Origin of the sequence: Flavobacterium zepuense, assembly GCF_007097145.1 — a bacterium.
In the GTDB taxonomy this organism is placed as follows: Bacteria; Bacteroidota; Bacteroidia; order Flavobacteriales; family Flavobacteriaceae; genus Flavobacterium; species Flavobacterium zepuense.
Window position 1 is genome coordinate 173,015 of the sequence record NZ_VJVZ01000004.1, and the last position, 57,671, is coordinate 230,685.

The following is a 57,671-nucleotide window of genomic DNA, read 5'->3' on the forward strand; positions in this document are numbered from 1 at the left end:
ACAATAAAGATCGTAAAGGGCTGATGTATCAGCATTTTTATATTGAACAAATTCTCTGAATTTGCGTTCGGTAGTTTCAGGTACAATAACTTTTGAAGCAGAGTGCGTTCCAAAAAATGCGAACTCAATATCGTTAGTATCGGTATCTTTAAGCTGGTCTAAAATGCTAAAGTCCGATTCTTCTGCAACAAATTGTGTAAGGGTTTGCTTAGAGGTATCTTTAAGGGCTACCTCTTTTTTAAAATGCGTAGGCATTTTTGCAGCAAAACTTTTTGCAAAACCTGCCATGAAGAAAAATATAACAAAGCAAAAGGTTACAAAACCTTTATTATTGTCCGTTATTTTTCTGATGCGCTTCATTCAAGATTAGAATTTCTAATACAAAGGTATAGCAAAACAATATTGCAAAATTAAAATGAGGTAATTTTTTTCTAAAAAAAAATGTCCCAAAGATCATTTGGGACATTTTATAACAAGTCAGCCTGTTAGCTCCTGTCGTACTTGCAGCACGAGTGCAGGCTGTTGTAATCTTTATCTTCGGCTTTTAAACTATCGGTGTCGTGGCCTGCCTTAGCAACTGCTGCACGCACTTCGGCAACACTACATTTGGTTTCATCTACAATAACCTGTAAATCCTGGGTTTCCTCATTCCATGCTGCAGATTTTACCCCTTTAACGCTATACGCAGCCTTTTCTATACGGGCTTTGCATTGGCCGCAATTGCCTTTAACCTCAATATCATGTTTGGCGTTTTTACTCTTTTTTTCCTGAGCCTGCGTGGTAAAACCGGCAAGCATTATAAGCATAACTACAATTAGTTTTTTCATTTTTGTATTTATTAAAAGTTTTTAAATGTAAGAAAATTTATTGTTCTGAAAATTATTTAATCTTAAAACGGAGCCCTGCATAATACATTTGCCCAAAAACAGGCGCGTATACTATAGAGCTGTCAAAATATGGGCCAAACGGATCATTAGCCCCTAAAATAGCCTTCTTTTGGCGGTAGTTACCCATGTTTTCCCCTCCAATATACATCTCGAAAACACTACTAAAAGTACGCGTAATTTGTGCATTTACCAGTGAGAACGACGGCGAGTAATCGCCCATTTGTTCTTCAACCGGGTTGCTGCCCGTGTAAGGAAGGCGCTGTTTACCCATCCAGTTGTAAGTAACATCAAACTTCCACTGTTTGCCTTTTTCGGCAATATGGGTTTCATAGCCTACATTAGCAAAAAAACGGTGCTTGGCTTGTAAGGGCCTTTCAAATGAGCCTGTGGTGTAATCAGTTTTAATGTCGTAATACTTATATGCCGTGCGGATATTAAAGTGCATGGTAATCTCATAATTAAGCTCAGCCTGAAGGCTGTTGGCATACGATTTACCGCTAAGGTTATAAAACAAGGCCTGCTGTGGCGATGCATATAAGTCTGTAACCACCTGGTTTTGAAAATCGGTCCTGTAAAAATCCAGCACAAACTCGGTCGTTTTACCAAACAGCGGGAACTTCTGGATAAAACTTACCCCATAATTCCATGCAATTTCCGGATCCAGTCCGTACAGTTTCCCACCGGAATTTAAGATATTGAAAGCCCGTGAACTGCCAAAAAGTGACTGGTTCTCGGCAAAAATATTCGCTGCCCTTTTACCCCTTCCGGCAGAAAGCCTAAAGGTAGCATCCTTCCACGGGTTGTAGCGCAAGTGCAGGCGCGGCGTAAAGAAAGCCCCAAGGCGATTGTGCACATCAAAACGGCCACCCAGCACAAGGCTAAAGTTATTCACGTTATCATATGTATACTCGCCAAATACCCCAACCGAATTATCTATACGGCTATAATCGGTAGTGTTTACAAACTCGCCATATTTATCATAAGTAACATTTAAACCTGTGGCAAATTTGTTAAGCGTATTGGTTATAATGGAATTAAATATCAGGTTACTGTAAAAGCTTTTTTGGTCGATATCATACGTCCTCAAACCAAAGTACGATTCCTGATTGTGGTAGTTAAACGACGTTTGCAGACCGATGCTTTGGTACGGCATATCAGGGAAAACATAACCCAACTTGCCGGAAACATCAACCTTATCGGTATTAATTTCAGAACCCCAGTGATGCCCGCTGTACCTATCGGTATCAGGGTCAAAATCTACCTGGCTTGCCTGCTTTTCATCGCGCATATAGCGAAAATTAAGGAAGCTAACCCAGCCTTTCTCGGCATTGGTATATTGCCAGCGGTTGAGCACGTTAATTTGCTTACCTAACGGATTATCAAGGAAATGATCGTGGTTCATATCATTTTTGCTAACACGGGTATTACCGTGCAAAAACAACGATGTACTCCATTTATCCGATACTTTTTTGTTGAAATGCGTATTCAGCTCAAAGCGGCTACCGGTATCGCCATATGCATTTAAAAAGAATGGGATATCATTAGCCGGTTTAAGCATTTCGTAGTTTATCTGTCCCGATATACTCTCGTAGCCGTTAACCACCGGGCCCGCACCCTTTGTTATCTGGATGCTCTCTACCCAGGTTCCCGGCACAAAAGAGAGTCCGTATGCCTGCGATGCCCCGCGTACAGCCGGGATGTTCTCTTCGGCAATTAAAAGATACGGGCTGGTAAGTCCCAACATTTTTATTTGCTTGGTGCCTGTTAGCGCATCAGAAAAATTAACATCTATAGAGGGGTTGGTTTCAAAGCTTTCTGCAATATTACAGCAGGCCGCTTTAAGCAGTTCTTTACTCCCCATTGTAGATACGTTAGCCGTCTTAGTATGCGAGCGCTGAAGGCTTTTACGGGTTTTATCTACCACTACTTCATTAAGCTGACTGCCGTTATCTGGCGTCATTTTATGAGAGATATATTGGGGAGTATGTACGTGTATAGTATCGGCAGTGTAGCCAATATAGCTTATTACAAGGTACATGTTTTCTGAACTGTATGGGATTGTAAAAGTACCATCAGGAGCCGATGTTGTACTTATAGTGGTATCCTGCCAATAGACAGAAGCCCCCGGCAATGGCTGGCTGTTTTCGTCAACCACTTTACCGCTAATAGTTTCCTGTGCCTGCAAAAATGGCGCAGACAGCAGTAAAAAAATCATTATTATTTTATGCATAAAAAATTTTTAATGTCAATAAATAGTTGCTTCCGTTTTGATGCGGAAGTGATTTATTACATTAAAAATCAAGCGTAAAGAATATACTGGCAATAGAGCTTAAAGAGCGGCGGTGCATTAGAGTCGCAATAAAAAGATGGTGTTTCTTTTTGTACGGCAGCAGCCTCAGTATGATATAGCTGTACAGGATTTGCGTATCCTGCCGCATAAAACACGTTAAGGTCTAACTGAAATGCTTTGGTTATAGCAGTATCGGTCTTATCCTGTAGCTTTATAACATTGTGCTTGCAGCAGCTTTTTGTGGTTTTAACCATTTTGCCGCAGCAGGATTTGGTTTCCTGTTTAGCAGTTTTACAAAGCTCTGCGGTTTTATAGGCAACCGATATAGACGAAATTTCGCCATGGCAATAATGCACATTAAGCGCCAGGCCTATATTGGCAAACAATATAAGTGCGCTTAAAAGAGTGCCTATGTGCTTAGTTAATTTCATACAAGCTGCAAAATTATGCATTTATACTTTAATAACGAATATTTTGACTTAAAATTACTTAACGTGCTTTTGGTAGTAAAACGCAGGCACAAATAAAATTAGCAATAAGGGCTGTATTAAAAACCGCCGTATGTAAAACAGGAGCATGTTAGCAGGGCTATCCGTAGCAAGTGCAATAAAAAATATAGCCGCCAAAACTATAAAGAACACTACATACAAACCGGCAGTAAGTTTTACTATGCTTTTATCTTTAAAGCAAAACCAAAGTATCCCTAACGATATGATTGTGTTAAGCAGGTATCGAAATAATAATCCAACAAACAATTTAACACTATTATACTGAGGCAGTACGATACGGCTGCGCCTAAAATAGTCTAATAATGGATCGTAAAACAACCTTTCCTGAAAAAGCCGCACGCACACCAAAAGCACCAGCAATACTGCTATGGCTAAGGCGCTTGCTATATTAATTTTGTGCTTTTTCATTGCTCTTAAATTTTATTACCCACGCTACCCATAGTACAAACACTACGCCATATATAAATAGCGGGAACAGTATATCGTGCAAAAAATCGGTATATTGCCTGTAATGATAAATACCCAGGGTAAGCAATGCAATGCGTATAATGTTTAGAATGTGTATTATAATTATACCTGCAATAATGTAAAGGGCTGTACGCTTAAAAGTTGTAGAAAAAGCAACTATGAAAGCAGCAAAAAGTATCATGACACTCACTGCATTACAACCTTCTACTATATGCGCCAGTTTTTTACCGTTAATTACAAAAAAGTATGATGGCAGTTTGGTATTGTTTAGTATTAGTACGTCTTCACCAAAAAACCGCAGCACTTGTGCCGATTGTTCGGTTACAAGGGTTGTCATTCCGTCAGGTTCAGGTAGTGTGGCATCATAATGGCTAAGGAACAGCCAGTAAAAGCCATACAGTATCAGGTAACTGAGTCCGAATTTTAAGAGGAAGAGAAAGAATGTCCTGTTTTTTTGCAGGATGCCCATGACCATTTTTTTAACAAAAATATGCAAAAGCACACACCTTTAATAAATACTTTTGCACTAACTACATTTTTAACATTATGACATTTGAAGAATTAAAACCAAAAGTACTTGATATACTGCACCACGAAGAAAAACTTCGTGATGAAAAATTACTGCAGATTTGCCGCCTGCTGGAAGAAAATATCGACTATTATGACTGGGTGGGCTTTTACTTTCGCAATGGCGATAAAGAAGAGCTTTTACTTGGCCCTTACGTTGGCGAACCTACAGACCATACCGTTATCCCTTTCGGCAAAGGTATTTGCGGACAGGTAGCGGTTTCTAACCAAAACTTTGTAGTGCCCGATGTACATGCACAAGACAATTACATTGCGTGCAGCATCACGGTAAAATCTGAAATTGTAGTACCCATGTTTGTTGATGGTAAAAATATAGGCCAGATAGATATAGACAGCAACGTGCTTGATGCCTTTACCGACCTTGATGAGCGCTTTTTAGAGTTTGTAAATGAGGAGGTAGCGAAATTGTTTTAAAAAGTCATAAAGCCGAATGTCGTAAAGTCGAAAGTATTCACAGGTTACTGAACTTTAAGACTTTAAAAACTTTACGACTTTTAACGGTAATTAAAAAATTTGTTTAACTTTGCACCCAAATTAGGATAAACCTAATCTACATAATAATTATTTAAATAATATTAGCATGTACTTAACTAAAGAAGTTAAAGCAGAGATTTTTGTAAAACATGGCCAGGCTGCAACCAACACAGGTTCTGCTGAAGGTCAGATTGCACTATTCACATTCAGGATTAACCACCTAACAGGCCACCTTAAAAAAAACCGCCACGATTACAACACAGAGCGTTCTCTTGTAAAACTGGTAGGTAAAAGAAGGAGCCTGCTTGATTACCTGAAAAAGAAAGATATCAACAGGTATCGTGAGATTATCAAAGAATTAAGTATCCGAAAATAATCGAGATGAAAAGAGGTGCCTGCGCGCCTCTTTTTGTTTTTATAATAAATTGCAGAAAAAAGTTTTGGTTTTTCATTGGGTCCCAAACAACTACACAACACAACAACAAGAAACCCATTGTTTAATCAAAAGAATTAGATTTTATGATTCCTAACGTTATTAAAGAAATCATCGATCTGGGAGATGGAAGAAGCATCTCGATCGAAACAGGCAAACTTGCCAAACAGGCTGATGGCGCCGTAGTAGTACAAATGGGTAATGCCATGTTACTTGCTACTGTGGTTTCTGCACGCAGTGCAAGCCCGGGTATTGACTTTTTACCCCTAACACTGGATTACCGCGAAAAATTTGCCGCTGCCGGTCGTTTTCCGGGAGGTTTTTTTAAGCGTGAAGCCAGGCCAAGCGATGGCGAGGTACTAACCATGAGGTTGGTAGACCGCGTATTGCGCCCACTTTTCCCTAAAGATTACCATGCCGAAACGCAGGTAATGATCCAGCTAATGAGTCATGATGATGATGTTATGCCTGATGCACTTGCCGGTTTGGCAGCATCTGCGGCATTGTCTATATCAGACATCCCGTTTGCTACCCTTATTTCAGAGGTACGTGTTGCACGTATCGATGGCCAGTTCATCATTAACCCAAGCAAAGCCCAATTGGAGCAGTCTGACATCGATATGATGATAGGCGCGTCTATGGACTCTATTGCCATGGTTGAAGGTGAGATGAAAGAGATATCTGAACTTGAAATGATCGAGGCTATTAAATTTGCCCACGAAGCCATTAAAGTACAGATACAAGCGCAGGAAAGGCTACAGGCAGCTGTAGGCAAAAAAGAAGTAAGGACGTATGAACAAGAGCGTAGCGACGAAACTATCTTAGCTAAAGTTAAAGAGCTTGCTTACGATAAATATTTTGCAATTGCCAGCGAAGGCTCTGCAAAACATGAGCGTACAGAGAAATTTGGCGCTGTAAAAGAAGAAGTTAAGGCTTTATTTACCGATGAAGAGCTGCTTGAAAGCGGCGACTTAATTAGCAAATACCTTTCTAAAGTTAACAAAGAGGCCGTTCGTAACGTAATCCTTGATAACGGTACACGTCTTGACGGCCGTAAAACTAACGAAATACGCCCAATTTGGTGTGAGGTAGATTACCTGCCATCTACACATGGTTCGGCTCTATTTACAAGGGGCGAAACCCAGGCACTTGCTACGGTAACGCTTGGTACATCTCGTGAGGCTAACATTATAGACCGCCCTACAGAACAGGGTGAAGAGAAATTTTACCTTCACTACAACTTCCCTCCTTTCTCTACCGGCGAAGCGAAACCGTTGCGTGGTACATCAAGGCGTGAGGTAGGTCACGGTAACCTTGCACAACGTGCCCTTAAAAACATGATCCCTCAGGATAACCCTTACACGGTACGTATCGTATCTGAAGTATTGGAGTCTAATGGTTCGTCTTCAATGGCAACGGTTTGCGCCGGTACACTTGCCCTTATGGATGCAGGTATCCAGATGATCAAACCGGTATCGGGTATCGCTATGGGCCTTATATCAGATGATGCAACAGGCCGTTGGGCTGTGCTTTCTGATATCCTTGGTGATGAAGATCACCTTGGTGATATGGACTTTAAAGTAACCGGAACGGCCGATGGTATTACTGCCTGCCAGATGGATATCAAAATTGAAGGCCTTAAATACGAGATCATGGAGAAAGCGCTTGCGCAGGCTCGCGATGGCCGTCTTCATATCTTAGGTAAACTAACCGAAGTTATTGATACTCCGCGTACTGAAGTGAAACGCCACTCTCCTAAGATCATTAAAGTTACTATTCCGGGTGCATTCATCGGAGCCCTTATCGGCCCGGGTGGAAAAGTTATCCAGGAACTTCAAAAAGCTACGGGTACTACCATAGTAATCAACGAAGTAAACGAGCAAGGCGAAGTAGAAATTCTTGGTACAAACCCAGAAGGCATACAAGCAGTGCTTAATAAGATCGACTCTATCATTTTCAAACCACAAGTTGGTGAAACATACAGCGTTAAGGTTATAAAACTACTTGATTTTGGTGCCGTTGTAGAATATCTTGATGCTCCGGGCAACGAGGTGTTACTACACGTATCTGAATTGGATTGGGCTCGTACTGAGAACGTTACCGACGTTGTTAACATGGGCGATGTGTTTGATGTTAAGTACATTGGCATAGACCCTAAGACCCGTAAGGAGAAGGTATCGCGTAAAGCCCTGTTACCAAGGCCTCCAAGAGATGAGAACTACGTACCGAGAGAGCGTGATGACCGTCCAAGGGATAACGATCGTGGCGGATACCGCGATAACCGTGGTGGCGGACGTGATAACCGTGGCCCTGGAAGGGACGACAGGAACTCTCGTGACCGTGGCCCAAGGGAAGAGCGCAGAAATGACGATGCCCCACGCAACGAAAATAATGGCGATGCGCCACAAGAATCTTAATTACTGATAAGGTTAATTCATAAAAAACCTGCTGCTGAAAAGTGGCAGGTTTTTTTATTTTATAAACGCAGTAAAATCTTACATTTCATTATCAAAAAGTGCTTAATATTTCACTTTCGGACATTGGAATTGGCTTTTTGTCGAAAGTTTGTAAAGTCTTAAGGTCAAAAGTTCACGCCGAGCTTAAACTTTCCAACTTTAAGACTTTCCAACTTTACGACTTTATGACTTTTAGATTTTACTGAAAGAGCGGCTTCAGTAAACTTTAGGATAGTATGGCTTAACTTTGCAAAAGTATTTAGCATCTAAAAATTCGCTTTAATATTTCGACTTCACAACCTTATCTTAACTTTTATTACAATTTCTCGATTTCAATTAACTTAGCACAGCATAGTACAGGTGCATCAGGTTTTTTCGTACATTTAAATTCCTTAAAACCAGTCACTAACTTATGAAGTCAAAATTACTCCTGATATTATTAAGCGTTACATTGTTCGCTACGGCTAAAACTATAACTATTAAAGGCAAAATAAACGGAAAGTTACCCGAAACCCTATACTACTCCGCCCCGGTTAACGGCGCACTTGGCTTTGACCTCTATTACACCGCCCTGCCCGATGCCCAGGGCAATTTCGAAATCAAGGTTGATGTTCCTAAAATTTCATTCATAGATATATTTTACAATTATAAGCCCGCAGGCTTTTTAGTTGTTACACCCGGAGAAAATTACAGCATAACTATAACCGAAAACGAGGGCAAAATAACTCATACCATTACCGGCAAAGATGCTGAAGTTCAAAGGCTATACAATACATTTCTTTATTATCACCGAATGGATATGGTAGCAGAGATGGGTCAGGAAGCGGTTAATATAAAAACGGCCAGGGAACTGGAAGTTTATTTTGACAAGAAATATGAAACTACAGTTCAGAGCTTCTCGGCGCTTTTAGAAAAAAGACTTATTTCGCAGGATGTTTTTGATGCCCTTGCTACCGATAACAGATATTTTTACCAAACCATAATGAGTTATACCATACTACTTAAAAACCTATATGGCGATAGGGAAGCAACTCCTCCCGACCTTAGCGAATTTAATACCACTTGGAAAAATATCTACCAAAAGCTCAGCCCCGATGCTACTGCAATTACTCAATCGCCTTGGGGATGGTATTTTCTTGACGGCTACAAAAATTTTAAAAACTTTGAAGCAACAGGCTTTAACTACAAAAAAATTGTAACCCCGGCTAATCAGTTTGAAGACATTAAACGCAATGTAGCTATCATACCCAAGCAAAATGCAGAATACTATTATGCTGCAAGCTTATATACCAACGCCTTTGGCAGTTATAAGCAAAAAGATGTAATTGCAGAGTTTGATTACTTTAAGCAGCAATATCCTAAGAGCGGCTATACAAAATACCTGGAGCCTAAGGTAGCGCCGGTTATTGCTTTTTTTGCTGCAAACAGCACCCTCCCTCAAAATGCGGCTTACATAGAAGATTATGCAGGCATCAATACCTTAAACGAACTCATAAAAAAATTCGCGGGCAAAAAATTATATTTTGATGTATGGGCTACTTGGTGCGGCCCTTGCCGTGATGAGTTTAAGTACAAAGATGAACTATATAAGCTATTGAAAGCTAATGATATTATGGTAATTTATGTATCTGTAGATGATGAAGAAAGGGATGAAACCTGGAAAAAAATGATTAGCCACTATAAGCTTGAAGGCCAACACATAAGAGCTAATAAAATGTTAGACAAAAATTTGAGGTTAACCTTTAGCGGTAATGGCGGTATATCGCTGCCATGGTATTTTTTGGTAAACAGCAAAGGCGGGATAGCTGTTAAATATGCTGCGCCACCATCTGATATGGCTAAGTTTGAAGCTGATATTCAAAAAATGAAAGATTAAAAAATTAGCATCTTGTTACATTAAAAAAATTGCTACATTGGCGCAGCAAAAAACAACACATGTCTGCCAAAGCCGCGGCTACACGCCTTAATATACTGCAAAAAGCCTTTGGGCTGGTATACCAAAACGGTTACCGCACCACCAGTGTAGACGATATTATTGCTACTACGCAGGTTACCAAGGGCGCTTTTTTTTACCATTTTAAAAATAAGGATGAGATGGGCCTGGCCATGATCAATGAAGTGATGTATCCCGGCATGCTCGCAGCCCTTGCAGAGCCCCTTATTAATGCAACAAACCCGGTGGCCGACCTTTACATTATGATGCATGCCCTGCTGATGGAAAATCCCTTTTTTATAACCAAATACGGGTGTCCCGCCATTAACCTTATAGAAGAAATGGCCGGCCACAACGAGCTTTTTAATAAAGCCCTTACCCAACTTAGCAACCAGTGGCAGCAGGCCATTGTTTCCTGTGTTGATAACGGCAGGGCAGCAGGAAAAATTAAACCCGAAGTGAACAGCCTGCAGGTGGCTTACTTTATCATGTCGGGTTACGGGGGTATAAGAAACCTTGGCAAAATTTACGGTAAAGAGTGTTACACAACCTATCTGGCAGAGCTTAAAAATTACCTTACTACCCTATCCTGATTTTTTTTATTCAAAAACATACCAATTAGTATGTTTTTGAATATCTTTGTAGTCATCAATCAAAAAATCAGGTTATGTACAGCACACTTTTAATTGCACACTCCCTTTTACGATGGCTGGTAGTGCTAAGCCTCCTTTATTCCATTTACCGCGGCTGGCTGGGCAGCAGCAGGCAAATTGCCTTTACCAAAGCAGACAACAGCCTGCGCCACTGGACAGCTACCATTGCCCATATCCAACTCATGCTGGGTATTGTATTGTATACCCAGAGCCCTATGGTAAAATTTTACTTTACCGATTATGAGGATACATCGGGCGAGGCACTCTTTTTTGGTATTATTCACATTATTTTAATGTTGGCGGCCATTGTTATTATTACAATTGGTTCGGCCAAAGCTAAAAGGCAATCAACTGATAGTCAAAAATTCAGGACCATGCTTACCTATTTTGGCATAGGGTTGCTTATTATTTTTGTTGCCATCCCGTGGCCCTTTTCACCCTTGGCACACAGGCCATTAATGCGTTATTAATCATGACATCTTTACTTAAAACCAACATTGGCCGTTTACGCATCATCGGATTTTTAGAAGGCCTTTCACTGCTAACACTCGTTTTTATCGGCATGCCCTTAAAATATTATGCTGAAAGCCCCCAGTTTGTAAAAACACTTGGCCCCATACATGGCGCGCTATTTTTACTCTTCATTTTAAACGCACTAAGTGTATCGGTAGACCAAAAATGGAAGTTTAAAAACACTACCTGGAAGATTCTCCTTGCCTGTATGATTCCTTTTGGCACCTTTTACATAGACCATAAAATTTTGAAGGCGGTTCCGCAGGAATAGATTAAACACGACAATGTAAAAGTCCGGTCCTTTTCTATAATCAATGGAAAAGTACCGGACTTTCTATTTTAATAATCTTTTTTAAGAAAATTTAACCTTTGCACGCAACCTTTTTGATTTTTAAGCGACTACCAATAGAAGAGAAAAAAGTTTGCTTATGGATAGATCTTGTAACTACCGGTTTTCCCGGGCTAAAACATGCCCCATGGGGAGCTTGTAATTGTGAAAGGTGTAGTATATTTACATAAACCAATCATCTCCCGTTTGGATATAGAAAAAATCATAAAAGGTTGCAGCAAAAATAACCCCCGCGCCCAGGAGGAGCTATACCTATTGTATAAAGACACCTTATTTTCCCTGAGCTTAAAGTATTGCAAAAATGAAGATGAAGCCGAGGATAACCTGCACAATGCCTTTATAGAGATTTTTACCAACATTGGTAACTACAAGAATGCCGGCTCGTTTGAGGGCTGGATGAAGCGCATTACCATAAACAAAGCAATAGACAGTTATAGAAAAAGCATACAATTAGTACCCGTAAAGGATAACCTGCCGGACGATACCGATGTTACTGAGGAAGAAATGGACCACCTGCCTGCTGATTATATATTAGCACTTGTGCAGCAATTGCCGGATCAGTACCGTACCGTTTTTAGCTTATATGAGCTTGATGATTATTCGCATAAAGAGATCGCACAAATGCTGCAAATATCAGAAAGCACATCAAAATCTAACCTGCACAGGGCAAAAGCAATGCTTAAAGAAAAGATTACTAACAGGCATCCGTCCCCCAATTATACTGTGAGCCATGGAAAATAAAAAAGACATAGGGAAGGCATTTCGCGAAAAACTGGATGGCCTTCAAAAAGCACCATCGCCCGCGGTATGGGATTCCATCAGCGCAAACCTGCCCAGGAAAAAGAGAGGCTTCTTCTTCCTTTTATGGGGTAAGGCAACCGTTGCTACAAAAATTGCTGCGGTAACTGCCGCTGTAGTAATGGGTATTGTTATAGGCTACATAGCCGGCCAAAACGTTGGCGGCACTCATAACTATGATGTGCAAGACAATGCACCAATCGTAAATGCCGATAGCCAGGGCACGCAGGGCAGCCAAAACGCCAATACACAAAACAACACTGTAGCAGGCAGCGGGGATGCCAACACCAATGCATCTCAAAATGCAAATGATTTAGGCGCAACTTCGGGCGAAAATACTTCCGGAAGCGCAGCCAATGCATCAAACAATAAAACAACAAGATCGGGTACTAAAAACAGCGTAATATCAGGTTCAGGTCCAGATAATGCTGTTGTAACCAACAATACACCTGCTTCAGCGAAAAAAGCAGGAAATAATAATCGTTCAGCTAATGCTGAAGGCGCATCTGCACGCGGTAAAAGCAATGCAGGTAGTAGCAACACTGCAACAGCTATTACAGGCGTAGCCAATGCCTTAAACAATAAAAGCAATAACGTCGTTGCGTCTGCCGATAAAAACATCAGGGCATTAAAAAACAAAAAGAAACGCAATGGCAAGTCTAAAAATGCCAAGCAGGGCGGTATAGCTTCGGCTAAAGGAAATTCGGCTTCCGGCATTGCCGCTAACGAAGAGCATCAGCCCGATCATACTAAAATAAGCAAGGTGCATAACTATGCCACTGGCCCTATTACCTACAAAGGTATTGAGATAGACACCACCGATGCCGAACCTGCCGACACCGTTATGATGGTAAGCCGACAAAAAACTACTGGCGTTACCCAGTACAGGGAACGCGTAAAAGCAGATACAACCACATCTAACCTTAAAAAATGGTATGCAGTAGCCTATGTAGCCCCAACGCAGTACGAGTTCCCCAAAAATGAGTCGCTATTAGACCCGGCGTTTAATGGTTATGCAACCTCTACCGATGTTGTTTATAATTATGGAGCTTACATAGGCTATAATTTTAACGATAAGTGGAGCGTTCGCACCGGTGTGCTTAAAAGCAATGTAGAGCAGCATACTAAAAACATTGGCCTTTATTATACTACCAATCCCGACACTGAAATTTTAGCCGTAACCTATCCCGGAATTGAGTATGATAATAATTCGGCAGCGGCTATTTCAGCTTTTTATGGCAGCGGTGCAAGTAGTTATAACATTAAACACAAGCTGGAGTTTATAGAGGTTCCTGTAGAGGTTATGTACAATATCTTTGATAAAAGAATAGGCATGAACGCCTTTGCCGGTGGAAGCATTATAAATGTTACCGAAAATAAAGTATATGCCTACAACCAAAACGGCAGCGTAGTATTGGGCAGTGCCCGCAATATAGAAAAAACCGGTTTTACCGGTAACCTTGGCCTTAGCTTTTACTATAAGTTTATACCCAACTTACAGGTAAATGCAGAGCCGGTATTTAAATATTATTTTAATACGTTTGATGCCAAACCATACTCATTAGGCATACAGGTGGGCCTGCAATACAATTTTGACATAAAAAAATAATACTATAAAATTTAAGTTTAGTTAGTTGATTATAAAGCCCCATACCCCTTAAAACGGTATGGGGCTTTTGTTAAAATTTATTTTTTTGAAGCAATGATGTAACTTTTTTGCCACTCGTTACGTATAACTACCTGAATACTTAAAATAACTCAGGAATTTTTACATGAGACAATTAAAAATTACCAAGCAGGTAACCAACAGGGAAACTGCTTCATTAGACAAGTACCTTCAGGAGATTGGAAAAGTTGATTTGATCACTGCAGATGAGGAGGTAGAGTTAGCACAACGAATAAAAGCCGGAGACCAGAGAGCATTAGAGAAATTAACGAAAGCTAATTTACGTTTTGTGGTATCGGTAGCAAAACAGTATCAAAACCAGGGATTAACACTTCCCGATCTTATTAACGAAGGAAACTTAGGACTTATAAAAGCTGCACAGCGTTTTGATGAAACCCGTGGTTTTAAATTCATTTCGTATGCCGTATGGTGGATTCGCCAGTCGATACTACAGGCTCTTGCAGAACAGTCTCGTATTGTGCGTTTACCGCTTAACAAAATTGGGTCTATTAATAAGATTAATAAAATGTATGCCCTTCTTGAGCAAAGTAACGAACGCGCCCCAAGCGCCGAGGAAATTGCAAAAGAGCTGGACATGACCGTTAACGACGTTAAGGAGAGCATGAAAAACTCCGGCCGTCACTTATCAATGGATGCACCCCTTGTAGAAGGTGAAGATTCTAACCTTTATGACGTTTTACGTTCGGGCGAGTCTCCAAACCCTGACAGGGAACTTATACACGAATCGCTTCGTACAGAAATTGAGAGAGCGCTTGAAACCCTTACTCCACGTGAAGCCGACGTAGTTCGCCTTTATTTTGGCCTTGGTGACCAGCACCCAATGACACTTGAAGAAATTGGTGAAACTTTTGACCTTACCCGCGAGCGTGTGCGCCAGATTAAAGAGAAGGCTATCAGGAGGTTAAAACATACTTCCCGCAGTAAGATTCTTAAAACTTACTTAGGATAAATAGTTTAAAGCAAAAAAGAACCGCCAAAATTCTATATTTTAAATAAAATTTGTATTTTGGCGGTATTAATTTGCATTACACCTACAAAAACATAAAGGCACTTACAGTTCAATAACTGTTCGTTTTTTGATTGATGATTGAACTCCGGCTGATTACCGGAGTTTTTTGTTTTTTATAGGAATGCAACCTGCAGGCTCCCCCACAGGGTCATTAATTAACTAACTCTATAGTGTAACGCAGGTTAATTTCATAAATTGCCGTGCCAAGTAAATTTTTGTAGGAAAATTTATTATTATCAGCAAAACACTATAAGGTTTGCGGAAATTACAATTTTAGCACACACAAATCGCTAAAACTTTGCAACTCTATACTTTGCAAGTTTGCAACTTAAAGTTTTATCTTTACAAAAAAATACAACTATCCAAATGAAAAACACGTTAATAGCACCATCTGTACTTGCGGCTGATTTTGCCAACCTGCAACGCGATATCGAAATGATAAACAAAAGCGAGGCCGACTGGTTTCACGTAGATATTATGGACGGTGTTTTTGTGCCTAACATATCGTTTGGTATGCCGGTGCTGGAAGCTATTACACGCCACGCAAAAAAAACCATAGATGTGCATTTAATGATCGTAAACCCCGATCAGTACATTAAAACTTTTGCAGAGCTTGGCGCACACAACCTTACCGTGCACTACGAAGCATGCACCCACCTGCACCGTACCCTACAGGCTATTAAAGCCGAAGGCATGAAAGCCGGTGTTGCAATTAACCCGCACACTAATGTAAGCTTGCTGGAAGATATTATTAACGATATCGACCTAGTTTGCCTTATGAGTGTTAACCCGGGTTTTGGCGGTCAGTCGTTCATAGAGAAAACATACGATAAGATAAAACAGCTTAAAGAAATTATAACCCGTAACGGTGCCCACACCCTTATTGAGATAGATGGTGGCGTTACCGACAGGAACGCTGTACAGCTTGTAGAGGCCGGTGCCGATGTGCTTGTAGCCGGCAACTATGTATTTAGGGCTGCCGACCCAGTAACTACTGTAGCAGGCTTAAAAACGCTAACTTCGTTTTAAGGTAAAAATATATTTTATAAAAAACTCCAAAGGCAACTTTGGAGTTTTTTATATTTTATGATCAATGCGACTCTATAAAATCTTTAATCTCTTTGTAGCGTTTATTAAACGGCCAAAAGTACTGGGTTACCATGGGCACATGCTTTTTATTAAGGTGTATTGGCACTACTTTAGGCTGATAAGGCTTGAGCGCCTCTAAAAAACGTTGGTTCGCTACTTTAATAGACCCGTAGGTTTTATCGCCTACATAAATAAGTAATGGCGGGGTATCTTTATCCAGAAAGTATATGGGTGAGGCATCATGCCAATTGTCAGGATCGGTAGTCCACGTGGTGGTGTAATTATTGCTTTGCTGCGGCGGATTTTCTTCAAGGTAATGTTTCATATCCAGTCCGGCAGCGTCATTTAAAATAATACCGGATATGCTTTTGGGCGAAATGCCGTATTTAGGGTTCATAACGGCAAGCGCCGCTAAGTGACCGCCTGCCGAATGTCCTGTTATAAAAATACGGTTTGTGTCGCCGCCATATTGGGCAATATGCTGCTTTGCCCATTGTATAGAGGCAGCAATTTCATGCGCCATACCGTCATAACTTGCTGCGGGGCTTAAAGTATAGTCAGGGATGATTGTTATCACACCTTTTTTGGCAAAATTGCGGCCTAAAAAGCCATAGGTATCTTTACTCCCGGTATTCCAGTTGCCGCCATGCACAAAAATTAGTACGGGTAATTTTTCGGGTTTGCGCTTTCGCGGAACAAAAACATTTAAGGCAGGAACGGTAGTTTCACCCTGCTTAAAATAAGCTATATCTTTTATTTTTTTAGAAGCGCAACCTGTGGCAAACAGGCAAATAAGGGCGAGGCAAAGCAAAACGGTATATTTCATAAGTAAAAATTACTGTAGTGCTATGTACGCAAAAAAAGATGCACCAGTTTAAAACGTAAGGTTACCGGCGAGCTCCCTTAGCGTAACCTCAGATATTTTTGCATTGTATTGCGCGGTGCTGTTACGGGCAATGGCATTTACATAATTGAGCTGCGCGGTACGCACCTCTAAAGTTGTAATGGTACCAATGCGGTATTTTTCCATCGTGATGTCAAGATTTTGTTCGGCAATGGCAACGTTTTTAGCTTCCAGCTGTACCAGTTCTAAATTGGTAAGGTAGGTTTGATACGCCGCCATCAGTTGCGAATTAATAGCCTGCGTTTGCTGCGCTATAATTACATCGTTGCTCTCTATCTGTATCTTGGCTATCTTTTCATTCCGGTTTTGTAAAAAGCCGTTAAAAATGTTTATGGTGGCATTAACGCCATAATTAAGTCCGCGGGAGTTGTTACTACGCGCAAACCCAAGGCTCGATTCGCTATCGGTAAAAACGTAGCCCGTTGTTACCCCTATTTGCGGGTACCGCGCCGATTTTACCTGTTTAAGATTGAGCTCTGCCACGCGCTTATTAATGAGGGCCATTTGTATCTGCGGGTTTTGCTGCCCTGCAAGCCCAATTAAATCTACCAGCTTAAGCTTATCATCGGTTACAACCGAATCAGCCACTTTAAAGTCGGTAGCAAGATCGCGCGCCATGATCTCGTTAAGCAGGGTCTTGGCGTTTTGGTATGATTCTTTTTGGCGAAGAAAATTGGTCTTATCCGTATTAAGATCTACCTGGGCATTAAGCACCTCCAGTTTTGCCGCCTTACCTATTTTAAAACGGTTATCGGCCGTGGTAACGCGCTGGTTAGATATTACAATAGCAGTATCAAGCGCTTTAAGCATTTGCTGTTGCTGTACCAAATCAAAATACGTAGCCATAACATCGCCCACTTTAGTAAGCACGGTATATTTAAGTTCTGTTTCGCCCAGCTTTTGCAGTGTTTTTAACTGGTCATAACGGGCAAACATCCTAAAGCCGTCAAAAATAGTCCACCCCAGGTTAACACCGTAGCTAAGGCTGTTGTTCTTGGCATTTTCCAGTTCCTGTACGGTACCATCGGTACGTACCTGCTTAGAGTTTTGTATGTTGTTGTTCTGCGAAAGCGACCCGTATAAATTAGGCAGCAGGCCTGCATTGGCAAGGCTTACGTTTTGCTGGTCTATCTTAAGGTCGTTTGCCGACAGCTTAATGTCGTAATTATTTTGCAGGGCAATGGCAACGGCATCTTCTACCGAAAGCAGCTCCTGGGCCTGGCAAAGCACGCCGAAAAAACAAAAAAATGTGTATAAATAAAACCTCATGATACTTACAGGTCTTTGATATTATCAAATTCGGGGCGGTGCTTTTTAGCACGCGACCACATAAAATAAATTGAAGGGATAACAAACAGCGTTAGCACCAGCGAGAATACTGTACCACCTACAATTACAACCCCCATGCCTATACGGCTGGTAGATGCCGCCCCTAACGACATAGCAATGGGCAATGCACCAAGGGCAATGGCAAGGCTCGTCATTAATATAGGGCGAAGGCGGCTTTCTGACGCCTTCATAATTGCATCGTATTTGTTTTTACCTTCCTCGCGCAGCTGATTAGCAAACTCTACTATTAATATACCGTTCTTGGTAACGAGGCCAATAAGCATGATGGTGCCAATCTGGCTAAAAATATTCCACGTTTGCCCAAAGAGCCATAACGATAGTAATGCCCCCGCAACCGCCATAGGCACGGTTAAAATAATTATGAACGGATCTATAAAGCTCTCAAACTGGCCTGCCAAAATCAGGTAGATTAGCAGCAATGCCAACCCAAAAGCAAATAAGGTGTTAGAGCTACTCTCAACAAAATCGCGAGACTCTCCACCTAAATCAGTTGTAAAGGTATCATCAAGCACTTTAGCTTTAGCGCGTTCCATAGCTTCGATACCATCGCTGATACTCATACCGGGCGCTAAGCCTGCCGATACAGTGGCCGACATGTACCTGTTATTGTGGTACAACTGCGGAGGGCTGCTTTCTTCCTTCACATTCACGAGGTTATCCAACTGTATCAGCTGGCCTGTGTTGCTTTTTACATATAATGAAGTAAGGTCTAACGGTTTAGAACGGTCGGGTTTATCAAACTGGCCCATAACCTGGTATTGCTTGCCATTCATCATAAAATAACCAAAACGCTGCCCGCTAAGCGACAATTGCAGCGTTTGGGCAACATCTAACAACGATACCCCAAGGCTCTGCGCCTTTTCCCTGTCGATAGTTACATTGATCTCAGGTTTGTTGAATTTAAGGTTCACATCGGTCATGGCAAACGTAGGGTCTTTACCCACTTCATCCATAAATTCCGGAATTTTTTCACGCAGTTTTTCAAAGTTGGGCGCCTGTATAATATACTGTATCGGGAAACCTCCTCTGCGGTTTACGGCGATAGTGGGCTGTTCCGATACCGATACCCGTGCCTCAGCGTAGCGCTTTGTCCACTTGGTAAGGTTGGCTGCAATTTCTTTTTGTTTACGATTTCTTTCGTCCGGCTGTACGAGGGCAATACGTATACGCCCGCTGTTTACAGATGCCGACCCAAAGCCCGGCGATGTAATTACGAGGCTCACTTTTTTCTCAGGGATAGAGTCGTTTATCAGCTTTTCCATCTCTATCATAAAGCGGTCCATATAATCGTATGATGCGCCTTCGGGACCTGTAATGTTAACCCCTACAAAGCTCCTGTCGTCATAAGGTGCGGTTTCTTTTTGAAGTATCGAAAAGAACAAGGCTATAAGCCCCACGCATAATATAAGTATAGGGAAGCTGAGCCACTTGCGTTTCATAAACGTGGTAAGCATACCGGCGTAGCCCGCATTTAATTTTTGGAAGTAAGGCTCGGTAAAATCATAGAATTTTGATTTTTTGTGCACATCGCCTTTAATAAGGTAAGCGTTAAGCATTGGCGTTAGCGTTAACGACACAAATGCCGAAACCAGCACCGCCGCAGCAATTACTACCCCAAACTCCCTAAAGAGCCTGCCCACAAAACCTTCCAAAAATATAACCGGAAGGAACACCGCAGACAGCGTTACCGAGATGGATATTACTGCAAAAAATATTTCGTTACTGCCTTTAAGTGCGGCTTCAACAGGGCTCATGCCCTCCTCCACCTTTTTAAAAATGTTTTCGGTTACCACAATACCGTCGTCTACCACAAGCCCTGTTGCCAGTACAATGGCAAGTAATGTTAATACGTTTATGGAAAAACCACACGCATACATTATAAAAAACGTGAAGATAAGCGATACCGGGATATCTAATAATGGCCTTAAGGCAATGGCCCAGTCCCTAAAGAAAAGGTAAATAATAAGGGTTACCAGTAATATGGAAATTCCCAATGTCTCTACTACCTCAAGCACCGATTTTTTAATAAAAACCGTGTTATCTATCGCGATGTTAAGTTTCAGGTCGGCAGGCAGTTCTTTTTTCATTTGCTCGTACTGTTCGTAAAAAGCATCTGAAATCTCAATATAGTTTGTACCCGGCTGCGGAATGATGGCAAGACCCACAAGCTGCTGGCCGTCGTTGGTCATTTTAGTTTCCAGGTTTTCCGGGCCCAGTTCGGCACGGCCAACATCGCTAAGGCGAACAATTTTCTCCCCCTCCGATTTTATAATGATATTGTTAAATTGCTCCGGCGTACTAAGGTTGCCCATAGTTTTAACGGTAAGCTCGGTATTAGCACCGGTAAGTTTACCGGTAGGCAGCTCTACGTTTTGGGCATCAAGTGCGTCGCGTACATCGCTAACAGTAACGCCATAAGATGCCAGCTTAACAGGGTCTACCCAAAGGCGCATGGCATAGCGTTTTTGCCCCCATATTTGTACACTGCTCACGCCGGGTATGGTTTGCAAGCGCTCGGCAATTACATTCTCGGCATAATCGCTTAACTCTAACGGATTACGCTGTGCGCTCTGTACCGTCATAGTTATGATAGGCTCAGAGTCGGCATCAGCTTTGCTTACAACAGGAGGCGCATCAATATCCTGCGGAAGGCTGCTCGTTGCCTGCGAAACTTTATCGCGCACATCATTAGCCGCTTCCTCAAGGTTTTTTTCCAGTTCAAACTCAATGGTGATATTACTCGACCCTTGGTTACTGGATGATGTTATATTTCGTATACCGTCAATCTGGTTAATGGCTTTTTCCAGCGGTTCTGTAATTTGCGACTCAATAATATCAGAATTCGCACCGGCATAATTGGTACGTACTGATATTTGCGCCGGATCTATAGACGGGAACTCCCTAACCCCTAAAAAGGTATAGCCTATAAAGCCAAAGAGTATAATGGCCACATTCATTACTATGGTAAGAACCGGCCGCTTAATGCTTAGTGTAGAAAGGCTCATGTTATTTTACGGGTGTTACAGTTACCTTTACGTCGGTATCATCTTTAAGGGTAAGCACCCCGGTGGTAAGTACGGTGTCTCCGGCTTTAAGGCCTTCCAGCACCACAATATCTTTATCGGTACGGGTACCTGTAGTAACCTTTACCTCTTTAGCCTTGCCGTTGCGCGATACAAAAACCTTTTTGCCTTCCTGTACTGGTACAATAGCCTCGGTAGGTATTACGTAAGCGTTAGCAGTTTTATCAAGAGGCAGGTCTACATTGGCAAAGGTGCCCGGTATAAATTTACCCTTAGGGTTATCTGCAATGGCACGTATACGCAGTGTCCTGGTGGCTACCTCCACGGCAGGCTCTAAAGCATAAATGGTAGCGGCATATTTAGTAGCATTACCTGCTATTGTAAAGGTAACTTTAGAGTTTACTTTTATTTGCGAGGCGTACTTTTCCGGAACCGAGAAAGTAATTTTAACTTTGCTGCTGTTTACTAATGTAGTAATAAGTGTTTGAGGGGTAACATATGTACCCGGCGATATGTTGCGCAAGCCTATGGTACCACTGAACGGCGCCCTTATAGAGGTCTTGGCTATTTGTGCGTTTAACAGTTGGGTTTGCGCCTGTGCGGTTTTAAAATCAGCGCTGGCAATATCATATTCTTCCTGGCTTATAGCTTCTTTTTGAAGGAGCAGCCTTGCCCTACGCTCATTTTCTGATGCTAAGTTTTGCCTTGTTTTAGTTTGCCCTGCCTGGGCACGAAGTTCTATATCGTTTATTTTTAGCAGTACTTGGCCCTGGCTTACGGTTTTACCTTCTTCAAAATAAATTTTTTCGGCAATGCCCGATACTTCACTGGTTATTTGTACCTGCTCGTTTGCATCTATAGATCCGGATAGCGATAAAATATTAGAGAATTCCTGTGGGTTAACCACAACGGCATTTACTGCCATTGGCGGTTTTTTGCCTCCCCCACCGCGGCCCGATTGTTCGGCTTTCTGCTTTTTATTTTCAGATATTCGGTAATAAACAAGCGCACCTATACCAACAATTATAAGTGTGTAAACAATATATTTAACCTTCATTTTAAAATAGTAAGTGTAATGGAAAGGCAAAGCTAAAATAAAATGATTCCACCTAAGAACGTTTAACAATTTCTTATAGAGTATTTACCTACAAATTACATTGTGAATGACGAATTGAATTGGTCAATACCTGTTTTACTAAACCGTTTGAGAAAATACCCCGAAAAAACCTTAAAAATACCCACTAATGGGTATTTTTTTTAAGGTGTAGTATGTATAGTTTTACATCGTACTGATAACCCCCCAAGATACCGTACAAAAAATTTAGTTGTGTGTTTTATATTATCAAAAGCTCCCTTTCTCCATACTGAGGGGGCTTTTGTTTTTTATATAAAAGCAAAAAGCCGGCAATTGCCGACTTTCTTATTATCTACATATCAATTATTAAATATTCCGGTTAGCACAACAGGTGCACTATGCTTTCTATGATAAGGACGATAATCTTTGTCATGGCGCTGTTATTTAGCGGGTGTATTGTTTATCTTTTTCCACGACATTAGCAACGGGAACATACAGCCTATTACAAGCGGCACATATATTTTAATGTGGAAAAAATACTGCACTGCAAAGCCTATAAGCAACATTGCAAAAATACAGGTGGCAAAAAGAATTATAAATTTTAAGTAAGGTTTCATTAGTAAAATAATTATTGGTTAACTATATAATTTTAAAGTAACAACTTTAGATGTGAGGATAGCGCTTATGCTTTTTTCTTCCACGGGCCAAAAAAGACAACTTTAAGTCCGGCTAAAAACCCTAAACCGAAAAAAGCTATTAAAAAAATCCCCAAACCTTTTACAAGTGTTGGATATTCTAGCGAAGGATCATTAGCGGTAGTAGTAAACAAATGGATACCGAGAAGTACAAAAAGCATTGCTAAACCTAAACCGAAGAAATTCTTTGCCATGATAATGAAATTTTATGTGTGTTGTAATCCCTGATTGTTTATAGTTCAAATTTAATGATACTACATTACTAAAAATTGTAAAATTGGGACAGTTCAGTCCTCAAAACTCCAATACGTTTCCTGTGTACCCAGGTGCGTAAGCTTAGAGAGCAATGCCTTAGGCGACTCGTGCGTTACGGCTTTAAAGTGCTTTATATAATGCGCCTGGTCGTAGTAAAGGCTGTACAGCGCCACATCGGTCAGTGTGGCATCATCGCCCGCCTGTTGCGAATAATTAAGCGCATTGCGAAACATTACCAGCTTTTTATACTCCTCTACCGATGCGCACAAGTGCTTTTTAAACAGGCGCAGCAGGGTTTTACGGTTTACACCGGTAAGGTCTGATAGTTCTTCTACCCTCACGGCACCATTGCTGTTAAGTATTTCCTGCAAAGCTTTTTTCATGACAGGCTCATCAAAACCGGTATAGGCATTGCGAAAGAATTCATCAAGGAGGATGGCCTTTTGCTCAGGATCGGTCAGGTCAAAAATAGTATCAACAGCTATTTTAAGAGCATCGCCAAAGTAAGAGAACTCAGAAAACGATGGCACAAACACATCGCACAATGGTTTGTTTATAAAATGATTTATACCCAATGGGTTAAACACTACACCTATTTTATAAAAACAACCTTCTATATCTACTTTAAAGCTTTGGTGGGTATTGATGGAATAAAATATCTGGCATTCATTACCCGGTAACGGCCGCACTACACTGCCTTCATCGGTAAAGCGTACGTGAGAATTTTTGTAGAGGGTAAGTGCGTGCTTGTAATTAGGGTAAAATGTAAACTTGCTCGAAAAACCGGGATCATCAGAAGTGTGAAAATAATAGTAGTCAATGTGCTTAGCTACAAGTTCGTCCTTTGGGGTAATGGTTATAAAATTTCCTTTGTTCATCAATGGTTACGGGCATATACTTAGTTGTAAAAATAACTAATTACAGGTATTTTATAAAATTAATTAGCTATCAAATTTAATATTTGCTAAATTTGGAGAACACGCCTTTAATTTTTATAAATTTTGGATAAAAACACTCATAAATCAGACTACATAGGCAATCGCTTTACAGTACCTGCCGAGTGGGATACCGTTTTTACTCATTTTTATTATGGTGAAAATACAGGCAAAACTGACATCACTAAAATTTTACTGCCCGATTTTAAGCCCCTGTTAGTTTTTAACTTTGGCAGCCCCATGCAAATTGTAGGCGAAACAGAGCACGTGATAACCGATGTAGCAGTTACTTCTCCGCTAAAAAGGGTAGTGCAATACAGCATGTCGCCCGGTAGTGTGTTGTTAGTTGCCAATTTTAAAGATGATGCCTTTTACCGCTTTTTTGGTACCGCCATGCCTGCAGGCCATTTATTTATGCATCCTGATAAACTTATCGATTCCAAATGCTTTAGCCTGCTGCACGGCCAGTTAAAATCATTTGCTGAACCCGAAGCTAAAATAAACTATCTCCTTAACTACGCCAAAGCTTTTATTGCCGATAGCACAGGCCTGTTTGATGATGCCCCGGAGGATGATTATTTTAATCCCATTAAGGTTATTGCCCAAAAAAGCGGACTGAGCGAAAGGAGTATCCAGCTGCAATACAAAAAGCAATTGGGTTACAGCGCTAAAGAACTGACACGGTTTGCGCGTTTTCAAAAAGTATTATCAAGCCCTGCCCTGCATCTGCCTAAAGGCGATAAAGTTAATTGGTTTGATGTTATTGAAGCCTTTGGCTATTACGACCAAAGCCATCTAATTGCCGACTTTAAATACTACATTGGACTTTCTCCCCTAAATTACATAAGGCTGCAACAGGAGTTTTGCAACCCGCCTGCCCTGAGCTGATTTCGTTTTCTTCCAATTTTTAGAGATTGCATCAAAGTAAGTTTGTAGTATAATATTAAACTACAAACAATGAACTACTTAGTTATTTATGCCCATCCCAACCCCGCAAGCCTTAACCATACTTTAAAGGAAACAGTTGTAAATACACTCACACTTGCCGGACATAATGTTATGGTGCGCGACCTTAACGCTATTGGTTTTAACCCGGTATTATCTTTAGATGACATGGCAGGGCAGCGTGCCGGGACCGTAGCACCCGATGTAACTAAAGAACAGCAACACATACGTTGGGCTGACTGCCTTGTTTTTATCTACCCCATTTGGTGGACAGGCCTGCCTGCAATTATGAAAGGTTATATAGACCGTGTATTCTCTTATGGGTTTGCGTATAGCTATGATAAAGGCGTACAGGAGGGCTTACTAAAGGGCAAAAAGGCGATTATAATCAACACCCATGGTAAAACACATGCAGAATACAAAGCTAATGGCCTTGGTGAAGCTTTAATACAAACTTCGCATACCGGTATCTTTACCTATTGCGGATTTGAGATTGTTGCCCACCTGTTTTTTGACGGCGCAGACCGCGCCACTGCTGAGAAAATTTCAGCATGGCAGGAAGAAATTATTAGAATCATAAAATAATTTTTAAAGTTTACATAAAATATTATTTTAGGTTAATCTAAATTTATAGTTTTGCAATTATAAAAAGTAAAATAACCTAATGAAAATACACGTACTTATATTATTGTTTTTTAGTTCTTTTGGATTTTGCCAAACGGGCAGCATCTCCGGAAAAATTACCGATGGCCGCGACCCTATACCGGCAGTTAATGTAATTATTACACCTCTTGGCACAAGTACGGTTGCCGACGCTGATGGTAACTATTCGTTTAAAGAGTTACCGTATGGCAATTATGAAATTATTTTCAGCAGTGTTGGCTATAAAAATAACCGAAGGAAAATTACACTCAATAGTGCATCTCAAGTGCTTGATATTTCACTTTTGGAAGACAATAAAGACTTAGACGAAGTGGTTATTACAGGAACCATGAAAGAGGTAAGCCGATCTGAGAGCCCGATACCGGTAGAGATCATCACGCCAAAATTATTTAAGAAGAATCCTACGGCAAGCCTTTTTGAAGCCGTGGGCATGATAAATGGTGTGCAGCCACAACTTAACTGCGCTGTGTGTAACACCGGCGACATCCATATAAATGGTATGGAGGGCCCGTATACCATGATCTTGATAGATGGCATGCCCATAGTAAGTTCGCTATCTACAGTATACGGACTAAGCGGCATACCCAACAGTATTGTAGAGCGCATAGAGGTGGTAAAAGGCCCGGCATCGTCGCTGTATGGGTCGGAGGCTATGGGGGGTATCATCAATGTAATTACAAAAACACCTTACAAGGCACCTATGATAAGCGCCGATTACTTTTTTACCAGTTGGGGCGAGCAAAGCCTTGATGCTGCGGTTAAGATAAAGGCTGGTACAGCCACATCGTTATTAGGCGTTAACTACTTTAATTACAACGTAAGGGCCGACAAGAACAACGACAACTTTACCGATGTTACCCAGCAAAACCGCATTTCGATTTTTAATAAATGGAATTTCGACCGTAAAGAAAACCGCCTGTTTAGCATTGCAGGCCGTTATGTGTATGAAGACCGCTGGGGTGGAGAGATGAACTGGACCAAGCAATGGCGCGGCTCCGACAGCATTTATGGCGAGAGCATTTACACCCGCCGTGCCGAGCTTATTGGTTTGTACCAACTGCCTACAACTGAAAGGATATTTACGCAGTTCTCATACAACTGGCACGACCAGAACTCCTATTATGGCGATACGCCTTACATGGCTACGCAGCAGGTGGGCTTTATACAAACGTATTGGGACAAGCAGTTTGGCGAAAACCACACATTTTTGCTGGGTGCCGCCATGCGCTACACCAAGTATGACGATAACACGCCTGCCACTGCGCGCTTAGATGGCAGCAACAGCCCGCAAAACACGCCGCTGCCGGGCTTGTTTATACAAGATGAATGGGCGCTAAACAGCAAACACAAGCTTTTGGGCGGCTACCGTTTTGATTATGACAAGAACCACGGTGGGGTGCATTCGCCCCGTGTCGCCTACAAGTTTAGCCCTAATGTGCATAATACCTTCAGGGCAAGTTTTGGTACGGGTTTTAGGGTGGTTAACCTGTTTACCGAAGACCACGCCGCCCTTACCGGTGCCCGCGAAGTTGTTATTGCCGAAGCCTTAAACCCGGAACGCACTTACAATGGTAACCTTAACTATGTGCTTAAGGTGCCGTTAAGCTTTGCTGTATTAGGCCTTGATGCTACCGGCTTTTACTCCTACTTTACCAATAAAATTGTGGGAGATTTTGACACCGACCCTACAAAAATTATCTACGATAACCTTAACGGGCATGCTATATCGCAGGGAGTTTCGGTTAATACCGATTTGCAGTTTAACTTCCCGCTAAAAGTAATGGCCGGGATATCATACATGGATGTTTTTCAAAAAGAGGCACTTGATGGCGGTGGGACATCTAAGGTACAACAACTGCATGCCCCTAAATGGAGTGGTAACTTTATTGCTACCTATACCCTGCCCAACAACTATAGTGTAGATGTTACCGGCAACTGGTACGGCCCCATGCGCCTGCCCATTTTACCAAACGATTACAGGCCGGAATATTCGCCGTGGTTTACCATTGCCAATGTGCAGTTTACCAAAAAATTTGATTATGGTTTAGAGCTTTATGGCGGCGTTAAGAACGTATTCGATTTTGTACCGAAATATTCACTTATCCGTCCGTTCGACCCTTTTAATAAAGATGTAGACAACCCAATTACCAACCCTAACGGCTACACGTTTGATACTACCTATAATTATGGCTCGCTACAAGGCAGGCGTATGTTTTTAGGCGCGCGTTACAGTTTCTTTTAAAAATTTATTTAGCCACAAATTGCACGAATTACACAAATTTATATAGAGTTTCCCATCTTAATATTATTAGTGTAATTCGTGTCTAAACATCACTACAAGCGCGATTTTTCTTCGCTATCCTGCTTGGCGGTTTTGCCTTCCAGCTTTTGGTTACCAAACCGGTACTTAAATTGCAGGCGGAAACTTTGGGTATCATTATAATTGTTGGAATAGCTGTACTGGTTGGCATATCGTGTAGAAAGGCTTTGCTTTTGCCCCCTGTAAACATCAGAGAATATAACAGCCAGTTCCCCCTTTCCTTCCCAAAAGAATTTCTTTAAGCTAAGCGACAAGTCGGATATGGCGCTGTAATTATTTGTGCCCTGCACCGTGGGTGACTGGTAGAAAAAGTTTGCCTCAGCCAGCAGGTCTTTCTTTTTGCTCAGGTTAAAGCGGTTGTTTATGCTTCCGCTGGCATTCCACTTCTTATTAGTGTACAACCCACCATCCGGTCCCTGAAAAGTATTTTCAAGATAACCCGTGTCGGCCTGCCATCCCTGTTGCCACCAGGCAAACACATCTATACTGGTATTAAAGCTAAGCCCCAACGACTTGTTATCTTTAATATTGGTGTATTGGGTAACCAGCGTATTGGTGGCATAATCCTGGTAGGTAATTTCCATAGCTGGGCTTTTCTCATAATTGTAATACACATCAAAATTATATTTGTTTTTAAGGGTATACAACAAGCTAAAATTATGCGATATAGCAGGCTGCAATCTGGGGTCGCCGGTGCTGTAACTGTATGGGTTGGCATACAGCCTAAAGGGGTTTAGCGCAGCATATTGCGGACGGATAATACGTTTGCCATACGATACTCCAATTTGGTTATTATCATTCGCTTTATACATGGCGTACAGTGTTGGAAACAGCTTAAAATAGTCCTGCCTGTTAACCTCAGCAGTGGTAACCGAATTACCTTTAAGATGGGTGTTCTCGCCTCGCAGGCCTGCCTTAAGGCTCCATTTACCAAACTCTTTATCGGCTCCTAAATAACCCGCAATAACCGATTCATCATACAAAAAGCGGTTATCCATGGCAATGTCCTGTTGGGCATCGTTAAAGTAGCTAAAATCGTTTTTGGCATTAACCGTGCCGTAGCGCAACCCGGCCTCTATGTTGTAGCCGCTGGTTTCTCCGGTAAAATCAGCCTGGGCAGAAAACAGCCCAATACGCCTCGTATCGCCGCTGATAATATTGTTAGTTCGGTAGGATTCCAGGCCCGGTAACGAAAATTCAGCCGCTACTGCCTGGTCTTGGTTAAAGTTATGGCGTGTATAATCTGATGAAAAACTTATTTTATCCTTAGCTGAGAATTTATGCTCAAAAGAGCCGTTTATGGTATTGTTCTTTTGCGGATACACCCTTCGGTTGTGTGTGTTGTAAAGCGAATCAAGCTGCCCGCCCGCCCCGTAAATAGCTGTATTGCTGTTAATATTAGCTGTGCTCTTTAGGCTAAAAAAACCATTTACACCCACGTTAACCGTGTTTAAGGTATCAAGCTGATATTCGGCAGTAAGGTTATAACTGTTTTGCGATGTAGCCCTGTAATGCACGTTTTCAGTGCTCTTCCATACCGATCGTGTTTGCCCATCTGCACCAGAGTAGCGCACTTCACTATCATTTTCTCCATAATAATGCCCGGTACCAAACATATAGCCCCCGTAAACAGAAAATTTATTGTCCTTGTAATAATGGTTGGTACTAACTACCCCTTTAGGATACATGGTTTGCACATAGGCACCGGACACCGATGCCTTATAGCCCTGAGTACCATTCTTTTTCATTTTAATATTCAGTACAGCACTGCCCTGCGCTTCATATTTTGCAGGCGGCGTGGTTATTACCTCGATAGATTTAATATCGTCGCCATTGGTGTTTTCCAGTAAATTCTTCAGTTCGGTTCCGGTTAAGTATACCTTCCTGTCGTTTATGGTAACCAGTATACCGCTGCTCCCGCGTATGGAGAGCCCCCCGCCAGCCATAGTTACACCCGGTGTTTTACGCAATATTTCCCAGGCGTTGTCAGATGAGAGTATTGAGTTTTCTACGTCAAATTCCAGGCGGTCTACTTTGCGCTTTACCACCGGCCTTTTAGAGTTGATGACCACATCGTTAAGCTGTTTAGCGTTTTCCTTTAAAATAATATCGGGTATCAGCATATCCTCTTCAATCGATACCCTTGAAAGATGGTTTGCAAAACCCAGAGTGCTTATTTTCAAAATATAATTGCCTGGGGCAACATCAGTAATGGTAAAACGCCCGGCCTCGTCGGTAAAAGCTGCTTTGTAAACGGTGCTGTCCTGTACCTGTAATAGCACGGCATCGGCAAAAGACACAGCATTGTTACCGCTATCTTTTACGTTGCCCGTTACCGCCGCATTTTGCGCCAGCCCCGGCAGGCTGAAAAATAGCAACAGTACAATAATTTTGATTGATGGTGAACCCATGATGATTGATTTGATTTGATGATTGGTGCAAATCTCGGCAAGTGCATTCAATTACACGGTTAATGCTGGGTTAACGGACGGTTAATGACTATAATTTTTTGTAAACCTACAGGCTAATATGTTAGTTTTGTATAGCATTATTTATCATGAAGCGCAAAATAACCCTCTTAATTACCGGATGCATACTATCTGTAGCGGCGCTTGCCTGCATTCAGGGCTATTTTATACACAACACCTACAGCCTTTATGTAAAGGAGGCCGACCATGCCATAAGGCAGCAATTGCTGGAACTGGAAACCACCGGAAAGCTTAGCGAACTTAACGAGGTATGGATGAAAAACACTGCTGATTTTTTAGGCGAGTACTACAGGGGAAAATCTACTAAGGCCGAATATAAAAAACGTGTACTGGAAACATCTAAGGAACTTTCTAAAGAAATGTCGAAATTTATAATCAGAGAACATTTTTTTGAAGATTACGATGTGAGCTACAACAACTATATAAGCACCATTGTGGCTACTGACAACTATGTAAACGACACCGTTTTTGCAGAAAAAATATTACTGTACGGCAATAACACTGATAATGCCAAAGAGATACCGGCATCGCAATCTAACTGGCACGGCGCTACGCCAATAATAAGCCCTGATGATACCAGCCATAAATTTGAAGTTATTACCAGGCGCACGTACAGCATAGCCAACTGGCAAAAACAGATAGCCCTTAAAATGACAGGCATGCTGATTTTTACCTTTGCCTTATTAGCTTTTGTTGTTTTGTTGTTTTACCTGAGCATCAAAAACCTTATCAGTCAAAAGAAAATAGCAGATATTAAAACCGATTTCATTAACAACATTACCCACGAGTTCCAAACGCCTATCGCAGCTATGGATATTGCAGTGAAAACATTACAACACAAAGAGCATGAACTTACGCCGGAGCAATTTGGCAACAGCCTTTCTATTATTGGCAGGCAAAATATCCGTATGCAAAAACTTTTTAAACAGGTTACCGATGCATCACTTATGGACGGTGAAATTAGAACAGCTTACGCCGAACCCTTAGGCTGCGCCGACATCAATGAGATCGTTTATGATTTTAAATTATCGCACCAAGGTGTGGTTATTGAATGCCCGGCAGAATCAGGGTCCACAATTTTTATGGACAGGCATCACCTGACCACAGTGTTGCTTAACTTGCTGGATAATGCTGCAAAATATGGTGGAAAAAACATTAAAATCAAACTAAAGAGTGAGGAAAAAACCACATTGCTTTCGGTTAGTGATGATGGTATTGGCATCCCTCAAAAAGAAAAAACAGTTATTTTTGATAAATTTTATCGTATAGAAAAAGGCAACATTCACACCACTAAAGGGCTTGGGCTTGGGCTGTACTATGTAAGCCAGATCGCGAAAGCTTATAACGGTACGGTTTCCGTTGCATCTACCGAAGGCCGGGGCAGTATGTTTACCCTATCATTTCCACAGCCATGAAACACATTTTATTAGCCGAAGACGATTTTGATTATGCCAGTATCTTAAAACAATACCTGGAAATTAGCGGCTTTAAAGTAACCTGGGCTAAAGATGGTGCCGAAGCTTTGGAGATGTTCTCTTATGCTAAGCCTGACATTTGCGTATTTGATGTAATGATGCCTAAAATGGATGGCTTTACCCTTGCCGAAACCATCATTGCAGAACATCCTGAAACACCCATTGTTTTTTTAACCGCTAAGAGTTTAAAAGAAGATAAGATAAAAGGGCTTAAGCTTGGCGCCGACGATTACGTGGTTAAGCCTTTTGAAGCTGATGAACTGATACTGCGCATTAATAACATATTAAAGCGTACGCAGCGATCTGCTGCTGTTGCTTCTCCTCAAGTAGAAACCACTATTGGCAAATACACATTTAACAACGCTAATTATACCCTTAGCCATAACACCACCCTGCACCGCCTTACCGAAAGGGAAGCCCACTTAATAAGCTACCTTAACACTAACCGCAACCGCCTGCTTAAACGCGAAGACATACTGGGACAAATTTGGGGCAGCGACGATTTTTTCTCGGGCCGCAGTATGGATGTTTTTATAAGCCGTTTGCGAAAGTATTTTAACGAAGACCCCGGTATTACCATTACTGGATACCGGGGCCTTGGATTAGAATTTAATGTAACGCAGCAATCTACTTATTAATAGGCACCGGCTCTTTATTTTCATTAATGGCTACAAAGGTAAAGTTACCAGTAATGGCCTTTTCCCTTTTTAGGGAATACATATCTTCTACAAAGATCTCTACATGCACCTGCATACTTGTATTGCCTATATGGCCCACCTTACCAATAAACTCAGCAAAGGTACCGGCGGGTATCGGCTTTTTAAAGTCGATACGGTCGCTGCTCACGGTAACTACGCGCTGGCGGCTAAAACGGGTGGCTGTTATAAAGGCCACCTCATCCATAAGGTGCATGGCTGCACCCCCAAAAAGTGTATCGTAATGATTTGTAGTATTAGGAAAAACCGCCTTAAAAATGTGAGTTTCGGCGGCTTGTATTTTTTCTTCTATTGTCATTTTATAGTTTTAGTTGTTCCTTACATCGCCCCACACAAGGTAGGTAGCACCCCATGTAAAACCGGCGCCAAAGGCTGTAAGTAAAAGTTTATCGCCTGGTTTAAAGTCGGCTTTAAAATCCCATAAGCAAAGCGGTAACGTACCGGCTGTGGTATTACCGTAGCGCTGTATGTTAACCTTTACTTTTTCTTTAGGTATGTTAAGTTTTTCGCCTACAGCATCTATAATGCGCAGGTTAGCCTGGTGGGGTATTACCCAATCTATATCCTCAGCCGTAAGGTTATTTTTCTCTAACAGCTTAAGGCAGGCACTGCTCATACCCCTAATAGCATTTTTAAATACGGTTTTGCCATCCTGTTGTACAAAATGCTTTTTAGCGGCCACGGTTTCTGCCGAAGCAGGAAACTCCGACCCGCCCGCCGGTACAGATAGCACCGATCCGCCAATGCCATCGGTCATGAACAGGTTATCCTGTATGCCCGCGGCTGTTTGTGTAGGCTCTAAAAGTACTACACCGGCGCCATCACCAAAAAGTACACAGGTATTGCGGTCTTCGTAGTTTACAATGCTGCTCATTTTATCGGCACCAATAACAAGAACCTTTTTATAACGGCCTGTTTCTATAAACATACCCCCTGTAGACAGCGCATATAAAAAGCCGCTGCACGCAGCATTAAGGTCTAAACCAAAAGCATTACTAAGGCCTGCCTTATGGCAAACCAGGGCCGCTGTTGGGGCAAGCAGATAATCAGGGGTAGATGTGGCAAGGAGTACACAATCTATCTCTTCGGGTTTAACATTAGCGTTGGCCAGCAAATCTTTAATAGCAAGAACAGCCATATCGCTGGTTGCCATAAGCGGGTCGCTTGCTATGCGCCTCTCCTTAATTCCTGTACGTGTGGTAATCCATTCATCATTGGTATCTACCATCTTTTCAAGCGTAGCATTATCTAAAACAGTATCGGGAACATAGCCCCCTATCGCAGTAATTACTGCATTAATTGTATTCATTATGTTAGTTCTTGTATCTGGGTCCTAAATATAATAATTCTGCCTGCACATTGAAACTCTCATGCAGACAGAATTAACATTTATCAGGAAAGCGCCAATTCTTTCAGTCGCAATTCCTTAGCCGCAGCCACCATCTCGGCAAGAGCCTGCTTCGTTTCGGGCCAATGGCGTGTTTTCAGTCCGCAGTCCGGGTTTACCCAAAGTTGCTCTTTTGGTATAACCAGTGCTGCCTTATTCATTAATATAACCATTTCTTCTTTGTTAGGTACCCGTGGCGAATGTATATCATACACCCCCGGACCTATCTGGTTAGGATACTTAAAATCAGCAAAAGCATCCAACAGTTCCATTTGCGAGCGCGAGCACTCTATGGTTATTACATCGGCATCCATATTGGCAATGTCCTCTATAATATCATTAAATTCAGAATAGCACATATGTGTATGAACCTGCGTTGCATCATCTACACCCGATGCTGATATCCTGAAAGCAGTAACTGCCCAGTTTAAATACTCCCGCCACTGCTCTTTTCGCAAGGGCAATCCTTCGCGAATGGCGGGCTCATCTATTTGTATGATCTTAATACCCGCAGCCTCAAGATCTGCCACCTCATCACGAATAGCCAATGCTATCTGGGTACAGGTATCTTTTCGCGGCTGGTCATTACGTACAAAAGACCATTGCAATATCGTCACCGGCCCTGTTAGCATACCCTTAACCAGCTTATTGGTTAGCGACTGCGCGTAGGCCGACCATTTAACCGTCATGGCCTGTGTACGGTAAACATCGCCATAAATAATGGGAGGCTTAACGCAGCGGCTGCCATAACTTTGCACCCATCCGTTTTTTGTAAAAGCAAAGCCTTCAAGCTGTTCGCCAAAGTACTCTACCATATCGTTGCGTTCAAACTCCCCATGCACAAGCACATCAAGGCCTATCGATTCCTGAAAGCGTATGGTTGCTTCGGTCTCTTTTTTAACCAGAGCCTCGTATTGGCTAAGGGTTATTGCTTCTTTCTTAAGCTGAGCCCTCCAGCCCCTAACGCCCGCAGTTTGCGGAAACGAACCTATAGTGGTTGTGGGGTACAAAGGTAAGTTTAAAATTTTAGCCTGTATATTTTTCCTTATACTAAAAGGATTATTTCTTTTAGAATCACCTTCGGTAATGGAGGCTACACGTTCTTTTACCGTTGTATTGTGTATAAGCCCCGATGTTTTTTTAGAGGCAATAGCGGCTATATTACTCTTTAGACTGTTGGCGGCATTGGTTATATTTTCGCTATTGGCAAGTTGTTTTAAAACCACCACCTCGTTTATCTTTTGCTTTGCAAAGGCAAGCCAGTCCCTGATTTGCGGCGTTAGCGTCGCATCGTTGGTTTCTAAATCCGAATCGCAGGGAGCATGCAACAGTGAACATGATGGCGCTATGATAATACGGTTTTTACCAAGTTTTTTAACGGCGGTATCTATTATTTTTAGCGATGCCGTAAAATCGTTCTTCCAGATGTTGCGCCCATCTACTATACCCAATGATAGTGACAAGCCATCGGGCACTATGTCAAGCAGCTGCTGCAACTGCTCAGGGTTACGAACCAGATCAATATGCAGCGCACAAACCGGTAACGATACGGCCAGTTGTGAATTTTCGCCAAGGCCTTCAAAATAAGTAGCAATCAGCACTTTCAGGTCGGGGAAAGCCATTTTTATCTCGGTGTAAACGTAAATTAGTGCTGTTTTATCTTTTTCCGAAAGATGTAGCGCAAGGAACGGCTCATCAAACTGTATCCATTCGACACCTTTATCTACAAGTTCAGTAATAATATCAATATAAACCGGCAACAGGTTCTTTATAAGGTCGATACGATCAAAACCGGCTTCTTTTTCTTTACCCAAAAGCAGGTAGCTTACCGGGCCTATAATAACGGGCTTGGTAAGTATGCCGTTTGCCTTGGCTTCTATAAATTCATCTACTATCTTTTTTGAAAAGAAACTAAACTCCTGGTTTTTATAAAATTCCGGCACTATATAGTGGTAGTTGGTATCAAACCACTTGGTCATTTCCATAGCGGTAATATCAAGCCCGTCTTTTTGGTAACCACGTGCCATGGCAAAATACAGGTCGGTTTGGCTTTTATCGCCCAATACCTCATACCGTGCAGGGATGACACCAAGAGTTAAGGAGAGGTCCAGCACCTGATCGTACAACGAAAAATCGTTAGACGGGATAAGGTTGATTCCTGCCTCTTTTTGCAGGTAAAGGTTGTGAAGCCTGAGCTGCTGTGCGGCGTGGAGTAACTCCTGTTGAGAGATGTTGCCTGCCCAGTAGTTTTCGCAGGCTTTTTTAAGCTCCCTGTTGCTACCAATGCGCGGGTAGCCAAGATTGTTTGTGAACATTTTTTTTGCTTTTAAAAAATTAATAAATTAGTTAAAAGCCCTTTTGCCCATTTCACAATGCCTTAAAGGAGTATATAGCGGTACCGCCACGATACAGTTATCCTATAACGTGAGAAGTATAACCAATAGCTCCAGATCGCGAAAGCATTGTCAAGTTAGTAATGGCAGGTCTCCTGACTTGTAACATTTTTACCGTCCTTCCCACCCGTACAGGCAGTGGACAACATGGGTAAAAACTTGTGCGTTACTTACAGTTGCGCGACAGCTCGTGATTTGCACACGATTCCCTTTTAATAACGGCTTTCGCCGATAACCATTTCCGTTTGAAAGAAATTAAGTAAAGAACTTAGGCGGCAAATATAGCACGAAACTTTTAAAAAAAGCAGCAAAGTTTTAAAGTGCCATTATCAGGTATATAACTATACAGCTTCAGGATTAAAATATTGGGTTCATTGTTGTCAATCAAATCACAAATCATTATTTAACTTTAAAGAAACTCGAAACCCTAAATCCAAAATATTTCTCACTATATCGTTTGAAATTTTATATCTTAGCATAAATGTAAAACAAACACTTATTAATTATGCTAAGAAAATTATTCGTATGTTGCCTTATACTTGCCAAAATGCTATCCTACGCACAAGAGGTGCCGCCACCTACCCTGCCTGTTTTACCGTTTAACCCTAAAAACCCGGGAATACACGATCCGGTTATGGCAAAGGAGGGCGACACGTATTATGTTTATGGTACGGGCAAGGGTATTGTTACCATGTACTCTAAAGACCTTAAAACCTGGACCGAAGGCAAGCCTATTTTTGATGCCCTGCCCGATTGGGTGCTAAAGGCGCTGCCTAATTTTAAGGGCGACATTTGGGCGCCGGATATCATATTTTACAAAGGGCAGTACCATATTTTTTATGCCTGCAACGCCACTCCCGGCAAGCCTGATGCCGCCATAGGCCATGCCACCTCTCCTACCCTTAACCAAAAAAGCCCTGCCTATAAATGGACCGACCATGGCAAGATTGTACAGTCGGTACTGGGGCGCGATCTGTGGCAGGCCATTGACCCTAATATTATTGTTGATGATGCCGGAACGCCGTGGTTTATCTTTGGGTCGTTTTGGGATGGCCTAAAGGCTGTAAAGATGACCGATGACATGATGCAGCTTAAACACCCCGAAGAATGGCATACCATTGCCCGCAGGCCAACATCGCAAAAGCCTTATAATTATGGCCTTGAAGACAGCCAGATTGAAGGCGCATTTGTGTACAGGCACGGCGATTATTACTACCTTTTTGCCTCTTTTGATATGTGCTGCCGTGGCGTAAACAGCAATTATCACGTGGTGGTAGGCAGGAGTAAATCAGTTACGGGCCCTTATGTAGATAAGGCAGGTTATGATATGATAGACGGCAACGGCACCGACTTTGCCATAGGTGATGGTGTAAAATATGCTGCCCTGGGCCACAACTCAGTTTACCTTATAGATGGCAAGGAGTATTTTGTTGCCCACGGCTACTCTATTCCTGATGGTGGTGCCTCTAAGCTTATTGTTACCGAATTAAAGTGGGATAAGAATGGGTGGCCCTACATTAAATTACAACAATAATTTCAGATTTAAGAAGGTAGATTTCAGATTGAACTTCACTCCTGTGAATAAACATAAAAGCGATTGTTTAAAGATATGAGTGAAGTTCAATCTGAAATCTAAAATCTGAACTCCGCAGTTACTCTGCCATAAAGCGATCAAAAGACCTCCAGTATTTATCTTTATAAATATCGCTGGTTAAGGAGATTTGATTGGAATATAGTTTTTTAGTTGAATAAAAAACCTTTGATGGTTTCCTGAAATCTTTACAGGCAAAATATATTTCTCTTACACCATTGGCAGTTTCATGTCCTATATTTAAATAACCGTCAGCATCTTTAAGCTCCGCCATAAGGTGTTCTTCTATCGTGTAGAGAAGTGCGCTGGTAGCTTCATCAGGCATACCTCCATCTGCATATTTAAGAGTAACAATACCAATCCACGGATGCGATGCCTTGGCATCCCATTTAAGTAAATCGGTATTTACAGTAGCAATAATATAATCATCCTGATTAGCATTTGCTTCAAACAATGAATAAGAATCATTTTCGGTATCGTGCTTAACACCATCGTACTTTTCAACAAATTCCTTTTCGCGCCAAATCAGGTAACTTTTAAGCTTCTCTATAGCAATAAGTTCTTTTGTGGCCATTTTCTGGCTCACAAAAGAGATATTATCTATTACCGTGGCAGAGGCAATCTCTCCAAGATAATTATCTAAAAATATGTATGATCCGCTTATAATCTGTTCGCTATTTTCTTCAGAATAATCTTTATGAACGATGGATATATCGATTTCATCCGGATAATTAGGCAATTCATTCGGATAGAAAAAAAGTGTTTCTCCGCTAAAGGCTGTATCTCCCATCTGGATGGTGTATCTGTCGATATCCATTTCAGGTTTAAGAGCGGTAAACCTCCACCCCTTAATTTGCGGGGCAGCGGCAATAAGCTCTTCTACAAAAACAATAGTTTTTACATCGCCGTCAGCCGTGAGTATTAGTTCGGCTATATCATTATTATACATACCACACAAATACCAGATACCTTCTTTTATATAGCCAAGTTTTGGAGCTAAATGGTTAAAGAAATCTTTTTCAAAATCCCCTCTTTCATTTACAACCTTATAAAAAGCTTTTTCGTTTGATTCAAACCAGTCCCAAAAATCCTTATAAGAGGTAATGGCAATTTCTTTCTCAACAACCTGCTTCTTAGCAAACAATTTATCAAATAATCCCATCACAAATTATATCAAAGTTTTAACCTCATCAAAATTTAACCCGCCATAATTACCACTGCTCATAAGCAGCAACGCAACACCTTCGGTATCATATTTTAAGTGGTATAAATATTCTTTAAACGCAGCAGGGTTAGTATAAATAATAAGGTCTTCCCGGTTAAAGGCCTGGGCAATTTGCTCGTAGGTAACCTCTTCAAGTTGTTTTATCTTAACGGCATCGGGGCTGTAAAAAACCACGGCAACATCGGCAGCATCAAGTGCGCCCTCATACTCCTTTAAAAACTCGGCGTTAAGGCTGCTATAGGTGTGCAGCTCCAGGCAGGCAATAAGGGTTTTGTTAGGGTACTGCTCTTTAACCGCTTTGGTAGTGGCTGAAACCTTACTTGGCGAATGTGCAAAATCTTTATAGGCAACATTTTTACCGTTCTCGGCAATTTTTTCCAGGCGTTTACTGGCTCCTTTAAAGGTGGCAATGGCTTCGTAAAAATCGGCTTCATCAATACCCATGTTCTGGCAAATCCATTTAGCGCCGGCAAGGTTGTTAAGATTGTGCGCACCAAAAACTTCAATAGGCATAGGGCCTTCGGGCGTTTCTAAAAGGGTTATACCATCTTTAACGGTATATTGGGGTGTGCTGTAGGGCAGTTTACGAATAGGATTCGTCGCAGCCTCAGCCACGCGCTTCACCTCAGGGTCGTTTTCGTTATACACTAAAATTCCGCCATTGGTAATCTTTGCTATAAATATCTCAAACTGCTCTACATAACTCTCGTAGGTAGGAAATACGTTTATATGATCCCACGCTATGCCGCTAATAAGGGCAATATTAGGCTGGTACAGGTGAAATTTAGGCCTTAAATCCATAGGAGACGACAGGTATTCATCGCCTTCCAGCACAATAAAATCGTTCTCCTCGGTAAGGTGTACCATCGTATCAAAGCCCTCCAATTGGGCGCCAACCATATAATCTACCTCGCGGTTATGGTAATTCATAACATGCAAAATCATACTGGTAATAGTGGTTTTGCCGTGGCTGCCACCAATAACTACGCGGGTTTTGTTTTTACTTTGCTCGTACAAAAATTCGGGGTAACTGTAAATCGTCAGCCCTAATTCCTGCGCTTTAAGCAATTCAGGATTATCGGCCTTAGCGTGCATACCCAGGATAACAGCCTCAATATCGGACGTAATCTTTTCCGGAAACCAGCCCAACGTTTCGGGCAACAGCCCACGTTTTTCAAGGCGGGTGCGGCTCGGCTCAAAAATAGCATCGTCGCTGCCGGTTACTTTATATCCTTTGTTATGTAGGGCTAGTGCCAGATTGTGCATGGCGGCGCCGCCTATAGCAATAAAATGTGTACGCATTTTTATGTGTAAGTGTTAAATGTATTGTTGTAGCAACCAGCACTGCAACCTTTAGCCTGCAGAGTTATACTTTTGCAAGGCGAGCATCAAAAGTAATAAAATGATTGTAGATGTGCCATGCCTGCCAAAACAAAAAAGTAGTACGCTATTTTTATAGAAGGTGTATTTTTTAAAACTCCACGCTATTCTTGCTAAAATCATGGTAAAATAAAACTGTCCAATGTTCATCTTTAGCCTGCTGTTCCCATTTTTGGCGTTGCTCTTTTGCGGTAACCCCATCAAAATCTGACTTGTAAGCAATGTGGAATTTTAAGTAGCTTTTTTGCGGGAGGTTATCGGCACCGTAAAAAGTAGTGACACCACCTTCTTTTATCCAAAACACCTGATGGAACGGCGTATGCCCACCGGTAACTTCATAATGTATAAAATTACCTATTGCACCCTGATTATCAGTCATGAATACAAGGTTAGGCAGTTCCGCTACCTTTTCTAAAACATCCTGGTTAAAGGAATGGCTTCCTATTTCCCCCAATGCATAAGTGAGTTCATTTTGCTGTAAATAAATATTGGCATTAGGGAAATTGCATACAAATTCATCGCCATCAATATAGCCAAGCCCATCAATATGGTCTTTATGAAGGTGCGACAACAGTACCTTTGTAACATCCTGTGCTCTATAGCCGGCTTCCTCAATAAGTTGTATTATTACATGCTTCCCAGCATTAACACATCCCAGTCCTGCATCCAGCAAAATAACATCATCCGGCAGAACAATTAAAAACGGACAAACCGACATTTTAAGCAACTCAGGGTTAGCCACTTCCACCTCTTCGCGGGTTATTTTAGTAAATATTTTGTCTTTGGTTACGGTAAAAATGCCTTCGTTAAGGGGTATAATTTTCATTCAATACTTCTTTATAGCAAAGTAACTAATAATGGAGCGAAACACCTGTATTACTGGCTGAAAAATACCTCAATAGGCAATTTCAATAAAATAGCGTACTTTTGCAGCTTGTAAAGTTTCAACGTGCATTCTGCCAGAAGCTTTAATTTAAATTAAGAAGAAATGACAGAAGGGAATTTTGTAGATTACGTAAAGATATATGTGTCGTCTGGTAAGGGCGGCAAGGGATCTACACACCTGCACAGGGAAAAATTTATAGAAAAAGGTGGGCCAGATGGTGGCGATGGCGGCCGTGGCGGCCACGTATACCTTGTGGGTAACAAAGGGTTATGGACACTTTTTCACTTAAAATTTGCAAGGCATATTAAAGCCGGGCATGGTGGCGATGGCGGTAGCGCGCGCAGTACCGGTGCCGATGGCGACGATAAATACATTGAAGTACCCTTAGGTACCGTGGTTAAAGACCAGGAAACCGGAGAGGTAATGTTTGAAATAACCGAACATGGCGAAAAACGAATTGTTGCCAAAGGCGGCAAGGGGGGCCTTGGTAACTGGCACTTTAGAAGCTCTACCAACCAAACGCCGCGTTATTCGCAGCCGGGTATGCCACCCGAAGAGAATGATATAATACTGGAACTTAAGGTATTGGCCGATGTAGGCCTTGTAGGCTTCCCTAACGCAGGTAAGTCTACGTTACTATCGGTGCTTACTTCGGCGAAGCCGAAAATTGCTGATTACCCGTTTACCACGCTTAAACCTAACTTAGGTATAGTGTCGTATAGGGATTACCAATCGTTTGTAATTGCCGATATTCCCGGAATTATAGAGGGCGCTGCCGAAGGTAAAGGCCTGGGACACTACTTTTTAAGGCATATAGAGCGTAACTCGGTGCTTATTTTCCTTATCCCTGCCGATGCGGGTGATATAGAGAAAGAGTACGAAATATTGCTTGATGAACTACGCCGTTATAACCCTGAAATATTAGACAAAGAACGCGTAATTGTAATCTCTAAATGTGATATGCTGGATGACGAACTTAAAGCCGAAATGAAAGATACTCTGGATGTTAGCTTTAAAAACATCCCCTACCTTATGATATCTTCGGTAGCGCAGCAAGGCCTGGTGGAGTTGAAAGACAAACTGTGGCAGATGCTGAATGTAGAAGCTGAATAGATATTAGATAATAGAAAATAGATAATAGAAAACCGCCCCAAGAAGGCGGTTTTTTCGTATGATACTAATTATAAATGAGTTGCAATTATTACATCATCCCCTCATCGGCAAAGCTCAGGTAGCCTTTCTCAGTTACGATTACGTGGTCTAAAACCTTAATATCCAGAGAGTGCCCTGCCGTTTTAAGCTGTCGCGTAACCTGTTTGTCGGGTTCACTGGCCTGTAAAATTCCGCTTGGGTGGTTGTGTACCAGTATGATACCTACAGCATTGTGCTCTAACGCCGTTTTAAAAACCAACCGTACATCTACCACGGTACCGGTAAGCCCTCCCTTACTCAATTGGTTCTTATAAATCACTTTGTTTGAGTTATTTAGGTAGATGATCCAAAACTCCTCATGCGGAAGCTCGCCTATAATGGGCTGCATGATCTCAAACACGGCACGGCTGCTGGTAATCTTCTTAAGGTCAACACCTTCCTCATCGCGGCGGCGGCGTCCCAGCTCCATTGCCGCAGCAATGCTAATGGCCTTAGCCTCGCCTATGCCCTTAAAGCTCATAAGTTGCTGTAACGACTGCTTACCCAGCGCATTAAGGTTATTATCTACACTGGCTAAAATGCGTTTGCTCAGTTCTACAGCACTTTCATTACGGCTGCCCGAGCCTATAAGTATAGCAATAAGTTCGGCATCGCTAAGGGCAGCTTTGCCCTTAATCATCAGTTTTTCACGGGGTTGGTCGTCTTCGGCCCAGTATTTTATCGAGAAGGTAGTGTTATCTTCCATTTAATGCGTTGTATGGCACTAATTTAAACAAAATTGAGTCTCATTACCATACTAACTATTACTATTCTTACGTTTTCATAGCAAACCGCCTGATTATGAAACACATCCTACTCCTGCTGCTCATTAGCTGCCTTAACAGCAGCACCGCTACTAAAGACTATTATGAGCAACTGAGCGATGCCGCCCTTGCTATAACCAAAGACAAGGTAGAATATGACGGTACATATTACCGCATAAAGTACCCAAATGGCGATGTACCGGCTAACATTGGGGTGTGTACCGATGTGGTTATCAGGAGTTACCGTAAATTGGGCGCCGATTTACAGCAACTGGTACACGAAGATATGAAAGCCAACTTTTCTAAATACCCAAAAGCCTGGGGCTTAAGCAGTCCCGACACAAATATAGACCACCGCCGTGTACCTAACCTGCAGGTTTTCTTTACCCGAAAAGGGCAAAAACTAACCGTAACTAACAATGCGTCAGACTATAAGCCCGGTGATATTGTTACCTGGATGCTGCCTGCGGGCCATCCTCACATTGGCATAGTAGTAAACAAAAAAGGAGCGGCAGGCCGCTACAAAATGGTACACAATATTGGCTACGGTCAAAATTTAGACGACTGCCTTTTTGAGTATAAAATCACAGGGCATTATCGCTACAAAAAATAAAAATTATCTTACAGAAATATTTCTGAAAGTGCTTGATATTTCACTTTTGGATTTCGAGATGGTTAATTAACCGCCTTTTTAAGCTCAAAATTTATAAGAAATTACCCCTAAATGCTTAATATTTCACTTTTGGATTTTGAGATCTCTACATCATGTGCAAAGGGGTTAAAATTTGCTCTACAATTTTCATTTTTTTAGCAGATGCCTAATTCTGAAAATTCGCAATTCGCAATTTTTAAATCTAAAATCTAAAATCTCCTACACCACCTGCCCGCTAAATTTTTCGCGGTACATTTTGGGGGTCATGCCCACCGTTTTTTTAAAGAGCGAGCGAAAAGTTTTCAGGTCGTTGTAGCCACTTTCTAACATTACCTCTAAAATACTGTGGCGCGATTGCTCCAGCATTTGCTTGGCAGCCTCAATGCGTGTTTTTTGCAGGTATTCTATGGGGGTAATGCCCGTTACCTGCTTAAAGCGGCGCACCAGGTTACGGCGGCTGGCAGGTACATCTATAATAATCTCTTCTATGGTGTTAGCCTTGCTAAAATGCTTCTTAATCTCGTCCTGCGTTTGTTTAACCAATGCATCGCCATGATCGTTGGCGGGTGCAAAAGTGCCAAAATAGGTCTGCCGGTTACGGTCTAAATCAATAGAAAAAACTTTAGCGGCACGCACAGCCACTTCCTTACTACAATACACCTCCAGCAGCAACATAAGCAGGTGAAACGTATTTGTAGCCCCGCCGCTGGTGTATATGCGGTCTTTCTCCGTCACTACAGCTTCGGCCTGTAGTTGTACCAGTGGGAAGAGTTTAGCAAAGGCAGCTTCGGCATTAATGTGTGTGGTGGCCGGCCTGTTATCTAACAACCCCGACGCTCCTAATACAAAAGCACCGGTACAAAAGCTGGCAATAGCTGCACCCGCTGCATACTGGTTTTGCAGCCACGGTATCCAGGCACGATTATCCTGCATGGCCTCGCCAACACCGTTATGTTTAAAGGAGGGCACTAATATCAAATCATACTTAGTGTCCGCAGTAACAGGCTTGGGTACATAATTGTCATACGCAGTAGCGTCGTGCCCAGGCTGGTGCAGCAGGTTAATTTCAAAAGGTGCAGGCTCGTTGCTTTCCAAGTAAAAGCGGTTAGCGGTTTCAAACACATCCAGCACGGCGGCTGCGCTTAAAAGGCGGTGCCCTTTTGTAAGTACAATGGCTATTTGCATAATGGTTGCAGTTTGATTTAAAAGTGCTTTTGTCTCAAATACCCCCTACTATTGACTTTTAAGCACAGTAACAAAACTACGCATTTGATTTAAATTTGCAATAACAACCAATAATTTATTAAATTCATATAAAATTTAATAAAAAAACCAAGACATGAAAAAATTAATCAGCACAGTATCCTTAAACCAGGATTTAGCAACACTCTTACTTCGCCTGCTTTTTGGCCTTATGTTTACCTATTACGGGTATAACAAAATTGTAAATTACGATACAATAGCGCCCATGTTTGGCGATATTATTGGCATCGGCGCCAGGCTATCGTTTAACCTTGTAATTTTTGCCGAATTCTTTTGCGGCATACTTGTAGCCATTGGCTTTGTTACCCGCTTTGCCATTATACCACCGTTTATAACTATGATCGTAGCCTACTTTATTGCCCATGCTGCCGATCCGTTTGATGCCAAGGCCATTGCATTTATATTCCTTATACTTTGCCTGCCCATTTTTGTTGCCGGCAGCGGCAAGTACAGTGTTGATTATTTAATTTTTAATAAAAAACAAGCTGTACAATAATGAGAAAGCTGAAACTACAGGTATCAATATCTATAGATGGTTTTATTGCAGGCCCCAACAGCGAAATGGACTGGATGCAATGGAACTGGGGCAACGACATTAACAGCTATGTTACCAATTTCACTAAAGATGTAGATACTATTGTGATAGGGAGAAAATTAGCCGAAGGTTTTATACCCTACTGGGAACAAATGCAGGGCAATCCGGAAACAGCCGATCCAGGCTCTGAGTTTATGACCCGCATACCCAAAATAGTATTTACCCATACGCTTAAAGAGCATAACTGGCCCAATACCAGCCTTGCCACGGGTAACTTTATAGAAGAGGTAAACAACCTGAAGAACAGCAAAGGTGGCGATATTATTGCTTACGGCGGGGCGCAGTTTGTGTCATCGCTTATTAAAGAAGGCTTGATAGACGAATTTTACCTGCTGGTTAACCCTGCCGCCCTTGGCACTGGCATGCCGATTTTTAAAGAGCTTACCGGCATACAACAGCTTAAACTTTTAGAAGCCAGAGCTTTTGATTGCGGCATTACCGCTTTGCATTATACAAAACCATAACCCATATACTCTGCCATGACAATTGCAATCATTATTATAGCCATTATAGCACTGCCTTTTATTATTGCGCTTTTTGTACCAAAACAATATACTGTAGAGCGCAGTGTTGTAATCAACAAGCCGGTACACACCGTGTTTGAATATATGAAACTGGTTAACAACCAGCAATATTACAACAAATGGGTTATGAAAGACCCCAACAAAAAGATAGTGAACACCGGTATAGACGGCACATTAGGCTTTATACAGTCGTGGAACGGCAACAGCCAGGCCGGCGAAGGCGAACAGGAAATTACCGGAGTCACTCAAAATGAGCGCATTACTATTGAGATACGTTTTGTGCGCCCGTTTAAAAGTACCGCCCATATCTATATCATTACACAGCCGGTAACCGAGCACAGCACCAAAACTACCTGGGGTATGAGCGGCAAAAGCAAGTATCCATTAAACCTTATGAGCGCGATCATGACAGGGCCATTGGGTAAAGACATGGAAACCAGCCTTGCTATGCTGAAAAAGAATTTGGAAGGGTAGATAGAGGATATGAGATATCAGATATCAGATATCAGATGTGAGATAATAGATTTTAGACTTACGACTTGCTGACTTGACGACTTTGCGACTTTGCGACTTTGCGACTTTGCGACTTTGCAACTTTGAAACTTTCAACATTAAAACCAATAGATTATGAAAGCAGTAAACCCGTATTTAAATTTTCCCGGCAATGCCGAGGAAGCATTTAACCACTACAAAAGTATTTTTGGCGGTGAGTTCCAGATGCTCATGCGTTACAAAGACATTCCGCAAGGTGTTGAAATGGACGGCTGTGTAGACATGCAGGGCAAAGCAACACCAAAGGATGAAGAAAACTACATTATGCACATTGCCCTTATGGTAGGCAACAGTGTGCTTATGGCAAGCGATGTACCGGCCGCAATGGGCGGGGTAAACTTTGGCAACAGCGTAACACTTTCGGTTAGTGTGGAGAGCCGCGAGGAAGCCGACCGTGTATTTGCAGGGCTATCTGAAGGTGGCAACCCGCAAATGCCAATGGACGATATGTTTTGGGGTGCCTACTACGGTATGCTTACCGATAAATTTGGCATTAACTGGATGGTTAGCTACGATGCCAATTACCAATAAGAACGCTTATGTTCCTCTATCCTATTATTCAGTCTAAAACTATAAATTTTACAGCTATGTTTAAAGATGTTAAAGCGTTTAGCGGCTATTCTGCCAATGATTTGGAGGCCGCCAAAAAATTTTACGGCGATACTTTAGGGCTTCAAGTAAAAACAGGTATAGAAGGTATACTGGAGCTGCATATTGCAGGCAGTTCGCCCGTAATTATCTATCCTAAAGAAAACCACGAGCCCGCAACCTTTACCGTGCTCAACTTCCCTGTGCCCGATGTAGAGGAAGCTGTGGCCGACCTTAAAGCTAAAGGTGTGGTTTTTGAAAGCTACGACCTGCCCAATTTTAAAACCGGTGATGATAATATCTTCCGTGGCGGTGGCCCGCTTATAGCCTGGTTTAAAGACCCGGCGGGGAACATCCTATCTGTTTTAGAAGAATAGCTTACAGTTTCAAGTCGCAGTCGCAGTTTACAGTCGCAGTCACAGTAGGCAGGTGACCCCGCAATTTTTAAATTTTTAAATTTTAAATCAGTTACACTATGGCAACACAAATCATCACCCAGTTAGAAAATGCATTAGGGGAAACAGTAAGCCTGCTTTCTTCTTTTAACGAAAAAGAGCTTAACACCGTACCTTTTAAAGGCAGCTGGACTGCCGCACAGGTAGGCAGGCATTTATTTAAGGCCGAGGATGGGCTTAATGAGTTGTTTTACACCACAACCCAACCCGCAACGAGGCAGCCCGACGAAAAAGCAGAAGAGTTTAAGAAAATACTTTTGGATTTTAACCTGAAAATGGATTCTCCCGATTTCTTACTACCTGAAACTAAAGAGTATGACAAACACAGGCTTATAGATGCTTTATCGGGAATTAAAAGTACTGTGTTAGAAGCAGCCACAAATGCCGACCTAAACTATATGGCACCCCTACCCCAGGGACATCCTTTAGAGGGTAGTACCAAGTTGGAAATCGTACATTTCATGGCATACCACACCATAAGGCACAACCACCAGATTAAAAAGATAAGGGAGGCTATACAGGCCTAATCAAGCACACTGTGCTCTATCCTGTCAACTTTTTGCTCTTGCGGCATTACAAGGCCCTGCTTGGTATGTGCAAGTTCACCCTCCACAAAAATGCTCAGGGTATAAGGTACTTCTTCGGTACCGTTATTCACAAACCTAACCTCCTTAAATGCGTCAAATGGCGCATCAACCTCCACCGATGTATACCATTGTTCCAAATCCGTTAAAGAGTGGCTTACATGTACTAATTCGCCTTCAGGAGTCCTGTACTGTACCGATTCGATAATAGGCTCTTCAACATTAATGCGATATTGCACAAACATATCAGCCGGGCTTTCATCATGGCCTTCGTGGCTGCACGATGTTGCAAGAGTTAAAATTACTATGCAGGAAAGGATAATATAGGTAAAGTTCTTTTTCATAATTAAAGTAAGGTTACTCCAAATATCCTTAAAATGACAATTTAAAAGAACTGTCTTAACATTACTATAACGATTTTTCGATTTATAATTGTAATACTATTTGTTACAAATAAAAAATCCGCACTACGACAAAATTTGCCATAATGCGGATTTATAATCGTTGGCACTATTTTACCTATGCGATAAAATACCGGCTTTTAATATCTGGCCAAAATTGTACATATCTTCAAACGAACAGTACAACGGCACAGGAGCCAGGCGGATAACATTAGGCTCACGCCAGTCGGTTATAACGCCGTTTTTCATAAGGTAGTCAAACAATTGCCTGCCCTCGCCATGCAGGAATACCGATAACTGGCAAGCCCTTTCTTTAGGTTCGGTTGGGGTAATAATTTCAAAATGCCCTTTAACCTCACGGTCTATTTCGTGCAGTATAAATTCAAGGTACGATGTTATCTGGTCACGCTTTTGTATCAGCGCAGGCATCCCAATTTCGTCAAACATTTCTACCGATGCCAGGTAGGGCGCCAGCGAAAGTATCGGCAGGTTGCTTACCTGCCAGCCCTCTGCCCCGCGAACGGGATCGAAGTTAGGCTCCATTAAAAAGCGGCGCTCTTTGTTGTGTCCCCACCAGCCTGAAAAACGGGGCAGGTCAAGGTCGTTATGGTGCATTTCGTGTACAAAAAGCCCCGATGCATTACCCGGGCCTGAGTTCATGTATTTATAACTGCACCAGGCAGCAAAGTCTACATTCCATTCGTGCAACTCTAAGTGAATGTTACCCGCGCCGTGGGCAAGGTCCCATCCTACGTAAGCACCCGCATCCTGGCCTGCTTTGGTAATGGTTTTCATGTCAAAAACCTGACCTGTGTAGTAGTTTACACCACCTATAAGCACAAGGGCAAGCTCATCGCCTACCTGTTTAATAGTATCTAAAATATCTTCTAATCTAATATTGTGCTCACCCGGCCTGCGCTTAATCTCTACAATGGCATCTTCCGGCTCCAGTCCATGAAAACGCACCTGGCTCTTTATCATGTACTGATCGCTTGGAAAAGCCTTTTCCTCGCAAATGATCTTAAAGCGTTTTGCAGTAGGCTGGTAAAAGCTTACCATAAGCAAATGCAGGTTAACGGTAAGGGTATTCATAACCGTAACTTCAGATGGCAATGCACCCACAATTTTACTAAGCGGGGCAGCAAAACGCTCCTGGTAATCCCACCACGGCTTATCGGCATAAAAATGCCCTTCAACCGCCAGTTTGGCCCAGTCGTCCATAACCTCATCTACATACGCTTTGGTACGCTTAGGCTGCAACCCCAGCGAGTTACCCGTAAAATAAATTACCTGTTTGCCGTTTACATGCGGAAACAAAAACTCATCCCTGTATTTAGCCAGCTTGTCTTTAGCATCAAGCTGTTGTGCAAATTCTAAAGTATTTAAAAATTCCATTATAGTTAGTTTGTCAGTGCGTAAAAATAAGGATTTTAAGAGGATTTTATAATGTAGATTTTAAATTTTAGACAGCTAATTTTAAACAATTCATACAAAAATGCTTTCAACATCTAAAAAACTGTAATGAACAGCATAAAAAAAGCGGCCATAAAGCCGCTTTCCTGTAGTATATTTAAATTCTGATTATAAGATTAGCATGGCATCACCGTAGGTGTAAAAACGGTAGCCTTCTTTAATAGCTTCATCATACGCCTTGCGCATTAAATCGTGGCCCATAAAGGCAGAGATCATCATTAGCAGGGTAGATTTTGGTGTGTGGAAGTTAGTGATCATACAGTCGGCCACGCTAAAATCATACGGAGGGAAAATGAACTTGTTTGTCCACCCCACATACGGGTTTAATGTTTTAGCCGATGAAACCGAACTTTCCATAGCCCTCATGGTAGTAGTGCCCACAGCGCATATTTTGTGCTTGTTAACTTTAGCTTTATTGACAATATCACACGCCTCCTGATTGATGATAAGCTCTTCTGAGTCCATTTTGTGCTTAGAAAGGTCTTCTACCTCAACCGGGTTAAAGGTTCCAAGCCCTACGTGAAGTGTAATTTCAGCAAAGTCTATCCCTTTAATCTCCAGCCTTTTTAAAAGGTGTTTAGAAAAGTGAAGCCCGGCAGTAGGCGCTGCAACAGCACCTTCTTCTTTAGCGTAAATGGTTTGGTAACGCTCAGCATCTTCCGGCTCTACCTCGCGGTTTATGTATTTAGGTATTGGGGTTTCGCCAAGCTCGGTAAGCTTATTGCGGAACTCCTCATACGAACCATCATAAAGGAAACGTAGTGTACGCCCACGCGATGTAGTGTTGTCTATAACCTCAGCAACAAGGCTGTCGTCATCGCCAAAGTAAAGCTTGTTTCCAATACGTATTTTACGTGCCGGGTCTACAAGCACATCCCAAAGGCGCTGCTCAGAGTTAAGTTCCCTTAAAAGAAACACCTCTATACGCGCACCTGTTTTTTCTTTATTGCCATAAAGGCGTGCAGGAAATACTTTGGTGTTATTAAGCACCATTACATCGCCTTCTTCAAAATATTCTATAACATCTTTAAATAGCCTGTGCTCTATGGTCTTGGTTTTACGGTTAATAACCATTAGTTTAGACTCGTCCCTGTTTTCAGCAGGATGTTCGGCAAGAAGCTCTTTTGGTAAATTGAAATTGAAGTTTGATAATTTCATTATATGTCTTTAATTGGGTGCAAATATACTATTGTAAAGGAGGCGTTGTCAAGTGTTTTGCAATATATTTATAATATCTTTTGAAACACAGCCATTTACAACTCGTTTACACTAAACCCAAGCGCCTTCATATCATCCCAAAAGGTAGGGTAGGATTTAGATACTACCTGTGCATCATTGATAATAAACGGCGTTTTTATTGCCAGTGGCGCAAATGCCATTGCCATACGGTGGTCGTTATAAGTGGCTACGGCAATAGCTTCGGCCTCCCCCATCCCCTCCATAGGAGAGATGCCAGCTTCACTCAATCCTTCTCCCTCTCCTTTGGAGAGGGCTGGGGTGAGGCTGAAAAAGCTGTGCGGCTCTAATGTAAGGCTGTCATTTGTGACCGATATTTTAGCACCAAATTTACCAAGCTCTGTTTTTAAAGCCTCAAGCCTGTCGGTTTCTTTAATCTTAAGGGTGTGCAGACCTGTTAAATGACAGCCTATCCCTAAGCCAAAGCACGTTACAGCAATGGTCTGTGCAATATCGGGGGTGTTATTTAGTTCCCGGTTGATGGTTGTTGGTTGATGGTTTAGCTTCTTTAGGGTTATGGTGTTGCCTTTAAAAGTAGTCTCAACGCCCATTTCCTTATAAATTTCAGCCAATGCACTATCCCCCTGCAAACTGTTTTGTTTATACGATGATAAAACTATTGCTGTACCAACCTCTGCCAAGGCTACTATCGAATAAAAATAAGAGGCACTGCTCCAGTCGCTTTCTACAGTGATTTCAGATTTCAGATTTAAGAATTCAGATTCCGAAGCATCCTTTTGAAATTTGTGATTTGAAATTTGTGATTTTACTGTTATTACATTTCCCTCAAAAGTCGCTTCAATACCTAATTCGCTAAGCAAGCCGAGTGTCATTTTTATGTAGGGTATCGAGGTTAGTTCGCCTTGCAGCGTTAGCTCCAAACCATTTTTTAAGCGGCCTGCAATAAGCAATAATGCGGTTATGTACTGGCTGCTCACATCGGCCTTAATATATACCTTGCCCCCGCTAAGATTTTTACCGGTTATTTTTATAGGTGGAAAGCCCTCATTCTCTGTGTACTCTATTTGTGCACCAAGACTGCGGAGGGCATCTACCAAAACGGCAATGGGGCGCTCTTTCATGCGTTGCGAGCCCGTAAGCGTTACCTCCCTGCCCTCCTGTAACGAAAAATATGCCGTTAAAAAGCGCATGGCGGTACCCGCATGGTGAATATCTATTACATCGGCATTTGTATTAGCTAATGCCTGCTGCATTACTGCGCTATCATCCGACTCTGATATGTTATGTATGGTAATGCCGGGATATAAGGCCTGCAACAACAATAACCTGTTGGTTTCTGATTTGCTCCCTGTTATCCTGATTGCCGTGCTAAGCACAGGCTTGTTTACTGTTATTTTAATATTCATAGTTTTGGGCGGTTGCCTTATAAAAGTATGCCTTGTCTTTTAACGGACAAGGCATAGTATGGTACTACAACAAAAATACTAAAATTACTTTAGCTTTTCGTTATTATGGTGGCGGTCGTGGTCGCGTTTAGACTTTAAGTCCATTTTTTTATCAAAAGCCTCCTGTAAATTAACCCCTGTTTGGTTGGCCAGGCAAAGCACCACAAAAACCACATCGGCAAGTTCTTCGCCCAGGTCTTTATTCTTGTCGCTCTCTTTTTCGCTTTGCTCGCCATAGCGGCGGGCAATAATACGGGCAACCTCGCCTACCTCTTCGGTAAGCTGGGCCATATTGGTAAGTTCGTTAAAGTAACGCACACCGTGCTCTTTAATCCAGCTATCTACATCTAACTGTGCATTTTGTATGTTCATACTATTGTTTTTTAAGTACTATCTTTTCGTTTTGCTTTTCGATAACTTTCTGAAAGAAATCTTTTAATGTTGGATAGTAATCCTGCGGAACGGTAGCATAATTAATATCCATAACTGCCGATATTTGCACCTGCTTAGGGTTACTGCTTGCTATGTTATATTTAAAGCTTCCCATATTTTCTTCCATGCTAAGCGCAATAGATGTTGGTAACGATTCTATTACATATCCCTCCGGCAGGGCAATATTAATCATGTATTTATCCTGGTGCGGGTATACAAAATCTACCGGGTATTCCCTTTTTTCCTGCTTAAACGGATTTTCGGCCGTGGTAAGGAAAAGCATCGGGTTTATGTACATTTTATCACCTATAATATCAGTAACGGCATTGTGCTTAAAATCATATTCTTCAACCACCGGTTTAGAAAGGTCTTTATCATTGGTTACCTTATATTCGGCTATTTCAAGGCCTTTATGGCGCCCTTCTAACTGCTCAAGGTAGCTTTCTTTACTAACACAAAGAAATTGCTCTCTAAATGTAAAAGCGTTCTGGTCAAAATACTGGTCGCGTGCCTTGCCCGATATTTTACCCTCTTTATCCAGGTTCACCATAAGGTTTACCACCTCTTTAGAAAGACTTTGCGGCATAAGGTCTATCGCCATACTGCTGCCATCATCTTTTATAAGCCTGCCCATCCAGTTTAGCGCCCTTGTAGGCAGGATGTTTGGCACCGCCGATTTTGATGTTGCATCCAGCAAAACCATTTTATTATCTATTACCACCGCGGCAATAACATAGTTAAATGCCGACCTGTTAGGGAAAAGTGCAATTTTGTTAGAACGTGTGCTTACCAATACCGGGTTAGCATCAAGCCCGGCATACCTAAGCATGGCGGTAAGCATAAGGTTAATCTCTGCCACGTTGCCCACTTTTGTAGTATAGGCTTTTTTAATACCGTCCTGGCAATAGTAACCATAGTACTCATTCCAGTTCATGCGGCTCTTAACGTAATTAAAAATCGTAGCTGTTTTGTCCTGCGGAGAAGTAACACCTGCAAGCAGCGCCTTAAGGTCGTCTTCAAAATAGCCTGTCCTTTTTAATTCAGATCCAAATTCTTCGTTTTTGTAAATGGTTTTTGCCACGTCTTCCCAACTGCTTGAAAAGGTTTTAACCGGTTCCTGCGGGTAACGGGTAAGGCTAATTTCATGTTCTACACTTGCCGTATAATTGTCTACATTACTTGTGTATTTTTCGTTTTTCATACCCGGAAGCTTATCCAGCGTATAAGTAATGGCCTCCTCTACATAATCAATTTTACTGTTGGTTATTTCTGTAGGGCGGTTATCCTGCCTTGTTTTCTCGGTAAAATTAAGCGACCTGCTGGCCGACTTTTTAGTAACCTTGGGCGCATAATACCCTCTAAAGTTAGTGTTAAAAACAAAATACTCCGGTATCCTGGTTGTAAATTCTGAGTGGCTTACCGGGATGCTTTCCTGAAATTTCCAGTCGGGCATTACGTGTATAAACGGCGATGTTATGGTGTATTTATACTCTACAATACTGCCCTCTTTAACATCCGGCATGGTTATTTTTCTACGTTTCCAGTATTTGTTAACCTGCTCTGTAAACTCGCCTTCGCTTTTAAGCTTTGTCTTTTTTATAGCGCCGCCTTCAAGGTTATACGTAGCCGCCTTAGAAACATCTACGCTTTCTCTTTCGTTTTCAGAATAGTAGTACATCACAGCCTTGTTAGCCCAGTCGTACCCCTCTTTTGTATATATTTTTATCTTAACCTGTACCTCTGTAACAAGGCTAAAACCTTTGTTTTCGGCAAAAGCCATATACGACTCCCCTTTGCTAAAAAGTATAGCAGCCGGTGCCGAAGGGTCTGTTGCGTGCTTTTTTTCTTCAAGCTCTTCTTTGGTTACTTCGCCAAGTTCATATTTTTGAGCCTGGGCGCTAAAGCCTGTAATTACAAGCAATAATAGCACATTGATTAATTTCATGTTTGGTATTTGTTTGGTGGTGATTGTTATATGCGTTTAAGCACTATTTTTTCGTTTTGTTTCTCTATCATTTTGCGGTAAAAGTCTTTAAGGGTATTGTAAAACTCCGGCTCTATGTGCGGCACATTAACATCAAATATTGATGTAAGCTGCATTTGCCCGTTTTGCACCACAACGTTGTACTTAAAGGTACCAAGCCCCTGCTCCATAGCTAAAGACAATGGCGCCGGAACCGACTCTACCGTGTAACCCTCCGGCAATTTTATGGTTATCATAAATTTATCCTGGGTAGGGTACACAAAATCTATAGGGTATTCTCTTTTTTCCTGATTAAACGGGTTTACGCGCTTTGCAAAAAACAGCAAAGGGTTAATATACATTTTATCGCCAATGATATCTGCCACTGCAGCATGGGTAAATGTAAATTCTTCGGCAACAGGCTTGCTCAAATCATCATCGTTAAGTATTTTGTAATCACCAACCACCATACCGGGAAATTGCTTCTCAAGTTTTTCTACATTGGTATCTGTGGTCGATCCACTATTATTTTCCCTGAAAGAATAACCATAAAGATCAAAATACTGGTCGCGTATCTTACCGGTTAATTTACCATCCTTACCCAGTTCTGACGTAAGAAAAACAATTTCTTTAGAAACTACCTTAGGCACCAGGTCAATCTCAGCCGTATTGCCATTAGGCTTAATAAGTCGGCCCAACCAGTTTAGCGCCCGTACAGGCAACTGATTGGGCAGGGTATATTTACTGGTAGCATCTAACAATACAAAACTCTCGTTGTAATAAACACCTGCTACCACATAATTGTAGGCCGTTAACGAGGGAAATAATGATACCCCGTTAGACCGTGTGCTTATTAAAACAGGATCGGCATTTAGGCCCGCGCTGCGCAGCATAGCAGTAAGCATAAGGTTAATTTCGGCTGCATTGCCTGTTTTAGCGGCATACGCCTTCTTTATACCTTTGTCGCATACATAGTCCTTTTTCTCGTTCCAGGTCATGCGGTTTTGCACGTAACTTAAAATTGCAGCCATTTTGGCCTCGGGTGTCATGCCGGGCGTTAAAACGTTTTTAAGGTCGGCTTCAAAATATTCGGTTTGCTTTAGCTGGTCGCCAAACAATTCCATTTCGTACACCTTTTTAGCCATAGACTGCCAGTCTAACGAGTATTTTTTCTTGGTACCATCCTGCATTGTGTAGGTTCCCAATTCGTATTTTAATATCGATGTATAATTATCAATATTATTTACGTGGGCCTCGTCTTTTAAGGCAGGTACATTTTTTGCTGAATAATTGGTTATTACCTCATTATAACCGTAAGTATTACCACGCACTTTTTGCTCGGGGATATCAATTTTCACATAGCCCGAAAGGTAGCGCTTGTAGTCAAAATAAGCCGGCACAGTAGTTTCGTATGTTACGCTGTTAACCGGAATATCATACTGAAAATAATAATCGCTAAACTTCATAAAATACGGCGTTTTAAGCACGTACTTATACTCAATAACACTGCCCTCTTTTACATTGGGCATAGTAATGCTTTCCCTTGTAACTTCGGCATTTACTTTTTCTACAAACTCGCCTTCGCTTTTAAGCTTGGTCTTCTCTATAGTACCACCTACCAGGTTATAGGTGTAGGCATCTGTAAAATATACTTTAAGGGTTTTACCGCCACTATAATAGGTTACTTTATCAGTAGCGTACTTGTAGCCTTCTTTTTTATAGATTTTTATGCGCATCTCTACCTCGTTA

At 41.8% G+C, this 57,671-nt stretch carries 54 protein-coding genes and 1 riboswitch (2 of these 55 running past the window's edge); of the genes, 25 read left to right on the forward strand and 29 right to left on the reverse strand.

Annotated features, from left to right (window positions below):
• The 6 genes from FMM05_RS07935 to xrtF form a co-directional block, all read right to left on the reverse strand.
• Positions 1-360, reverse strand: partial view of a hypothetical protein gene (locus tag FMM05_RS07935; RefSeq protein WP_143372807.1) — the 5' portion only. It extends 24 nt beyond the left edge of the window; only the first 360 of its 384 coding nucleotides appear in the window; its start codon is at positions 358-360; the stop codon falls past the left edge of the window.
• A gap of 125 nt (positions 361-485) precedes the next feature.
• Positions 486-827: a heavy-metal-associated domain-containing protein gene (locus tag FMM05_RS07940; RefSeq protein WP_143372808.1), complete on the reverse strand. Its 342-nt coding sequence runs from the start codon at positions 825-827 to the stop codon at positions 486-488.
• A 52-nt stretch (positions 828-879) separates the two neighbouring features.
• Complete coding sequence (locus FMM05_RS07945; protein ID WP_143372809.1) at positions 880-3,117, reverse strand: TonB-dependent receptor; 2,238 nt, start codon at positions 3,115-3,117, stop codon at positions 880-882.
• Between the two features lie 68 nt (positions 3,118-3,185).
• Positions 3,186-3,608 (reverse strand): HYC_CC_PP family protein, encoded by a 423-nt coding sequence (locus FMM05_RS07950; RefSeq protein WP_143372810.1) that lies wholly within the window; start codon positions 3,606-3,608, stop codon positions 3,186-3,188.
• A gap of 54 nt (positions 3,609-3,662) precedes the next feature.
• Positions 3,663-4,094 carry an exosortase F system-associated membrane protein gene (locus FMM05_RS07955; RefSeq protein WP_143372811.1) on the reverse strand — a complete coding sequence of 144 codons (432 nt, stop codon included), beginning with the start codon at positions 4,092-4,094 and terminating at the stop codon, positions 3,663-3,665.
• The gene (gene xrtF, locus FMM05_RS07960; RefSeq protein WP_143372812.1) at positions 4,075-4,623 is read right to left on the reverse strand and encodes an exosortase family protein XrtF; all 549 of its coding nucleotides are present in this window, start codon (positions 4,621-4,623) and stop codon (positions 4,075-4,077) included. The genes FMM05_RS07955 and xrtF overlap by 20 nt, the downstream gene beginning before the upstream one ends.
• 77 nt (positions 4,624-4,700) lie before the next feature.
• Here xrtF and FMM05_RS07965 point away from each other — a divergent pair, with 77 nt between their 5' ends.
• From FMM05_RS07965 to rpe, 11 genes are all read left to right on the forward strand, one after another.
• On the forward strand, positions 4,701-5,156 hold the full coding sequence (locus FMM05_RS07965; RefSeq protein WP_143372813.1) for a GAF domain-containing protein: 456 nt from the start codon (positions 4,701-4,703) through the stop codon (positions 5,154-5,156).
• 166 nt (positions 5,157-5,322) lie between these two features.
• Positions 5,323-5,592 carry a 30S ribosomal protein S15 gene (gene rpsO / locus FMM05_RS07970; protein ID WP_143372814.1) on the forward strand — a complete coding sequence of 90 codons (270 nt, stop codon included), beginning with the start codon at positions 5,323-5,325 and terminating at the stop codon, positions 5,590-5,592.
• Between the two features lie 143 nt (positions 5,593-5,735).
• Positions 5,736-8,066 (forward strand): polyribonucleotide nucleotidyltransferase, encoded by a 2,331-nt coding sequence (locus FMM05_RS07975; RefSeq protein WP_143372815.1) that lies wholly within the window; start codon positions 5,736-5,738, stop codon positions 8,064-8,066.
• A 451-nt stretch (positions 8,067-8,517) separates the two neighbouring features.
• A complete protein-coding gene (locus tag FMM05_RS07980; RefSeq protein WP_143372816.1) occupies positions 8,518-9,981 on the forward strand; it encodes a TlpA family protein disulfide reductase in 1,464 nt (487 codons plus the stop codon).
• Positions 9,982-10,040: 59 nt separating this feature from the next.
• Positions 10,041-10,631, forward strand: a complete 591-nt coding sequence (locus FMM05_RS07985; RefSeq protein WP_143372817.1) for a TetR/AcrR family transcriptional regulator — start codon at positions 10,041-10,043, stop codon at positions 10,629-10,631.
• A gap of 74 nt (positions 10,632-10,705) precedes the next feature.
• On the forward strand, positions 10,706-11,161 hold the full coding sequence (locus FMM05_RS07990) for a hypothetical protein (RefSeq protein ID WP_143372818.1): 456 nt from the start codon (positions 10,706-10,708) through the stop codon (positions 11,159-11,161).
• 2 nt (positions 11,162-11,163) lie between these two features.
• On the forward strand, positions 11,164-11,475 hold the full coding sequence (locus FMM05_RS07995; protein ID WP_143372819.1) for a DUF3817 domain-containing protein: 312 nt from the start codon (positions 11,164-11,166) through the stop codon (positions 11,473-11,475).
• 264 nt (positions 11,476-11,739) lie between these two features.
• On the forward strand, positions 11,740-12,294 hold the full coding sequence (locus FMM05_RS08000; protein ID WP_185965531.1) for an RNA polymerase sigma factor: 555 nt from the start codon (positions 11,740-11,742) through the stop codon (positions 12,292-12,294).
• Positions 12,284-13,960: a hypothetical protein gene (locus FMM05_RS08005; protein ID WP_143372821.1), complete on the forward strand. Its 1,677-nt coding sequence runs from the start codon at positions 12,284-12,286 to the stop codon at positions 13,958-13,960. Before FMM05_RS08000 ends, FMM05_RS08005 begins: the two co-directional genes overlap by 11 nt.
• Positions 13,961-14,123: 163 nt before the next feature.
• Complete coding sequence (locus FMM05_RS08010; RefSeq protein WP_020212501.1) at positions 14,124-14,987, forward strand: sigma-70 family RNA polymerase sigma factor; 864 nt, start codon at positions 14,124-14,126, stop codon at positions 14,985-14,987.
• A gap of 426 nt (positions 14,988-15,413) precedes the next feature.
• A complete protein-coding gene (gene rpe, locus FMM05_RS08015) occupies positions 15,414-16,076 on the forward strand; it encodes a ribulose-phosphate 3-epimerase (protein ID WP_143372822.1) in 663 nt (220 codons plus the stop codon).
• A 61-nt stretch (positions 16,077-16,137) separates the two neighbouring features.
• On the opposite strand, the gene FMM05_RS08020 is transcribed toward rpe, so the two are convergent.
• The 7 genes from FMM05_RS08020 to FMM05_RS08045 form a co-directional block, all read right to left on the reverse strand.
• Positions 16,138-16,962 (reverse strand): alpha/beta hydrolase, encoded by an 825-nt coding sequence (locus FMM05_RS08020; RefSeq protein ID WP_143372823.1) that lies wholly within the window; start codon positions 16,960-16,962, stop codon positions 16,138-16,140.
• Between the two features lie 48 nt (positions 16,963-17,010).
• A complete protein-coding gene (locus FMM05_RS08025) occupies positions 17,011-18,309 on the reverse strand; it encodes a TolC family protein (RefSeq protein ID WP_143372824.1) in 1,299 nt (432 codons plus the stop codon).
• A 5-nt stretch (positions 18,310-18,314) separates the two neighbouring features.
• Positions 18,315-21,395, reverse strand: a complete 3,081-nt coding sequence (locus FMM05_RS08030) for an efflux RND transporter permease subunit (RefSeq protein ID WP_143372825.1) — start codon at positions 21,393-21,395, stop codon at positions 18,315-18,317.
• A 1-nt stretch (position 21,396) separates the two neighbouring features.
• Complete coding sequence (locus FMM05_RS08035) at positions 21,397-22,470, reverse strand: efflux RND transporter periplasmic adaptor subunit (protein WP_143372826.1); 1,074 nt, start codon at positions 22,468-22,470, stop codon at positions 21,397-21,399.
• Between the two features lie 458 nt (positions 22,471-22,928).
• Positions 22,929-23,105: a hypothetical protein gene (locus FMM05_RS20965; protein WP_185965532.1), complete on the reverse strand. Its 177-nt coding sequence runs from the start codon at positions 23,103-23,105 to the stop codon at positions 22,929-22,931.
• Positions 23,106-23,170: 65 nt separating this feature from the next.
• The gene (locus tag FMM05_RS08040; RefSeq protein WP_143372827.1) at positions 23,171-23,377 is read right to left on the reverse strand and encodes a hypothetical protein; all 207 of its coding nucleotides are present in this window, start codon (positions 23,375-23,377) and stop codon (positions 23,171-23,173) included.
• 93 nt (positions 23,378-23,470) lie between these two features.
• Positions 23,471-24,316, reverse strand: a complete 846-nt coding sequence (locus FMM05_RS08045; RefSeq protein WP_143372828.1) for an AraC family transcriptional regulator — start codon at positions 24,314-24,316, stop codon at positions 23,471-23,473.
• 123 nt (positions 24,317-24,439) lie between these two features.
• On the opposite strand from FMM05_RS08045, the gene FMM05_RS08050 reads away from it, so the two are divergent.
• The 3 genes from FMM05_RS08050 to FMM05_RS08060 all read left to right on the forward strand — a co-directional run bounded on the left by FMM05_RS08050 (position 24,440) and on the right by FMM05_RS08060 (position 28,223).
• Positions 24,440-25,261 carry a helix-turn-helix domain-containing protein gene (locus tag FMM05_RS08050; protein WP_143372829.1) on the forward strand — a complete coding sequence of 274 codons (822 nt, stop codon included), beginning with the start codon at positions 24,440-24,442 and terminating at the stop codon, positions 25,259-25,261.
• A gap of 69 nt (positions 25,262-25,330) precedes the next feature.
• On the forward strand, positions 25,331-25,903 hold the full coding sequence (locus tag FMM05_RS08055) for an NAD(P)H-dependent oxidoreductase (protein WP_143372830.1): 573 nt from the start codon (positions 25,331-25,333) through the stop codon (positions 25,901-25,903).
• Between the two features lie 79 nt (positions 25,904-25,982).
• The gene (locus FMM05_RS08060; protein ID WP_143372831.1) at positions 25,983-28,223 is read left to right on the forward strand and encodes a TonB-dependent receptor; all 2,241 of its coding nucleotides are present in this window, start codon (positions 25,983-25,985) and stop codon (positions 28,221-28,223) included.
• A 92-nt stretch (positions 28,224-28,315) separates the two neighbouring features.
• Here the strand turns inward: FMM05_RS08060 and FMM05_RS08065 are convergent, their stop codons facing one another.
• The gene (locus tag FMM05_RS08065) at positions 28,316-30,712 is read right to left on the reverse strand and encodes an outer membrane beta-barrel family protein (protein WP_143372832.1); all 2,397 of its coding nucleotides are present in this window, start codon (positions 30,710-30,712) and stop codon (positions 28,316-28,318) included.
• Between the two features lie 146 nt (positions 30,713-30,858).
• Between FMM05_RS08065 and FMM05_RS08070 the strand changes: the two genes are divergently transcribed.
• Both FMM05_RS08070 and FMM05_RS08075 read left to right on the forward strand, forming a co-directional pair.
• Positions 30,859-32,205 carry a sensor histidine kinase gene (locus FMM05_RS08070; RefSeq protein ID WP_143372833.1) on the forward strand — a complete coding sequence of 449 codons (1,347 nt, stop codon included), beginning with the start codon at positions 30,859-30,861 and terminating at the stop codon, positions 32,203-32,205.
• Positions 32,202-32,903, forward strand: coding sequence for a response regulator transcription factor (locus FMM05_RS08075; RefSeq protein WP_143372834.1), 702 nt, complete (start codon positions 32,202-32,204; stop codon positions 32,901-32,903). Before FMM05_RS08070 ends, FMM05_RS08075 begins: the two co-directional genes overlap by 4 nt.
• Here the strand turns inward: FMM05_RS08075 and FMM05_RS08080 are convergent.
• From FMM05_RS08080 to metE, 3 genes are all read right to left on the reverse strand, one after another.
• A complete protein-coding gene (locus FMM05_RS08080; RefSeq protein WP_143372835.1) occupies positions 32,893-33,279 on the reverse strand; it encodes an acyl-CoA thioesterase in 387 nt (128 codons plus the stop codon). The genes FMM05_RS08075 and FMM05_RS08080 overlap by 11 nt on opposite strands.
• A gap of 9 nt (positions 33,280-33,288) precedes the next feature.
• Positions 33,289-34,290: a beta-ketoacyl-ACP synthase III gene (locus tag FMM05_RS08085; protein WP_143372836.1), complete on the reverse strand. Its 1,002-nt coding sequence runs from the start codon at positions 34,288-34,290 to the stop codon at positions 33,289-33,291.
• An 83-nt stretch (positions 34,291-34,373) separates the two neighbouring features.
• On the reverse strand, positions 34,374-36,683 hold the full coding sequence (gene metE, locus FMM05_RS08090) for a 5-methyltetrahydropteroyltriglutamate--homocysteine S-methyltransferase (protein WP_143372837.1): 2,310 nt from the start codon (positions 36,681-36,683) through the stop codon (positions 34,374-34,376).
• 146 nt (positions 36,684-36,829) lie between these two features.
• Positions 36,830-37,016, reverse strand: a riboswitch (cobalamin riboswitch).
• Between the two features lie 250 nt (positions 37,017-37,266).
• Here metE and FMM05_RS08095 point away from each other — a divergent pair.
• Positions 37,267-38,295 (forward strand): family 43 glycosylhydrolase, encoded by a 1,029-nt coding sequence (locus FMM05_RS08095; RefSeq protein ID WP_235894381.1) that lies wholly within the window; start codon positions 37,267-37,269, stop codon positions 38,293-38,295.
• A gap of 118 nt (positions 38,296-38,413) precedes the next feature.
• Here the strand turns inward: FMM05_RS08095 and FMM05_RS08100 are convergent, their stop codons facing one another.
• The 3 genes from FMM05_RS08100 to FMM05_RS08110 all read right to left on the reverse strand — a co-directional run bounded on the left by FMM05_RS08100 (position 38,414) and on the right by FMM05_RS08110 (position 41,783).
• Entirely contained in the window at positions 38,414-39,514 is a 1,101-nt protein-coding gene (locus FMM05_RS08100) for a DUF695 domain-containing protein (protein ID WP_143372999.1), read from the reverse strand.
• Between the two features lie 6 nt (positions 39,515-39,520).
• Positions 39,521-40,879 (reverse strand): UDP-N-acetylmuramate--L-alanine ligase, encoded by a 1,359-nt coding sequence (locus FMM05_RS08105; RefSeq protein WP_143372838.1) that lies wholly within the window; start codon positions 40,877-40,879, stop codon positions 39,521-39,523.
• Positions 40,880-41,048: 169 nt separating this feature from the next.
• Entirely contained in the window at positions 41,049-41,783 is a 735-nt protein-coding gene (locus FMM05_RS08110) for an MBL fold metallo-hydrolase (RefSeq protein ID WP_143372839.1), read from the reverse strand.
• Positions 41,784-41,945: 162 nt separating this feature from the next.
• On the opposite strand from FMM05_RS08110, the gene obgE reads away from it, so the two are divergent.
• The gene (obgE, locus tag FMM05_RS08115; RefSeq protein ID WP_143372840.1) at positions 41,946-42,956 is read left to right on the forward strand and encodes a GTPase ObgE; all 1,011 of its coding nucleotides are present in this window, start codon (positions 41,946-41,948) and stop codon (positions 42,954-42,956) included.
• 88 nt (positions 42,957-43,044) lie between these two features.
• Here obgE and radC read toward each other — a convergent pair whose 3' ends face one another.
• Positions 43,045-43,740 (reverse strand): RadC family protein, encoded by a 696-nt coding sequence (gene radC / locus FMM05_RS08120; protein ID WP_143372841.1) that lies wholly within the window; start codon positions 43,738-43,740, stop codon positions 43,045-43,047.
• 95 nt (positions 43,741-43,835) lie between these two features.
• On the opposite strand from radC, the gene FMM05_RS08125 reads away from it, so the two are divergent.
• Positions 43,836-44,411 carry a DUF1287 domain-containing protein gene (locus FMM05_RS08125; RefSeq protein ID WP_143372842.1) on the forward strand — a complete coding sequence of 192 codons (576 nt, stop codon included), beginning with the start codon at positions 43,836-43,838 and terminating at the stop codon, positions 44,409-44,411.
• 258 nt (positions 44,412-44,669) lie between these two features.
• Here the strand turns inward: FMM05_RS08125 and FMM05_RS08130 are convergent, their stop codons facing one another.
• Entirely contained in the window at positions 44,670-45,635 is a 966-nt protein-coding gene (locus FMM05_RS08130) for a GlxA family transcriptional regulator (RefSeq protein ID WP_143372843.1), read from the reverse strand.
• A 154-nt stretch (positions 45,636-45,789) separates the two neighbouring features.
• Here FMM05_RS08130 and FMM05_RS08135 point away from each other — a divergent pair, with 154 nt between their 5' ends.
• The 6 genes from FMM05_RS08135 (at position 45,790) to FMM05_RS08160 (ending at position 48,954) form a co-directional block, all read left to right on the forward strand.
• Positions 45,790-46,209: a DoxX family protein gene (locus FMM05_RS08135; protein ID WP_143372844.1), complete on the forward strand. Its 420-nt coding sequence runs from the start codon at positions 45,790-45,792 to the stop codon at positions 46,207-46,209.
• The gene (locus FMM05_RS08140; RefSeq protein ID WP_143372845.1) at positions 46,209-46,772 is read left to right on the forward strand and encodes a dihydrofolate reductase family protein; all 564 of its coding nucleotides are present in this window, start codon (positions 46,209-46,211) and stop codon (positions 46,770-46,772) included. Before FMM05_RS08135 ends, FMM05_RS08140 begins: the two co-directional genes overlap by 1 nt.
• 15 nt (positions 46,773-46,787) lie before the next feature.
• Positions 46,788-47,306 (forward strand): SRPBCC family protein, encoded by a 519-nt coding sequence (locus FMM05_RS08145; RefSeq protein WP_143372846.1) that lies wholly within the window; start codon positions 46,788-46,790, stop codon positions 47,304-47,306.
• 153 nt (positions 47,307-47,459) lie between these two features.
• Positions 47,460-47,915: a VOC family protein gene (locus tag FMM05_RS08150; protein ID WP_143372847.1), complete on the forward strand. Its 456-nt coding sequence runs from the start codon at positions 47,460-47,462 to the stop codon at positions 47,913-47,915.
• A 56-nt stretch (positions 47,916-47,971) separates the two neighbouring features.
• Positions 47,972-48,349, forward strand: a complete 378-nt coding sequence (locus tag FMM05_RS08155; protein WP_143372848.1) for a VOC family protein — start codon at positions 47,972-47,974, stop codon at positions 48,347-48,349.
• Positions 48,350-48,447: 98 nt separating this feature from the next.
• Complete coding sequence (locus tag FMM05_RS08160; RefSeq protein ID WP_143372849.1) at positions 48,448-48,954, forward strand: DinB family protein; 507 nt, start codon at positions 48,448-48,450, stop codon at positions 48,952-48,954.
• Here the strand turns inward: FMM05_RS08160 and FMM05_RS08165 are convergent.
• The 7 genes from FMM05_RS08165 to FMM05_RS08195 all read right to left on the reverse strand — a co-directional run.
• Entirely contained in the window at positions 48,951-49,355 is a 405-nt protein-coding gene (locus tag FMM05_RS08165) for a hypothetical protein (protein WP_143372850.1), read from the reverse strand. The genes FMM05_RS08160 and FMM05_RS08165 overlap by 4 nt on opposite strands.
• 171 nt (positions 49,356-49,526) lie before the next feature.
• Positions 49,527-50,807, reverse strand: coding sequence for a kynureninase (gene kynU, locus FMM05_RS08170; RefSeq protein WP_143372851.1), 1,281 nt, complete (start codon positions 50,805-50,807; stop codon positions 49,527-49,529).
• A 186-nt stretch (positions 50,808-50,993) separates the two neighbouring features.
• The gene (gene queA, locus FMM05_RS08175; RefSeq protein ID WP_143372852.1) at positions 50,994-52,043 is read right to left on the reverse strand and encodes a tRNA preQ1(34) S-adenosylmethionine ribosyltransferase-isomerase QueA; all 1,050 of its coding nucleotides are present in this window, start codon (positions 52,041-52,043) and stop codon (positions 50,994-50,996) included.
• Positions 52,044-52,138: 95 nt separating this feature from the next.
• Positions 52,139-53,488, reverse strand: coding sequence for a 3-phosphoshikimate 1-carboxyvinyltransferase (locus FMM05_RS08180; RefSeq protein WP_143372853.1), 1,350 nt, complete (start codon positions 53,486-53,488; stop codon positions 52,139-52,141).
• 84 nt (positions 53,489-53,572) lie between these two features.
• Complete coding sequence (locus tag FMM05_RS08185) at positions 53,573-53,899, reverse strand: nucleotide pyrophosphohydrolase (protein ID WP_143372854.1); 327 nt, start codon at positions 53,897-53,899, stop codon at positions 53,573-53,575.
• 1 nt (position 53,900) lies between these two features.
• Positions 53,901-55,904 carry a DUF3857 domain-containing protein gene (locus FMM05_RS08190; RefSeq protein WP_143372855.1) on the reverse strand — a complete coding sequence of 668 codons (2,004 nt, stop codon included), beginning with the start codon at positions 55,902-55,904 and terminating at the stop codon, positions 53,901-53,903.
• Positions 55,905-55,930: 26 nt separating this feature from the next.
• Positions 55,931-57,671, reverse strand: the 3' portion of a protein-coding gene (locus FMM05_RS08195) for a transglutaminase domain-containing protein (RefSeq protein WP_143372856.1). The gene runs 215 nt beyond the window's last position; only the last 1,741 of its 1,956 coding nucleotides appear in the window; its start codon lies off the right edge, out of view — the gene reads right to left on this strand; the stop codon is at positions 55,931-55,933.

Coding starts and splice junctions, on each gene's coding strand:
- FMM05_RS07940 (WP_143372808.1), bottom strand. CDS start 827: ATGAAAAAACTAATTGTAGTTATGCTTATAATGCTTGCCGGTTTTACC.
- FMM05_RS07945 (WP_143372809.1), bottom strand. CDS start 3,117: ATGCATAAAATAATAATGATTTTTTTACTGCTGTCTGCGCCATTTTTG.
- FMM05_RS07950 (WP_143372810.1), bottom strand. CDS start 3,608: ATGAAATTAACTAAGCACATAGGCACTCTTTTAAGCGCACTTATATTG.
- FMM05_RS07955 (WP_143372811.1), bottom strand. CDS start 4,094: ATGAAAAAGCACAAAATTAATATAGCAAGCGCCTTAGCCATAGCAGTA.
- xrtF (WP_143372812.1), bottom strand. CDS start 4,623: ATGGGCATCCTGCAAAAAAACAGGACATTCTTTCTCTTCCTCTTAAAA.
- FMM05_RS07965 (WP_143372813.1), top strand. CDS start 4,701: ATGACATTTGAAGAATTAAAACCAAAAGTACTTGATATACTGCACCAC.
- rpsO (WP_143372814.1), top strand. CDS start 5,323: ATGTACTTAACTAAAGAAGTTAAAGCAGAGATTTTTGTAAAACATGGC.
- FMM05_RS07975 (WP_143372815.1), top strand. CDS start 5,736: ATGATTCCTAACGTTATTAAAGAAATCATCGATCTGGGAGATGGAAGA.
- FMM05_RS07980 (WP_143372816.1), top strand. CDS start 8,518: ATGAAGTCAAAATTACTCCTGATATTATTAAGCGTTACATTGTTCGCT.
- FMM05_RS07985 (WP_143372817.1), top strand. CDS start 10,041: ATGTCTGCCAAAGCCGCGGCTACACGCCTTAATATACTGCAAAAAGCC.
- FMM05_RS07990 (WP_143372818.1), top strand. CDS start 10,706: ATGTACAGCACACTTTTAATTGCACACTCCCTTTTACGATGGCTGGTA.
- FMM05_RS07995 (WP_143372819.1), top strand. CDS start 11,164: ATGACATCTTTACTTAAAACCAACATTGGCCGTTTACGCATCATCGGA.
- FMM05_RS08005 (WP_143372821.1), top strand. CDS start 12,284: ATGGAAAATAAAAAAGACATAGGGAAGGCATTTCGCGAAAAACTGGAT.
- FMM05_RS08010 (WP_020212501.1), top strand. CDS start 14,124: ATGAGACAATTAAAAATTACCAAGCAGGTAACCAACAGGGAAACTGCT.
- rpe (WP_143372822.1), top strand. CDS start 15,414: ATGAAAAACACGTTAATAGCACCATCTGTACTTGCGGCTGATTTTGCC.
- FMM05_RS08020 (WP_143372823.1), bottom strand. CDS start 16,962: ATGAAATATACCGTTTTGCTTTGCCTCGCCCTTATTTGCCTGTTTGCC.
- FMM05_RS08025 (WP_143372824.1), bottom strand. CDS start 18,309: ATGAGGTTTTATTTATACACATTTTTTTGTTTTTTCGGCGTGCTTTGC.
- FMM05_RS08030 (WP_143372825.1), bottom strand. CDS start 21,395: ATGAGCCTTTCTACACTAAGCATTAAGCGGCCGGTTCTTACCATAGTA.
- FMM05_RS08035 (WP_143372826.1), bottom strand. CDS start 22,470: ATGAAGGTTAAATATATTGTTTACACACTTATAATTGTTGGTATAGGT.
- FMM05_RS20965 (WP_185965532.1), bottom strand. CDS start 23,105: ATGAAACCTTACTTAAAATTTATAATTCTTTTTGCCACCTGTATTTTT.
- FMM05_RS08040 (WP_143372827.1), bottom strand. CDS start 23,377: ATGGCAAAGAATTTCTTCGGTTTAGGTTTAGCAATGCTTTTTGTACTT.
- FMM05_RS08045 (WP_143372828.1), bottom strand. CDS start 24,316: ATGAACAAAGGAAATTTTATAACCATTACCCCAAAGGACGAACTTGTA.
- FMM05_RS08055 (WP_143372830.1), top strand. CDS start 25,331: ATGAACTACTTAGTTATTTATGCCCATCCCAACCCCGCAAGCCTTAAC.
- FMM05_RS08060 (WP_143372831.1), top strand. CDS start 25,983: ATGAAAATACACGTACTTATATTATTGTTTTTTAGTTCTTTTGGATTT.
- FMM05_RS08065 (WP_143372832.1), bottom strand. CDS start 30,712: ATGGGTTCACCATCAATCAAAATTATTGTACTGTTGCTATTTTTCAGC.
- FMM05_RS08070 (WP_143372833.1), top strand. CDS start 30,859: ATGAAGCGCAAAATAACCCTCTTAATTACCGGATGCATACTATCTGTA.
- FMM05_RS08075 (WP_143372834.1), top strand. CDS start 32,202: ATGAAACACATTTTATTAGCCGAAGACGATTTTGATTATGCCAGTATC.
- FMM05_RS08080 (WP_143372835.1), bottom strand. CDS start 33,279: ATGACAATAGAAGAAAAAATACAAGCCGCCGAAACTCACATTTTTAAG.
- FMM05_RS08085 (WP_143372836.1), bottom strand. CDS start 34,290: ATGAATACAATTAATGCAGTAATTACTGCGATAGGGGGCTATGTTCCC.
- metE (WP_143372837.1), bottom strand. CDS start 36,683: ATGTTCACAAACAATCTTGGCTACCCGCGCATTGGTAGCAACAGGGAG.
- FMM05_RS08095 (WP_235894381.1), top strand. CDS start 37,267: ATGCTAAGAAAATTATTCGTATGTTGCCTTATACTTGCCAAAATGCTA.
- FMM05_RS08100 (WP_143372999.1), bottom strand. CDS start 39,514: ATGGGATTATTTGATAAATTGTTTGCTAAGAAGCAGGTTGTTGAGAAA.
- FMM05_RS08105 (WP_143372838.1), bottom strand. CDS start 40,879: ATGCGTACACATTTTATTGCTATAGGCGGCGCCGCCATGCACAATCTG.
- FMM05_RS08110 (WP_143372839.1), bottom strand. CDS start 41,783: ATGAAAATTATACCCCTTAACGAAGGCATTTTTACCGTAACCAAAGAC.
- obgE (WP_143372840.1), top strand. CDS start 41,946: ATGACAGAAGGGAATTTTGTAGATTACGTAAAGATATATGTGTCGTCT.
- radC (WP_143372841.1), bottom strand. CDS start 43,740: ATGGAAGATAACACTACCTTCTCGATAAAATACTGGGCCGAAGACGAC.
- FMM05_RS08125 (WP_143372842.1), top strand. CDS start 43,836: ATGAAACACATCCTACTCCTGCTGCTCATTAGCTGCCTTAACAGCAGC.
- FMM05_RS08130 (WP_143372843.1), bottom strand. CDS start 45,635: ATGCAAATAGCCATTGTACTTACAAAAGGGCACCGCCTTTTAAGCGCA.
- FMM05_RS08135 (WP_143372844.1), top strand. CDS start 45,790: ATGAAAAAATTAATCAGCACAGTATCCTTAAACCAGGATTTAGCAACA.
- FMM05_RS08140 (WP_143372845.1), top strand. CDS start 46,209: ATGAGAAAGCTGAAACTACAGGTATCAATATCTATAGATGGTTTTATT.
- FMM05_RS08145 (WP_143372846.1), top strand. CDS start 46,788: ATGACAATTGCAATCATTATTATAGCCATTATAGCACTGCCTTTTATT.
- FMM05_RS08150 (WP_143372847.1), top strand. CDS start 47,460: ATGAAAGCAGTAAACCCGTATTTAAATTTTCCCGGCAATGCCGAGGAA.
- FMM05_RS08155 (WP_143372848.1), top strand. CDS start 47,972: ATGTTTAAAGATGTTAAAGCGTTTAGCGGCTATTCTGCCAATGATTTG.
- FMM05_RS08160 (WP_143372849.1), top strand. CDS start 48,448: ATGGCAACACAAATCATCACCCAGTTAGAAAATGCATTAGGGGAAACA.
- FMM05_RS08165 (WP_143372850.1), bottom strand. CDS start 49,355: ATGAAAAAGAACTTTACCTATATTATCCTTTCCTGCATAGTAATTTTA.
- kynU (WP_143372851.1), bottom strand. CDS start 50,807: ATGGAATTTTTAAATACTTTAGAATTTGCACAACAGCTTGATGCTAAA.
- queA (WP_143372852.1), bottom strand. CDS start 52,043: ATGAAATTATCAAACTTCAATTTCAATTTACCAAAAGAGCTTCTTGCC.
- FMM05_RS08180 (WP_143372853.1), bottom strand. CDS start 53,488: ATGAATATTAAAATAACAGTAAACAAGCCTGTGCTTAGCACGGCAATC.
- FMM05_RS08185 (WP_143372854.1), bottom strand. CDS start 53,899: ATGAACATACAAAATGCACAGTTAGATGTAGATAGCTGGATTAAAGAG.
- FMM05_RS08190 (WP_143372855.1), bottom strand. CDS start 55,904: ATGAAATTAATCAATGTGCTATTATTGCTTGTAATTACAGGCTTTAGC.